This is a genomic window from Klebsiella sp. BIGb0407 (assembly GCF_024807845.1).
GTDB lineage: Bacteria > Pseudomonadota > Gammaproteobacteria > Enterobacterales > Enterobacteriaceae > JGM124.
In genome coordinates this window covers 230,685-285,385 of the sequence record NZ_JANUEQ010000007.1, presented here as the reverse complement: position 1 = coordinate 285,385, position 54,701 = coordinate 230,685, and the positions used below count along the sequence as shown (strand labels likewise).

Here is a 54,701-nt window from a genome sequence, read left to right as displayed (position 1 = left end):
ATTTTTTGTGAACCCGAAGGTTCTGCACCCGAAGGTGCTTTAGATATCAATCTTGCGAGTGCCCACACAGATTGTCTGATAAATTGTTAAAGAGCGTTGAGTTGCTTGCCTTAGCTTGCTAACTCGAGGAGGCGTATATTACGCTTTCCTCTTTAAGAGTCAATCCTTTATTTCAGAATCTTTTCTCTTATCGTTTCCGGTAACTTGTGAAGTTGTTCACATGTTCCCGTTCGATGGAGGCGCATTATAGGGAGTTCTCCCGGTACTGCAACACTTAAATATCATAAAAATGACTGACTGCTGCATTCCACAGCAAAAGCCCGGTTTATACGCAATTACGCACAGAGTTATCCACAAATGAATAATAACATGGCCAATTTAATGGTCGATGTTCTTATATAAAGGAGGCCTTTAGAGATAACAAAAGGAATTTCGTCAGGGTTTTTCGCAAAAACAAATGCTCCCTTTCCTCTTTTCCTTATGAGTATCCAGAAAATCAGCCCTCCATGAAGGTCTTATCCTTAGTCTCTTCCATTTCTCTTCTATATATAGAAGAGATGCCTGTACCCAGAATGGTTCGTCTCTCTTCACAAGCGCTCCATGGGCAACCTGAAGTATGACGCCGATAAAGCAATGCTTTCCAGCCAGCATTGGAGTAGAGGATAAATTCCCCTATGATAGGTGCATATCCCCCAGCATTATTAAGGTCTGCCCTGATGGCTATCATCCCTAAGAACTATGCCCGTTTAGAAACCGGTTATCGCGAGAAAGCACTGAAAATCTATCCGTGGGTTTGCGGTCGCTGTTCCCGTGAATTTGTTTACTCCAACCTGCGCGAGTTAACCGTGCATCATATCGATCACGACCATACCAATAACCCACCGGATGGCAGTAACTGGGAACTATTGTGCCTGTACTGCCACGACCATGAGCACTCAAAGTATACCGAAGCCGATCAGTACGGGACTTCGGTGGTTGCAGGCGAAGATGCGCAGAAAGATGTAGGGGAAGCGACCTACAATCCGTTTGCAGATCTTAAGGCCATGCTGAATAAAAAATAGAATCTGCTTTCTATATAAAAGAGATGCCAGCCAGAACATGTTGATGCTATCGACACATTCGAGTGATGTGTCGATAAAAACGGCTTTTATAAACATAACCAAGTGACATGTACACTGTATCGACATATTATGGCTATATGTCGATAAAAACGGCTTTTATAAACATATGAAGTGGAACCCAGAGATTCCTTACAACGAATTACCCATACTGCCGCCTGAACTTGAGCGCGTTGAAACGCGCAGCGTACTCAAAGCGTGCATCAATGCACGTGCAGCAATCGCCGAGTTAAAAACTGCTGGTGAATTAATTCCCGATCAAAGTCTACTGATAAACCTTCTTCCCATACTGGAAGCAAAAGATTCTTCACGTATTGAGAATATCGTGACCACCAGCGATCAGCTCTTTCAGTATGCTGACCGTGCTGATGGCGCAAACCCAGCAACAAAAGAAGCATTACGCTATCGCACTGCGCTTTATGATAGCTATTCCCACCTTGAGAACTACCCACTCTGCACAAACGCAGCGATAACTATCTGTACCCAATTACGTGCAGTGCAAACCGATATCAGGAAAACGCCGGGTACCGTATTACGTGACCAGAATAAAAACGTAATCTATACGCCGCCAGTAGGTGAAGATGTCATTCGTAACTTACTCGCGAACTGGGAACGATTTATACACAGTGATGATGATCTGGATCCACTGGTAAAAATGGCTATTGCACACTATCAGTTTGAATGCATCCACCCGTTCCCGGATGGCAACGGAAGAACAGGGCGTATCCTTAATATTTTGTACTTGATTCAGACTGGACTCCTTTCGCTGCCAATCCTCTATTTGTCTCGTTTTATCCTCGAGAGACGTGATGATTACTACAGGCTCCTGCTCAATGTGACAGAAAAGGAAGACTGGGAGTCGTGGATCCTATTTATGCTAGAGGCCGTGGAGAATTCATCGCGGTGGACAACGCATAAAATCTCGGTTGTCAGAGAATTGATGGCAGAAACGACAGAGTATGTACGTAAGCAATTACCGAAAATCTACACTTATGAACTCGTCCAAGTCCTGTTTACACAACCCTATTGCCGAATTGATAACCTCGTTGAACGCGATATCGCCAAACGACAAACAGCATCGATATACCTCAAACAGTTAGTGAATATCGGCGTACTGGAGGAAATGGAGGTCGGTCGTGAAAAGCTGTATATCAACACCCGATTACTGAGAGAATTAAGTCAGTAACCGGGGTTTTAGCTGGCAAATTTAATGGCTGACCTGATATTCCAATGCCTTAGCCAGTTTAGAATCGGGTTTCGCCAGTTTAGCTAAGCGTTTTTCATCAATATGCTTCAGCTGACCTAACGCTGCTGCGGTTTTACCCGAATTCCCTATCAACTCCGCCGCAGGAACTGTAGTCATCACGACTGCTGCTGCTTTCAGCGCTTTGATATAGTCATCCTGATTATTCAGATCGTAGCGTTTTAAATCCATTTTACTGCGTAGCAACTGCCCCCAGTAAAACTCGAGGAAAGGAACCGCTGAATAGTGCTCACCCGTTGCCGGGTTAATGTTTTTTTCTGGCTTATCGTAGGCAATGCCCCGTAAGTAATAAAGCATTGAACGCCAGGGATCGTTCTGGAAGTGACTCATTCCCAAACTTTCAGGTAACTGCGAGAAGCTAACAGGTTGCCCTTGGGCATCAACGGGAAGGAAGTGTTTCAGTTTGGCCATCTTTTGTTCAAACTGAACTTGCGTCAGCACCGTCCCCTTACTGTCATGACTTAAGTTCTGCTCGACCAGAACGCTCAAAGTCACGTCACCGCCCCCCTTGGGCACATCCCAGAAGCTATTAAATCCATGATGCCCGTCCGTCAGATACAGCTTACCCGCAGGCCCAATATCAACGGTATTCATCTCTTTCTTATCTGTACCGGCAGCGAGCTTACAGGTATATGAGGAAGGATCGACGGGCGTCGATGACGCATTTATCTCACTCAGCTTTCCGGCACCCTGAGTTTTACATAACGCCTTAAACAGCGCCGTTTTATCCTGAGCGTATTCCGCCAGAGTACCTGCAACCTGAAGCTTGCCCACCGCCATTTGCGTCGGAAGTAACTCACTGAGTTTCACCTGGAGAATATCACCAGGTTTCGCCTCTATATAAGAAAGAGAAGGTGCCGCATGCAGAGCCTGTGAGAAAAACATCACCCCGGAAAGTAGCAGCAGACCAGAATATTTTGTATATAAGCCCATTTTATTCAAATACATACTTCATCCTTCTTATCGACATTGACTCATTCTGTCATATTAATGGTTGATTCATTTGCTTTAAAAAGCTCCGGATTTGACCGCTCTTATCGCGCTGAAATTAAGAATCGATTAAACCCTGCTCAAATGCTGAGTTAAAGCGAGTCACAGCTAGATTTTCATACTCAACCAAGATATAAATAGATGACATTTAGAAGTATAGACGTCTATTTGATCAAGGAATTAGTCCATTGCAGCAAGAAAGCGAAGAACTTAAACGCACGATGAAACCACGCCATTTGATCATGCTGTCACTGGGCGGTGTGATTGGTACCGGGCTATTTTTCAATACTGGCTATATTATTTCGACTACCGGTGCACCCGGAACTTTACTCGCCTATGCCATTGGTGCTTTGGTGGTATGGCTCGTGATGCAATGTCTGGCTGAACTCTCTGTTGCCATGCCGGAAACCGGTGCATTTCACGTCTACGCCAGCCGCTATCTCGGGCCAGCCACTGGCTATACTGTCGCCTGGCTCTACTGGTTAACCTGGACAGTAGCCTTAGGTTCAAGTTTTACCGCCGCCGGGTTCTGTATGCAGTACTGGTTTCCCCAAGTCCCTGTCTGGGTTTGGTGCCTGATATTCTGCATGGTTATTTTCTCACTCAACGTCGTCTCTACGCGCTTTTTTGCTGAAGGTGAGTTCTGGTTCTCGATTATTAAAGTCATCACCATTATTGCCTTTATTATTCTTGGTTCCATGGCGATATTTGGCGTGATTCCACTACAAGATGGCTCCCCTGCCCCGGGTCTTACACATATCACCTCGACAGGCTGGTTACCGCATGGCGGCTTACCGATCCTTATGACGTTAGTCGCGGTTAACTTCGCCTTTTCAGGTACTGAACTGATTGGTATTGCCGCCGGTGAGACCAAAGAGCCAGAAAAAGCGATTCCGCTAGCGATAAGAGCGACCATTGCGCGACTGATTATCTTTTTTATCGGTACCGTATTTGTGCTCGCCGCCTTAATACCGATGGATCAGGCGGGTGTTGAGAAAAGTCCCTTTGTGCTGGTGTTTGAAAAAGTAGGGATCCCTTATGCGGCGGATATTTTTAATTTCGTTATTCTGACCGCGATTCTGTCCGCCGCCAACTCAGGCCTTTATGCATCAGGCCGGATGCTCTGGTCCCTCTCTAAAGAGAAGACGATACCGAGCTATTTCTCACGCGTGAATAAACGCGGCGTTCCTTTAGCGGCACTGTCAGTGAGTATGCTGGGTGGCCTGTTAGCACTGTGTTCAAGCATTATTGCCCCCGATACGGTGTTTGTCGCCTTGTCTGCAATTTCTGGTTTTGCCGTAGTCGTGGTGTGGCTGAGTATCTGCGCCTCGCATTTTATGTTCCGCCGCCGTCATCTACAGTCCGGCCAGTCCCTTGATTCGCTGAAGCATCGTGCCCCCTGGTACCCCTGGGTACCGATTCTTGGTTTTGTTCTCTGCCTTATCGCCTGCGTGGGCCTGGCCTTCGATTCCAGCCAGCGCATAGCGTTATACTGCGGTTTGCCGTTTGTCGCTCTCTGCTATGGCGCTTTCTATCTGACTAAAATATTGAAACAGCAGGAGCCTGAACATGTCGCTGAATAATCCCCTGATTCCTTTACTGGCCAGACACAACTTTATTACTCTCGATGGTGCTATGGCGACAGAGCTGGAAGCCAGAGGTTGCCAGCTCGCCGATAGTCTTTGGTCTGCGAAAGTGCTGATAGAAAACCCGCAACTGATCCGTGATGTGCACCTTGACTATTTTCGTGCCGGAGCAGAGGTAACTATTACCGCAAGCTACCAGGCTACTCCGGCAGGGTTCGCTGCACGAGGGTTGGATAACCAGCAATCTTGTGCGTTGATTGAGAAAAGCGTCGCTCTGGCCATCGAGGCTAGAACCCAGTATCAGCAAGAAAATGCTGCTGCCGGAGAGCTATTGATTGCGGGCTCCGTAGGCCCCTATGGCGCCTATTTAGCGGATGGGTCTGAATATCGTGGGGACTATATCCGCAGTCAGGAAGAATTTATCGCCTTCCATCGCCCTCGTATCGCGGCGCTTCTGGCTGCGCGAGCCGACCTGCTGGCCTGTGAGACGCTGCCGTCATTTGCGGAAATTCGTGCCTTAATTACTGTACTGGCAGAGTATCCGCAAGCCACTGCATGGCTGGCATTGACTCTAAAGGACAGCCAGCATCTGAGTGATGGCACGCCGTTAAGTGAGGTGATAGCCGTCATAGACCAATCACCACAAGTCGTTGCTGTGGGTATTAATTGTATCGCTCTTGAAAAAACCACTGCCGCTTTAACGTATCTCCACACGCTAACCACTCTGCCGCTGGTGGTTTATCCCAACTCAGGGGAGCAGTATGATGCCCGGTCCAAAACATGGCATCAGCATCATGATATTTGCGGCAGTCTTGCCAGTTATTTACCCGAATGGTTAGCCGCAGGTGCTAAGCTCATCGGTGGCTGCTGCCGAACCTCGCCAAAAGATATCGTCGAGCTGGTCGCGCTACGCAAATCCTGAAAATGAGGTAATCGCAGTGACAATATCCCGGACGGGCAGTGAAGCATGGTGGGCCAGTAAGCAAGGCCCTGCGTTACGTAAAGAAGGTGAAGCCTGGCGGGTCACATTCTGGTGGCGAGATCGTTATGGCACTGAACAAACCTCACCTTTACGTCATGTCTGGCTTTGTATTACTGGTATTACGGACCATCATCATCATCGCCAACCACTCAGCCTGTCACGAATACCTGACAGCGATATCTGGTCCGCAGAGATCCTGCTCCCAGCCCAATGGCGGGGAAGTTACTGCTTTATTCCTTCTCAGCAGAACGATGATTTTGCCGCCTCGGTATTTGAGGATCCTCAGTCAGTGCGTGCCGAGTGGCAGCGATTACTGCCGCAGGCCCAGTCCGATCCGCTGAATCCCCTGAGCTGGATGGGCGGACGGGGTCATTACGTTTCAGGACTGGAAATGCCGGACGCACCAGAGCAACCCGGCTGGAATAATCCTGATGCAGACTATACGCCACCAAAAGAGCTGATCTGGCAGAGTACCCGATTACAGAATCAGCGCCGTGTCTGGGTTTTCACTACCGGAGAAGCCGATATCACCGACAGACCGCTGGCTATCCTGCTCGATGGACAGTTCTGGGCCGAATCAATGCCGGTCTGGCCTGCGCTTAGCTCGCTGACCGGGAAAGGTGAGTTACCTGCCGCAGTTTATCTGTTAATTGATGTTATTGACGGCGAACATCGCAGTCGCGAATTGCCCTGTAACCCTGAGTTCTGGCAGGCAGTACAGGAAGAACTGTTACCCTTAGTCGCAGCGATAGCGCCTTTTAGTTCAGCGCCAGAACGCACTATTGTCGCAGGGCAGAGTTTTGGTGGCCTGGCTTCGCTCTATGCCGGATTATACTGGCCAGCCCGTTTTGGCGGGATACTGGCTCAGTCAGGATCCTTCTGGTGGCCGGATCGTAAAGAACAACAAATCGGCTGGCTGAGACAACAGCTTGACCAGGGATCCGTCCGGGCTGACGGCCTGCGGATTATCTTACAAGCCGGAAAATATGAACCGTTAATTTTTCGCGCCAATGACGCCATCAGACACCAACTAACGCAGGCAACGGAATTAAACTGGTGTCCGTTTGAGGGCGGGCATGATGCATTCTGCTGGCGAGGTGGATTAACCTCAGGACTCATCGCATTATGGCGCCCTCTGACGAAATAAATTAAGACGAACCAGACTGCCTGCCGAGTGGCACGACCAAAGGGGTCCCTGCCACCGGATCGTCAATAATAAGACTCTTGATACCATAGATCCGCTCGATCAACTCCGCATCAACGATCTTGCCCGGCGCACCTTCAGCAATCACCTGCCCGTCACGCATCGCGATTAAATGACTGGCGTAGCGGCAGGCCTGATTCAAGTCATGCAGTACCGCGGCAATGGTATAGCCCTGATGCTGGTTCAGATTCTGCAACAGTTCCATTAAATCTATCTGATGGCTGATATCAAGCCAGGTTGTCGGTTCATCCAGCAGCATAATTGCCGTTTGTTGAGCGAGGATCATCGCAATCCAGGCCCGCTGCCGCTGACCACCGGATAAGGTATCTACCGGCTGGCTGGCAAACTGACTGACTCCGGTCGCTTTCATTGCCTGCTGCACCGCGTCTTCATCCTGCTGCCGCCAGCGGCTGAATAACGGCTGATGGGGATAACGACCTCGGGCAATCAGTTCCTGCACGGTAATATCGCCGGGTGTCGTCGCGTTCTGGGCCAGAATACCCACCCGCCGGGCTATCTCTTTACTCCCCAACTGGGAAATGGCTTCACCGTCTAATACCACCTGCCCCTGCTGGGGTTTCATTAACCGGCTGAGCGCTCTTAACAGAGTCGATTTCCCACAGCCATTAGGGCCAATAATCGCGGTAAAATGTCCGTCAGGAATGGCCACGGTCAACTCCCTGACAATGACTTTTTGGCCATAGCCTAATGTCAGGTTGTCGCCGGATAAACGCGCGCGATCAGGATGCATTTTTACGTGATTCCTTAATAAGTAAACCAATCAGATACAGTCCACCGATACTCACAGTAAGCACGCCGACCGGAAGCTGGTAAGGTAAAAATAGATGCTGACCACAGAGATCGGCTACCAGTAAAATAAATGCCCCACACAGGGCTGCCTGAGTAAGACCCCAGCGCGAGGTACGGCTTAACCGCTGGGCAATATGGGGAGCGACCAGAGCAATAAATGAAATCGGGCCAGCAATCGCCGTTGAGGCCGCAGTTAAAATCACCGCTATCAGCATCAGCCCCAGTCGGGATCGTTCAACCGTAACCCCTAATGCACAGGCGCTGTCATCGCCCATTTCCAGCATACGCATACGTCTGACCATCAGCCCTGCTGCAATCAGCATCAGTAAAATAAGCGGTGTCGCAGGCAGGGTTTTTGCCCAGGTCATACCATTAAGGGAACCTGCGTTCCACAAGCCAGCTGAAAAAGCCGTTTCCAGAGAGGCCTGTAATAAGAGCCAGGTATTCAATGAAACCAGCATGGCCCGTACACCGATCCCAATGATAATTAACCGGAAAGTATCGATGCCGTTACGCCATGCCAGTAGCCAGACCACAAATGCGGTGAGGATCCCTCCCGCCATCGCAGCCAGCACCACGGCGGTCGCATGCTGATTAAAGAACACCATGGCAACCAGCACACCACTCCATGCTCCGGTATTGAAACCCATCACATCCGGGCTACCAAGCGGGTTGCGCATTAATGACTGAAATAGCGCCCCGCTGACACCCAGTGCAGCACCCACCACCAACGCCATGGTGATTCTCGGCAGCCGCCATTCTGTCACCACCAGACCCACAGCCCGAGGGGCATCGCCCATAAAAGCTTGTATCACCTGGCCTGGCGTCAGGACCACACTACCACTGCATAAACCCCATAAGGCCAGCAGCAAGCAGGCAATCAGCAGTAAGCTGCAACACAGACGTAAGCGCAATGAAGGCATTAACATGCAGCCCCCTTATTACGCTGACGCACCAGCCAGATTAACGCCGGAGCCCCGATAAATGCGCTGACAATAGAAACCCGCAGCTCGCCAGGTACCAGCAGACGGCCAACAATATCGGCGAATAACAACAGGACCGGCGTGACCAGTAACGCAACGGGTAAGCTAAAGCGATGATCTGCTCCAACTAACCAGCGGGCAATATGGGGAACCATCAGACCAATAAAGGCAATCGGCCCGACCATGGCTGTCGTTCCGCCACATAGCACGGTAATAACCACTAACCCCAGTAACTGAGTGCGAACCACACCGCTGCCAAGAGCACTGGCGGTATCAATTCCCAGACTCAGGCTGTTAAGAGAGCGACTTAACATCAGCGCCACCACCAGTGCCATGGCCATCGGTAAGGCAACAATTTTCAACGTACTGAGCGTGCGAATATCAAGCGAACCGGCCTGCCAGAAACGCAAAGTATCGTAGACATCCGGGTTGAGCAAAGCAATGCCGCTTGATAGCCCCTCCAGCACCGCTGCCAGCGCAACGCCAGCCAGAGTCAGTCGTACCGGGCTTAGCTGTCCTCCCCCCTGACTACCGGTAAAAGTGACTAACAAGGCAGCAATCAAAGAGCCACAAAGCGCCATCCAGAGCTGATCGCCAGGCGAAGATAATCCCAGGAACGCTGCCCCAAGAACAATGGCAAAACTGGCCCCGGCATTCACACCCAGCAGGCCAGGGTCAGCAAGCGGGTTGCGTGTCAACGTCTGCATCAATGCCCCGGCAATTCCCAGTCCGAAACCGGCCAGCAGACCCGCCAGCGTACGGGGTAATCGGGCATCAAGAATAATGGTGCAGTCGGCGCTGCTGCACTGACCTGAGAGCGCTTCAAGCATCACAGAAGCAGGCAAGGATTTAGCACCTACCAGCAAACTCAAAGCGACAGCAAGGCACAGCAGAAAGAGTAGCCCCAGCATCACCCAAAGGCGTGCTGAGGAAGAGGTGGTTGGCATAGTGCAGCCTATTATTTTATAAAAATATTAACGTAATGCGTCACACCGTTATGACGACATTTTATTATTTAACTGATTGAATTTTTTGCAACTCGGAGCAAAACCTTTCATGCACGATTCCTTGTACCATTTTCTCGCCTGCTTTAGGTTCAACATGGCACCATGACCGGTTTCATACATCTGTGCGGCAAAAAATTTCATGACACTGTCATTGGTCGACACCGCAAGATCGGCATATTTTTTCGCCAGAGCAGGATCGATCTCTACACCATCCCCCGAGCCATACATACTGGCTAAAGCGACGAATCCATCGGATAACCCCTGCTGACCCGCTTTTTCATACCATTCAACCGCTTTCTGATCATCCTTTGGACCGCCAGCACCATCATGATACATATTCGCCAGCGCATATTTGGGTAATGGCCCTCCATCAGGAGCCGCCTCGCCAAACCATTCACGAGCCTCAGCTAAATTCCGCTCCATACAGAGACCATTAGAATACATTTCTCCGAGGGTTACCTGAGCATGAATATCCCCTTGAGTAGCAGCATTCTTTAGTTCGGAGAGATCGGGACAACTGGCGACAGCTTCTCCCTTCGTAGTACATCCTTGCAGGATCAGGATAGAAAAAATGAGCGTAAATAAAGCAAATACTTGCATCAAACCCTCTGAGTTATTGTTAGTCATAACCTTAACCAAATAACGCTTGTAGTCGTTGCAAGACAAGCATGGCACTGTAGTAATCCAGACGAAAACTTTCTGTACCCAGCGCCCAGACCCGCTTATTTTCCACAGACGGCAGATGCGCCAGCAAGGGATTAGCATAAATGGCATCAACATCACTCTGATTGCCAGCAAACAGCATCAGCCCCTGGCCATTAAGACCTGACGCCAGTACTTCTCCACCTAGCTGCACAATATCGTGACGCTTTCCCTGGCTGGTTGAAACACGCAGCCCTTCAGGTATTGGTGCCAGCGTAAAACCAACCTGTTCCAGTAATTGTCCCTGGGCTGATTCCGTAGTCCATAGATTAGCGCTGTGAGAACCTGCGCTATAGACCAGGGCATTAATGGGTTGTGGCGGTAAAGTAATCTGCTTTCTAAGGGTAGTTAACTGCTTATCAAATTCGGCAATTCGCTGTTCGGCTATCGCTTCCCGTCCTGTTATCTGTCCCAGTTCTTTCAGCAGAGACTGCCAGCTTTTATCATCATAGTTAATGATTAAGGTCGGAGCGATGGCTGACAGTTGTTCATAGAGTGCCATGGCTGAATCGCCGCCTGTAGCACTGATCAAAATCAAGTCAGGAAGTTGGGCTGCCACCGCTTCAGCATTAGGCTCACCAATATAGAGCCGGGTTAAATCGCGCTCAACGGCAATTTTTCCCCACTGACGCATAAAACCATTGCCGTCAGCAATACGATTATTCGGCATGGTTGCCCCACTGGCCACCACGGGTGCATCAAGGGCGAGCAGAGAACCGGTCAGTGTCACGCTGGTAGAGACAATACGTTCAGGCGGGCTATCCAGAGTATGAACCCCTCGCGAATCGGTAATTTGTCGGGGCCAATCTGCAGCATAAACAACAGACTGTGTGATAAAAAAGGTCCCGACTAACAACAGGGCTCGGCAAAAGAAAGAGGGGCATCTCACGGATATATATCCTTCTGGCTGATGATTCTTAGAAAGGTATAAAGACGAAAGAGAGACTCTCATCAGAAGAGCCCCTCTTTCATCAGGTAACAGGGTTTTGTTACCTGTTTTAAAGTACAGAATTAGAAGCGGGTATTAACGCTCATATACCAGGTTCGTCCTGACTCATTATAGGTATTTGCGCCCGCGCCGTAGATATAACTAACGCCGTTACACTCACCGCTTCCTGGTGTAAATGAACAGGTGGTCTGGGAATTACCTTCACGCCAGTGACGCTTATCGAAAATATTACTGACTCCACCGGTCAGGCTGATATTTTTCATCGCATCCCAGGTCGCGCTAAAGCCAACCAGGCTATAAGGACTGACTTCTTTAGTTTCGCTACCTGTCGCCAGCTTGCCTTTATAGTTGTATTTCTTCGGTTCCTGCTTACCGTACCAGGTTAAGGTAGTATTTAAAGACAGATCGTCCCTGGCCTGCCAGCTCAGCGTTGAGTTCAGCGTATACTTTGGAATGATAGACAGCTTATCACCCGTCTTTTTGTTTTTGGTCTGCAACATCCAGGTCAGGTTATTATTCCAGGTCACATTGTCAGAGACAGGAACATTAAATGACCCTTCCAGACCTTCCACTAACGCACGAGAAATATTCTCCCACTGATAGATATCTGTCAGAGTTGAACCGGAAGATGTCTGGGCAATAGGTGCATAACCGGCTTCAATTTTATTGTGGTAATCGTTGCGGAACCACGTGACACCGGCCAGCCAGCCTTCATGTTTATACTCAAGACCAATTTCCTTGTTAACGCTGGTCTCTGCTTTAAGGTCATCGTTACCCATCATGTAACAACCCACACCATCGCCACTGGCGTAACAGCCCTGACCTTTACTATAAAGAATATAGTTCGGGTTGGTTTGATACAGGCTAGGAGCTTTATAGGCACGGCCAATACCCATTTTCAGGGTGAAATCATCGCCTAAGCCCTGAGACAGGTTCAGTGAAGGGCTCCAGTTGGTGCCAGTAATAGAGTGATGATCAAAACGCAGCGCTGGCGTCAGCATAGTGCTGTCCGTCAGTTCCATATTATCTTCCGCAAATAGCGAGAAGATATTGGCGTTAGAATACGGGCTACGAGAGGTACTGCTATAGCCGGGAATATTTCCCCCCATGAAAGTCTGAGTATTGGAGGCGCTATCTTTCATTTTCTGCTGATCAAACTCAGCACCGAGAGTTAAGGTCTGATTGACCAGTAAATCAATCGGCAGGTTGACCTCGCTGTGTAACAGCATATCTGAGAGATCGATGTCGACAAACTTGTCGTTAGAGAAGATCCCTTCTGTTCCGCCAGCCAGACCCTCATCAATACGTGAGTTACGAGTCCGCTCATAGCGTACCCAGTTACTGGTAGTCACGCCGCTGTCCCAGCCGCCATTCCACGTCAGAGAGTAATTCTGGCGATAGATACGGTTGGTTATTTTGCCATATTTGCTCTCAACCAACGCATTGCTGTTGGTATTCTGCGTATCACCAGCATAGAGGTTAGTTTGGTGGCCATAACCGCTTTCAAAAGTCAGTGAATGCTGAGGTGCAAAGTTCCAGCGCAGCAAGGCGTTGATATTTTTATCTGTTACCCCTTCACGACCTGATGGCAGCGTAGAGGCATAAATCCCTGTACGTACTGACTGGTGGCCTTGGTTAATATCCCAGGCATCAGCTTGCGTTCTGGCCAGGCTGCCGCTGAGACGCATAAAAACATCATCCGACAACGGGCCATTTAAACTAAAAGTGGTACGCCGAGTGGAGCCTTCATCTTTATGCTCTGGCACATTGTAATAAGCGTCCCAGGAACCGTGCCAGGTATTAGTCGGCTGTTTGGTGATGATATTCACTACCCCACCCGCAGCGCCATTACCATAACGCACTGCCGCCGGGCCACGAATGATATCAATTTTTTCAATTAATTCAGGTGCGACCCAGTTAGTATCACCGCGCGTATCTCGCTCACCGCGCCAGCCCAGACGAACGGAGTTACGGCTACTGACAGGCTTGCCATCTACCAGAATTAAGGTATTTTCCGGGCCCATGCCGCGAATATCGATCTGACGACCGTTTCCGCGCTGTCCGCTGGTTGAGTTACCGGTCAGGTTGATCCCCGGTTGAGTACGGATAACTTCCGCAAGATCTCTGGCAGGAGGCGTTTTACGTAGAGTATCGGCAGTAATCGTTGATACGCCAGGAGCCTGTAAATTTTGTTTTTCCGCAGTAACAACAATAGTGTCATCTGCATAGCCTGAAAATGCTATTCCTGACAATGCAGCAGGAATAAGCAGCGCGAGCGGGTTATATTTTTTTTTCATCATAAATTCTGTGATTTTTATAGTTGCCTGCAACACCGCACCAGAGAATTCCCGGGCCACTATCATGGATATTGGATAAAGAATTCTTGACCACTGCCTGCGGTGAATCGTTTACTCCACAGTAAAGAGCCATTAAACGCTATTACAAATGGTAATTATTATCAATATCATTCTTGTAAAGGTTACCATTAGCAATAACTAACATTGATAATGAACAATAAAACAATAAATTGTGAGGAAATAAGGCGGGATATCTGAAGACTGGCGAAAGTGCCTTCGGAAATAACAGCGTTTATTCTGATGGTATTTTTTAGTTATTTTTTGGCTTTGCCCACAGAAATAAATGGCAGTTTATTTAGAATATAAATGAAACGCTATTTCATTTTAAGAGGGTGCGATGTCAATTACTCGATTATCCAGCAAGTTATGCTTTCTGTTTATGCTATCAGGTTCAGCACTGGCTAATACTGATACCTGGCCACAGAGCTTGCAGAACAACTTACCGGCTTTTTATCCTGAGTTAAAAGCCAAAATGACCTACCCTCAATCCTGGTTATCTGGCAACTACAGTGATTTTTCGCAGTGGCAACAGCAAACCCGGGCTCAGGTCAGGGAGGCGCTTTTAGCCCCTGAAGCTACCGTAGCCTTTGCACCTGAGATCCTGGAGACTCAAGACCGTGGCAGCTATCGTGCGGAAAAAATGGCGTTAAACATTACCGATGAAAGCCGGGTTAACGCGCTGATCCTGACCCCAAAATCGCCACCCCCTTATCCCGCAATAGTCCTGCTGCACGATCACGGTTCTAAATTTGATATCGGCAAAGAGAAAATGATTAAACCCTGGGGCAATGAGGCGCAGTTAGCTTCTGCCCAAGCCTGGGCTGATAAGTTCTTTACCGGACAATTTGTCGGGGATGAGCTGGCAAAACGAGGTTATATGGTCATCGCTATTGATGCACCCGGCTTTGGCGAACGCGGCCCGGTAACCTATGAACAGCAACAGGCACTCGCGAGTAATTTTTATAATCTTGGGCGCTCTCTTGCCGGAACTATGGCTTATGAAGATATGCGTACCGTTGATTTTCTCGCCTCGCTACCTGACGTAGACGCAAAACGCATTGGCGCTCTGGGGTTTTCAATGGGGGCATATCGCGCCTGGCAACTTGCCGCCCTGTCTGAAAAAGTAGCGGCAACTGCTGCCATTTCCTGGTTTGGTAACTACGACGGACTGATGACTCCAGGTAATAATATCCTGCGCGGTCAGTCAGCGTTTTATATGCTGCACCCGGGCCTTGCGAGCAAACTGGATATCCCGGATGTCGCGAGCCTTGTCGCCCCCCGACCGCTGCTGATTTTTAACGGCGGAACAGATAAGCTGTTTCCTCCCGCAGCGGTCAGTGATGCCTATGATAAAGTGCATCAAGTGTGGCGCTCACAAAATCAAGAAGATCATCTGCTCACTCAGACCTGGCCTGAACTTGGGCACGTTTTCTATAAAGAACAGCAAGATATCGTCTTTCCGTGGCTCGATAGCTGGCTGATGAAATAGAGGCCTGAATGAAACGATACTACTTCTGCGAAGTATGCCAGAAGCGATACAGTGCAGATTGCTCTTCATCCTGAGGTTTCAGCTGTTTAAATATCAGCCCGGGCTGCTGCTGTGGTGGTACACGAAGGGCTGCTGCAATCGCTTCTGTTGATAAACCAAAAGGTTCAGCGTCCTGGTTTGAATAGGCATAATAGACTTGCGAAATACCCGCCATCCTCATGGCAGCTAAACACATAGGGCATGGCTGGCCGCTGGCATAAACAATGCAGTCTTCCAGCCGTACCCGCCCCAGCACCTTACCAGCCTGGCGTAATGCCATTAACTCCGCATGTGCCGTAGGGTCACTCAGCGCTAACATCTGATTCGTGCCTGTGGCTATGACTTCATCATTAGAGACCACAAGTGCTGCAAAGGGTCGTCCGCCTGCTTCTACGTTTTCTCGTGCCAGGGCGATAGCCTGCTGTAAAAATAGATTATCTGACATTATTTTGCTCCTGCCGACTTCAGTATTTCAATGATATTACGCTGGCCTTTCTGCTTTGCCAGTGCCAGGGGAGAATCACCTCGTCCATCGGCTAAATTAATATCAGCCCCACCCTGAATAAGCTTAGTGACAATCTGCTGATATTTCTCACTTCCATCACCCAGAACAATAGCTTCAATTAACGCGGTCCAGCCTAAGCGGTTAACATGGTCGACCTCAATACCGGCATCAATCAGGGTTTGTACAGTCTCTACATGCCCGCGCTCGGAAGCCGGGATCAGTGCGGTGCCACCATAGCGATTAAGGCTTTTCAAGTCAGCACCATGATTCAGTGTCATGACAAGGATCTCTTGTAAACCGCGCGCCCCCGCATAGAGATAGGGAGAGTCCTCAATGCTGTCCCGGGCATTCACATCGGCCCCTCTATTAATCAATAACCGTGCGACCTCAACCTGATTAGCATTTGTTGCAGCCATTAAGGGAGTACGCATGCGTTTATCACGTTGTTCAATATCTGCTCCCTGATCAAGGGCTTGCTTTACTGCCGGAACATTGCCCTGCTCTGCGGCATAAATTAATGACGGTACATTATTGTCAGCAAGTGAGGTATTAACAAAACCCAATGAGATACTCAGCATTAGAAAATATTTAACAAATGACGTTCTTCTGACGGCGCAGGTTTTCATTACAACTCCTTAACAAAATGTTAAACACAACATGATAACGTAGCCTTCATATTATCCCTGTAAGTGTAAAACAATATATTCCCAATATGATGAACTGTAAAAACATAACTTACACTTTTAAAAAAGAATATAAAACATAAGATATCCCCTTCACCGTGTAGGGCGTGTCTTATTAAAAGACAGTATTTATACTTTGGTCTAAAAATAAAAACACTAATTTATAAAATTAATTCACTTAAATTTACCCCTCTAAAAAAAGCAAATAAACCCCTTCAGAAAACATATGGTAAACCACTGTTTATAATGAATAAATAACCAAATTACCATTACATTATAATGGTTGATTTTGTTGTCTGACATCACTAAAAATAAGTAAAATTTATTAAACCACACAGAGTTTATTGAATTTAACAGTTGTGCTTAAATTTGGTTTCGTTTAAATTACACCTCGTCGAGAAGAGACTAAATAACGATAAAGAGTCAGCGAGCAAATAACCAATAAGATTATTCTTGCCACCCAGTTTATAAGTAAAAACTGAGAACATTTATTGCATAATAAGTAACAAATGACTGATAAGACTATTCCTATTGGCTGGAGCCAGACAACATATAATTAACAGGGAGTGAATGATATGTTGTTTATGATGCTTAATTATTGATTTAGTTAAATTTGAAAGGCTTTTATTTGTCGCATCTTTATATGTAATGATTCTGTTAATTTTAACAGGCCAATTTGTTATCACTAATTCCTAAGGATATAAAAATGAGTATCAATAAAAAGTTCGCCCTTCTGTCTGCTGTAGTAGCAACTATCATTTGTGGTTCAGCAAACGCGGCACCAGTGGCTGGCGGTAAAGTCACATTTAATGGCGAAGTTACTTCAGGTGCTTGCGCTGTATCTAGCTCAGATTCAGACAAAATTGTTAGCCTGGATACTGTAAAAACCTCTACTTTCACAGCAACAGACCAGCTGGCAAATGCTAAAAAACCATTTACCATCAGCCTGCTTGAGTGCAACACCGAAACTCTGGAAACTGTTCAGATTTCATTTAGCGGACAAACTGTTGAAGGTAAACCTGGCGTATTAGCGAATACCGCAGGTGCCGGTTCTGCGCAGAACGTAGGTCTGCAGTTATTCAATCCAGATGGTTCTACCTTGAATGTTGGTGCTTTGAGTACTGAAATCGCATTGACTGAAACCACCAATATTCCTTTATCTGTTGATTACCGCTCAACAGCTGCAGCAGTAACAGCAGGTAAGGTTCAGTCTGTTGCTAACTTCATGCTGGATTATAATTAATTTTTTAATTGCCACATTGTAATTTAAGAAGTGATTGGTCAGTAATGATCAATCACTTTTATGGAGTCTATATGTTCAAAAAAGTGGTTTTAATCGCTTCTTTATTTGTATGCTGCCAGGCTGTATATGCGGGCGGAGTATCATTAGGAGCGACGCGTTTAATTTACCCGACAGATAAAAATCAAGTCACATTAAAATTATACAATACTGATAAAGATGGAAACTACCTGGTTCAATCATGGGTAACGGATGAAAATAACAATAAAGTTTCTGATTTTGTTGTTACCCCACCACTCTTTGTTATTAAGTCAGGCTCAGATAGTTTATTGAATGTGGTCTATACAGGTGATAAAGGCAAGTTACCTAAAGATAAAGAAAAATTATACTATCTTAATACGAAAGTTATTCCTTCATTAACAGAGGAAGAGCAAAAGATTGATAATGCACTCTTAATCTCAACAACGACTAAAATAAAACTTTTCACCAGACCCGTTGCTCTGGGTGATGATTCATTTAATTCATATGAAAAAATTAAATGCAGCTATGAGAATAACAAGTTAAAAATTGATAACCCAACGCCATTTTATATGAACTTATCAGCTTTAAGTATAAATGGGAAAGAGATATCAAAAGCAGAAACTATTGCACCTGAAGCATCTGTTTTTTTGAACACAAATGATAAAAGTAAAAAATTAACATTCAACTTTATCAATGATTACGGCGTTCAAACAAAAGATAAACAATGTAATTTCAATTAATACCGGAAGTCTGTCAATGCGAATAATGAAAAAGATACTAATAATTGGTTTATTCTCACATATAAACAATTCATATTCGCAAGATTACTTCAACCCTTTATTTTTAGGCTCTGACGTTGATTCCATAGAGGATTTATCCTACCTTTCTGCGGGAAATAATGTAACACCAGGAAATTATTTCTTAAGCCTGAACGTAGGCGATAGCTTTATACAAAATACAAATATTATATTTAAAGAAAACAGCCAGAATAAAGTTAGTGCATGTTTTACAAAAGAAATTGTTGATCTTATACCTTTTAACAAAGAAGCTCAGGGTCGATTAAGTGCAGCACCGGATAGTCAAGAATGCATTGATATTGCTGAATACATCAATGATTTTAGCTATGACGTTGATTTATCTAAATTGACGTTAACGCTATCGATACCACAGATCTACCTGAAATCAATTCGTTCAACGCTCGCAAACGAAGCGGATTGGGATGATGGTATAACTGCATTAATGACTAACTATAATATTAATGGTTCTTATGCCAAAAATAATCATCAGGATGCCTACTCATCTACATTTGTAAACTTAAACAATCGATTGAATTTAGGTTCATGGCGTTTTAACTCGAGTTTTTACTATAATCAAAGTAAAGCAGGTGACATATCAAATCATGAATGGAACTCGAGCAGTATTTTTGTCACTAAAAATATTAATTCAATCAAATCGTCACTGACAATAGGACAAAGTGTCTTAGGTTCATCGCTATTTGATTCAAACACCTTTATCGGTGTTTCACTGGCAACAGCAAATGAAATGCTGCCTGAAAGTGATAAAGGTTATAGTCCAACGATTAAAGGAATTGCAGAATCCAGGTCAAAACTAACGATCCGGCAAAATGGTAATATTCTTTATCAAGAATATGTCAACCCTGGCCCTTATAGTATTGATAATCTAAACTCTGTTGGTACCAGCGGTGACTATGAAGTTGAATTAACCTCGGATCAAGGTGTCGTTACAGTATATACAGTACCTTATTCTTCTTTGCCGAATTTGTTGCGCCAGGGAAGCTTTAACTATTCCGTCGCTCTCGGGCAGCTGGATACTTCGCAAGCGAATAAAAGTGAATTTATGCAAGGTTCACTTGGATTTGGGTTACCGCTGGATACTACATTATATACCGGATACCAGATTGCAAATGATTATTTTGCAGCCGGATTAGGTTTAGGTAAAGATATCGGCAATATAGGTGCGTTGTCTTTTGACTCTATTCAAGCAAAAACTAAAATAAATGATAAAAATTATACAGGTAGCTCATACCGGATTTTATATGCTAAATCATTTAGCGATACAGGTACCAACGTTCAATTAACCGGCTATCGTTATTCAACATCAGATTATTATACGTTCAGTGAAGCTAATTATAAAAATAGCAATAAATATGCCACCAATGACTATCTCGTTGATTTGCGGAATGAGCGTAAAAAAAATAGTTTTCAGGTGAACGTATCACAAAACATGGGTGATTACGGGCAATTATATTTATGGGGAAACATCAACTCATACTGGGGAAGTGATACTAAATCACAAAATATACAATTTGGCTGGAACAAAACATTTACTGAATATAATAATATCATGTTATCTGCCAGCTATAATAAAAACACCTACAGACATGAAACTGATGATATATTTTATCTGTCTCTGTCAATGCCGTTATCTAATGGTATGGATAAAAATAAAATGTATTTGACAAGCAGCACTAACCTTAACAAATCTAAATATAATAACGCCACAAGTTTGTATGGAACAGCTTTAGATAATAAATTAAACTATAATATTTATCAAAATATCAATAACAATAGCCAAAATACATCAAACTTAAATTTACGTTATAAAGCGAATGCTGCTGAGATTAATGCCGGAACCGCATTCTCCAGTAACTCAAGAGAACTGGATTATGGGCTGACAGGTTCTTTGCTGGTTCATAAAGATGGCATTGTATTCGCCAGAGAGGCAAATGACACAGCAATATTAGTCGAAGCCAAGGGTGCAGCCGGAGCGCGATTAGATATGGCCGGTGAGAATATCACGATAAATCGTAATGGTTATGCTTTAGTCCCTTACGCTACGGCATATCACTATAATGATGTCGCAATATCACCAGAAACTTTTGGTTCCGGTTATGATATTGATGGGAAAGTATTGAAAATTGCGCCAACACGTGGCGCTATCAGCAAAGTCGTGTTTGATGTACGTAAAGGATATAATTTCTTAGTTTCGCTTAAATATAAAAATAAACCCATTAAATTCGGTACCTTTGTTATCAACAAGAAAGAACAAACAACATCCATTGTCGATGATGACAGTACCGTATATTTAACCGGCGTTCGACCAGGTTCCCGTTATACGGTCAATATAGATAAAGAGACAAGTTGTAACTTTATTATTGACTATAATGAAAAAACTGGAATGAAAAACATTAATCACATTAACTTAACTTGCAAATAATAAAATATACTTATGACTTATTTTCTCAGGTTTTTATTATTATATTTATCTTGCCTTTCAGCCTATGCGATAGATGTTACCGTTAATTTGAACGGCGGAATTTTAGCGCAAAGCTGTAATGTATCCAGCCAGGATTTAACTAAAAATATTAACTTCCCTGATTTTAACCCAGGGGATTTTGCTCAGGCAGGAGCAACCAGTGCCGAACAACCAGTTTCAATATCGTTAAATAAATGCACCGGTAATGTCGCTAATCTTTCGTATCAGTTTTCAGGAGAGGGCGATACCACTGATCCCACATTATTAAAAGTGACAGGTAAAGGTGGAGTATCTGAAGATGTTCTGGCTACCGGACTGGCAATAGAAATACTGGATAAAAACAAAAAAAAGGTAGCGTTAAATGCTATACAACCACTAAATGAAATTATTTCCAGCGCAACCTATAATCTGAATTTTTACTTAAGATATAAATCAACGAGTAATGACGTTGGTTCTGGAGATGCATCTTCAATCGTTTATCTGGATATTTTTTATGAATAAGTTTTTACTATTTTCGCTTAGTTTACTTCTGATATTACCAGGAGCAGGTTTTAGCGAAAGAGTCACTATTAATATCAATGCCAGCGTTCTCGAACGAAGTTGTACCATTGTTAATGAATCACTGAATTTGACGATTGATTTACAAGGTGGTGATTTAAGACAAAGCCGCCCTGGTATTCCGTTTGCCGGAACACCATTTTCAATAAAACTGACAGACTGTCCTGATAATATTTCATCAGCGAATATCACGTTCACTGGTGAGAGTGATATCGCAATGGGTAATTTACTTAAAAATCTTAATGAAACTGAAAATGCTGCTCAAGGTGTAGCATTAGGATTATATGATTCTGAAAGTAAAAACATTGACATCAGAAACAACAAAGAAATATTAAATATTGACCATGACCTGGCAACGCAAATATTTTATTTTTTCGCTTACTACGTTAAAACAAATGATACCCCTGTAGCTGGAAAGGTCATGAGTATTGTAGATTTCGAGTTAGCTTATGATTAATAAAATTATCATACTCCTTTTGGCTCTTTATACCAGCGATGGTATTTGTGGTGTTTCCGTTCTTGGCACCCGATTTTTAATTAATGATAATATGCAACATCTTAATATCAAGTTGGTCAATGATTATGAGAGTGACTATCTGATAAAAAGTAATGTGGATGATAAAGACTTTATCATCTCTCCGCCACTATTCTTACTCCCAAAGAATAGCAGCAATATCATTACTGTTATTCCAAAAAATAAAAAGCGATACTCTGAAGATAAAATAATTAATCTAACAATTACGGCCATACCAAAGTCAGCATCAAATAATGATACTAACGCAATTTCACTGGCTGTCCGAAATCATTTTAAAATGATTTACCGCCATGCTGAGTTAAAACACAGCGATTTTGATCAACTCAGTATCATTCAAGAAGATAATAAGTGCATTATTAATAATGATTCGAATTTTGTTTTTACAATCTCGTTGTCTAAAAAACCTGAAGACCCGAATATAAAATTGATAAACATAGCGCCGCATGAAAAAAAATCAGTAGAAAATGCCCATCTCAGCCCAAACTGTGAAGGCTGGGTTAATTTTCACAATGAAGATAATGACATCATCAAAACAATAAAAGTAACAAAATAAGCAGAAAGGAATTTAATATGTTTTCTATTAAAAAAAGATTGGCTCTTTTAGCCATAACATTACTTCAGGTCAATCAGGTATTCGCCTATCCTGAAAAGACCGAATATATCAATAGCGGAGGTCAGTCGAGAACCGTTTCCGGTCCCGCAGACCAGTTAGCCTTTGGTTCAATAATATTTAATACTGGCTCAGCTGTTCACAATATATGTAACGACAGAACGGTCAATTATACGCTTCGCAGTATCGTGTATGAACCGGTTGCCACATGGACTGGCCGTATTTTTCAGTCAACCTCAGCGCATACTCCTATCCCTTTATTTGAGTCTGGTGTTCCTGGATTTTCTTTAACGCCTATGGGGGGAAATACTGACCTTGGCTATCCAGCTAACTTCAGCCCATTAGCAACAGCAATCACGACAGTCTGGACGGGAACACAAGGAACTGCCACCCGCCAGGTCAGATTCACGGCAGGAGTCTATTTATATAAAGATGAAAATCGCCTTACAGGCAGCACTATTATTCCCGGGCAAACGATGTACCGCTATCTTTGTAAAGATGGCGAGGGTACGACTCAGGAAGCTTATAATTTTGTTTTTCGCCCAATAACGATTAATGGCGCGGTAACCGGCTGTGCCCCAGTCAATAACGCAGTGGTTATTGAAATGGATAAAATAGCAATGAATACTATTGAAAATACGGATAATTCCACACTGATCGGTACCCGGCAATCAACACTGACGCTACAGTGCGATCCCAATATCAATGTGTCAGTTTCTATTGTCGACTTATCCGATCAAAAAAACAGATCTGAAACGGCGACATTAACAGCAGATTCAACAGCCAGCGGAGTTGGATTTGCCGTAACAGGCCCGGCGGGAAGACGCTTAGTTTTTGGCCCGGACGGATCCGCTGTTGGTGTACCAGAACAGCAAAAATATTTTATCCAGAATTCAGGTAATGCCTCGGCTTCGCGCAATAACCCCGTCAGCACCCAGTTTGGTTTTAGCTATGTGCGTAAACCAGAGGAAGAGCTGAAAGCAGGCAGTGCCAAAGCGGTAATTGGCTTTACCTATTCATATCAGTAAAGATACTATTGAGCCACTCCAGATTATTATCTGTCGTGGCTCATACATTCAGTCAGGGAAGCTTATCAACGCTAACAGTACTGACGGATATTTTCCCTGCGTTATTGTTATAAACAGTCTGTGTCGGGAAGGCAAAATCGGCTTCATGCTGATGAATGATAGCGATCATCTTTAAATACACTTCCTGCTGAATAGCCAGCCATTCGCTCCAGACCGTGGTTTTAGTAAAACAGTAAACCATAATATTCAGAGATGAATCGGCAAACTGATTAAAATAGACCAGCAGTGTCTGATGAGTATCAATTTTTTCGTGTTGCATCAGCATGGTACGAATATCATCGACGATCACACCGATTTTGTCTGCATCGTCATAACGCAGCCCTAATTCAGTAGTGATACGCCGGTTAGTCATCTGCCCGGGGTTTTCTACACTGATTGATGAAAAAATAGAGTTAGGGACATACAAAGGTCGATGATCAAAGGTGATTATTTTGGTAATTCTCCAGCCAATTTCAACCACCGTCCCCTCTATTTTTCTATCCGGTGAACTGATCCAGTCGCCAATATTAAAGGGTCTGTCAAAATAGAGCATGACGCCGGAGAAGAAATTACTCAGAATATCGCGACCTGCCATACCAATCGCGATGCCGCCGATCCCGCCAAACGTCATTAATCCTGACAGACTCATCCCGAAATGTTCACCAAAGAGCAGTACAATAACCACAAAAATACTGGTTTTTGAGATTCTGGAGATCATTTTTGCCGATGTCGGATCGCTACCTTTTTTTATCTGATTTTTTTCCAGTCGATTTAACAACTGAAAAATTTTACTCATAAAAATAAAGGCCATTGCTGCCGTAGTGAAAACATTGACAATTTCAAATGAAATAAATTTGAGATTAAAATCAACGATCGCCATATCGGTATACTGGCTAATAATAAAAATCAAACCGCATAACAGTAAGGTAGAAAGAAGATGAATAAAAATATTACGCTGGTGACGTTGTTTTCTCTTCTGGAAAAAAATAACGACCAGATAGCCAATAAAGAGCAGGGCAATGATACCTGTGCCTATCAGATATTTAATCACTAACGGTTCATACATCCCTACTTCTCCCAAGACATACTGAATGTTTATCTGACAATCTTATACTTATCCCTCTTTCAGTGGCAGACCCAGGGACAATATTCTCTTCTGCACAAGTATACTGAGTTTCCAGAAAACGGGGGCGATGAATCACATTCAATCTTCCCCCGATTGATAGTCACACTTTACTGCCTGGCATAGGCAGCTGCGCGGGCAAATAACTCATCAGATGGACGCACTCCGGTATACAGACTGAACTGCTCCACGGCCTGAATCGCAAAGACTTCCGCCCCACTAATCACTGATTTATGCTTTTCCTGCGCATAACGAATCAACGGCGTTTCGGCTGGTAATGCCACAACATCAAAAATCACTCTGGCAGCGTCAATTTCCTGCGGTAAAAAGGCCAGGGTATCTGCTTCTTTACCGCCAGCCATGCCTAGTGGCGTCGCATTAATCAAAATATCCGCAGTGATGCCATCCAGGGTCCTTTGATGCTGAAAACCCTGGGCTTTAGCCAGCGACTGACCACTTTCATCGTCACGGGCAATAATATAACCATTGGTAAAACCATGGTTTTTCAAAGCACAAGCTACTGCGCTGGCCATACCACCACTCCCTTTCAACGCAAAAGTCATCCCCGCAGCAACCTGATGCTGATTGAGCAAGGTTTCAATAGCAATATAATCGGTGTTATAGCCTTTAAGATAGCCGTCATTATTGACAATAGTATTAACCGAATTGATAACGCTCGCCGATACATCCAGCTCGTCAAGAAAAGGAATACACGCCTGTTTAAACGGCATTGATACCCCGCATCCTCGGATCCCCAGAGCTTTAATTCCCGTAATCGCCCCAGCTAAATCCTCGGTCGTAAAAGCTTTATATAAATAATTCAGCCCCAGAGCCTGGTAGAGGTAATTGTGGAATCGGGTACCGAAGTTGGTGGGCCTTGCGGCCAGTGACATACAAATTTTGGTCTCTTTGGTAATCATATTGATCATAATGTTTCCCTACCGTAGCGGTCGTTGAATGTAGGGAAATAATGCGTTAAAAAGGGGAAATAAAAAATTGATGTATTTCTCCATCCAGAGTTCATCTTTTATGAATATTCAGCGCCTTGAACAGCATTATCAGAAGCTTATCGCCATATTCCCGGAACGTGATGTGTTTATCACCCTTCAGGGACTGGCCGATCTTTTGTATTGCAGTAAACGTCATATGCGTACTCTTATCATTCATATGCAGCAAGCGGGCTGGCTTACCTGGCAAAGTCAGCCCGGCCGTGGGCATAAGGCCCGGCTTACCCTGCACAGCTCCTCACAAATGCTGATACTGGCAAAAGCAGAGCGACTGCTCAGTCGTAATGATATGAACGGCGCTCTGGCGATACTGGGTGAAGACCGGCAGCAACTGGCGCAATTACTGCGTAACAGGATGGGACACAGTATTGAGGACGGTCGTCAGTCACTGCGCGTTCCTTACTATAGAACTTTGCATAACTTGTATCCGGGCTCTCCTCTTCGTCGCTCAGAAGTCCATCTGGTTAAACAGATATTTAGCGGTTTGACGAGCGTTGATGAAAGTACAGGCCAAATCAGTGCAGGGCTGGCACATCACTGGCGTAAACTCAGCCCTTTGCGCTGGTGTTTTTTTCTGCGCCCGGGCGTGTTGTTTCATGACGGTACCCCCTTAACCAGTAAAGATGTTGTCGCATCCCTGTATCGTAGCGCCACTGCACCGTTATTCTCACATTTCCACCAGATTGAACCTCAGGGAGACCTGAGTGTGATTATTGAGCTCACTTACCCGGATGAAAATTTACCGCAGCTACTGGCTGATACCGGTACATTAATCCTGCCCGCAGACCATCATCAGCGGAGCAACTTCGCCTCAAATCCTGTAGGAACCGGCCCCTATCGGGTTACTGAAAATAATGACTGGCATTTAATGCTGACAGCCTTTGATAACTACTTTGGCTTTAGAAGTTTACTGGATGAAATTGAGGTTATTACCTGTCTTGATGCTGCTAATGAAGAAGATCTAAACCGTCCGTTCGCATTATTGAGTTCAAGCATGAGTGATGTTGAATATGTTTCAGCGTACGGAGAACATTTTGCAGAGCCTCCCGCTAATCCGGTACTGGAAAAAGGGGGATATTTTCTGCTCTACGACAGCCGCTCCCCTCTGCTAAAAAATCTCGAACAACGGCGCTGGTTGCAACATATCCTGAATCCGGCTCTTCTTCTTAAGAATCTGCCAGAAGCTATTCGTCCTCTGTGGTCTCCTGCTACCAGTTTACGACCGGACTGGTTCCATACGATATCACCCGGCCCGGCAGATTCTCCCTGGCAGCAACAGGAAGCGGAACAGCCACAGCGTTTACGCCTGGCGTATCATCAACATCACTGGGAGCTTCCCATGCTGGTCGCGGCCTTTCGGAATCTGCTCGCGGCGCACAATATTATCCTTGATACTACGGAGCTACCCTATGATGCCTGGGCCAGAGGAGAAGCCGATGCTGATATCTGGCTCGGCACCGTTAATTTTACGTTGCCAGAACAATGGAATATTGGCGCATGGTTACTGGGGATGTCATTACTTAAGACTTCGGTATCAGGTGGCTGCCAGCAACGTTTTGCCGACTGGCAGCAACAATGGCGCAGTGAAAAGCTTTCATCACAACAGCTGACAGCCAATATCATCGGTGATGGCTGGCTTCAACCTCTGTTTCATCACTGGATGCATCTCGCGGGCTCCGGGCAAACACAAGGGATCCACTTTAATAATCTCGGTTGGTTCGACTTTACCTCAATCTGGATTGAACCTACTCAGACAGACTAATAACCAAGTAATGATATATTCTATGTTTCAGAGGTAACAGCGCAGGTCTGGCTGGGGAAAATAATATCAGCAAAAGGAGAAAGGATTATGGCAGAACGTAATGATGCAATGCCAGCTGAGTCAGGGCTTATCTTAGACGGAGGAATTAACTTCCGTGATTTTGGTGGATTACTCGCAGCAGAAGGTCGACGAGTCAAACCCGGACACTTATTCCGTGCCGGCGATTTACATCAGTTGTCGGAGCGTGATCGTACAACATTACGCGATCTTCCCCTGCGCGTGATCCTCGACTACCGAGATGAAGAAGAATGCCGAATTAAACCGGACCAACTGTGGTCAGGCGTCTCATATTATTCCGTTCCGGCGAATCCGGAAGGGCAGCTGGTCAACGGTAATCTGGAGAAGCTGACAACAGAAACCTTAGCCGAGCTCGATGCCAGGATTTGGATGTGTGATTTTTATCGCCGTTTACCCTTTGCTAACCCGGCCTATCGTGAACTAGTATCGCAGATACTGGCGAAACCCGAGGGAGGCATCGTACAGCACTGTGCTTTTGGAAAAGACCGCACCGGCGTTGGCTCAGCTCTGGTTTTGTTTGCACTAGGGGCTGATGAAGAAACCATTATGGCCGACTACTTACGCACAGGAGAAGTTCTGGCATCTTACCGGGAACAGCTTCTGGCGCAATATGCAGAAACGCTTGATAAACGCGCTTTGCAACAGTTCGGCTATTTGCTGGAAGCTAACCCTGATTTCTTACAGGCAGCAATCCAGGCTATTACCGAACGTTACGGCTCGGCGGCGTCATGGCTGGAGCACGACTATCAGCTTGATAGCGCCCGTAGTGCTGAACTACGAGAGCATTATCTCTACTAATACAGACCGCTATTATGCAGGGGCACACTCTGGCATTGCTCCTGCAAATAACAAAACCCTCATTATTATAATTTAACGAAGTATTCACCTCTCGTAAGAATTATCCCGAACAATACGAGAAATAGTGATTAAAATATAATTCGATCATATGCAAGAATATCCGAAAAACAAAAAAATAACATTTAATAAGCAATGTCCTAGTATAGATAATACAATCCAACAAATCACATTAATTTTATAATAAAAATCTTAAAGCAGTCGATAATACATTCAAATTACAGAATCTTTACAAAAGACCTTTATCTTACAATGGTTTTTCATAACCTATTGTTTTTTAGATGATTAAACCAAGAAAGCAATCTCTGTAAATAACTTAACTTTATCACCAGGATATAAATTTGTTGTATTAGCCTGTTGTACTTAAATTTCTCTTCGTTTATATTTCATCCCGTTCCGAAGAGAGAGATAAATACAGAAACAAAAAACTAAGAAAAATCCATTAATAAGAAAATCCTTAGATTAAAGATAGCGATTTATTATTCAGGCAGATTCTTAGTTAATAAGAAAAATGTAAGAAAAATCCCACTACAATATTTCTTACTTACACTTTAGTAACATAAGGTGAATGCGCTTTTATGTATTTTTCTTTCTTAGCGTTTAGTTCAAATAAATAGTTTTTTTAGTTTCACCAGTACCTGTGAAAATTACATTAATCATCACATGTACGGAAACTGCCCACATTCGCTATTATCATTAATATATGAGGATATATACATGAGCATTAACAAAAAACTTACAGTACTGTCTGCTATCGTTGCTACCCTGATTTGTGGCGCAGCCAATGCAGCTGACCCAGTTGCTCCAGCCGTTAATGGCGGTAAAATCACATTTAACGGTGAAGTTACTTCAGGGGCTTGTGCTGTATCAGGCTCAGATACCGATAAAATCGTTACTTTAGACACCGTAAAAGCAACCACTTTTAAAGCTGCAAATCAGCTGGCAAATGCCAAAAAATCTTTCACTATCAGCCTGCTTGATTGTGAAGATACTGTTGACACCGTTCAAATCTCATTTAATGGACAAACTGTTGCAGACAACGCAGGTGTATTAGCCAACACCGCTGGTGCTGGTTCTGCACAAAATGTAGGCTTGCAATTGTTCAATCCAGATGGAACTGAATTAAAAGTCGGTGCTTTAAGTTCTAAAATTAACCTGACGAAAAGTACCACAATCCCACTGTCTGTAGATTACAAATCAACTGGTGCTGCTGTAACTGCAGGTTCAGTTCAGTCTGCTGCAAACTTTATGCTGACTTATAATTAATTTTTATATTTCTAATATTAGAGGTCATTGGTCAGTCATGACCAATGACCTCTTTGGAGTACCTATGTTAAAAAAAATAACGCTAATCGCATCTTTATTATTCTGCTGCCAAGGTGTTTATGCCGGTGGTGTATCATTAGGCGCCACGCGATTAATTTATCCGATAGATAAAAACCAAGTCACATTAAAAGTATACAATAGTGATAAAGGTTCAAATTATCTTGTTCAGTCATGGATAACAGATGAAAAAAATAACAAAGTATCTGATTTTATTATTACACCACCACTTTTTGTCATTAAGTCAGACTCAGATAATTTATTAAATGTAGTATATACCGGAGACAAAAATAACCTTCCAAAAGATAGAGAAAAATTATATTTTCTCAATACCAAGGTTATACCTTCGCTGACAGAAGAAGAACAAAAAATAGACAACGCACTGCTCATCTCAACAACAACGAAGATAAAGTTATTTACCAGACCGACTAATCTACATAATGATTCATTTGCATCATATGAAAAAATTAAATGTAGTTATGAAAATAACAAACTAAAAATTGAAAACCCAACGCCCTTTTATATGAACCTGTCTTCATTAAGAGTTAATGGAAAAGAAATATCAACTGCTGAAACCATTGCACCGATGACAGCCGCTTTTTTGAACACAACAGATAAAAGTAAAAATTTAAAATTCAACTTTATCAATGACTATGGTGTTCAGGTAAAAGATAAACAATGCAGTTTTAATTAACTCCGGAAGTAAATCCATGCGGGCTATGAAGAAATTTTTATTATTAAGTTTATGTTTACATGTAAATTATTCATATTCGCAAGATTATTTTAACCCCCTTTTTTTAGGGTCTGATGTTGATTCCATCGACGATCTCGCCTACCTTTCGGCAGGAAATAATGTAACACCAGGGAATTATTTCTTAAGCTTAAACATTGGTGAAAGCTTTATCAAAAGCGTCAATATTAGATTTAAAGAAGATAAAAACAAGAAAGTTTCAGCCTGCTTTACACAAGAAATAATTGATATTATCCCTTTCAATAAAGATACTTTAAGTAAGTTAAATGCATCATCCCATAATAATGATTGCATTAATATCAATGAGTATATTAACGATTTTAGTTACGACGTCGATTTATCTAAATTGACATTGACATTACTGTTCCCACAAATTTATCTCACATCACTTCGTTCAACTCTTGCGAATGAATCAGACTGGGATGATGGTATAACGGCCTTAATGACCAACTACAATATTAATGGCTCTTATACTAAAAGTAAAAATATGGATGACTACTCATCTACATTTTTTAGTATCGCTAATAGATTGAACATTGGTTCGTGGCGTTTTAATTCAAGTACCTATTACAATCAAAATAAAATGGGTAAAAACTCATCTCATGAATGGAACTCGAATAGCATTTTTGCTACCAAAAATATTAATGCCATCAAATCTACATTAACCATAGGCCAGAGTGTTCTAGGGTCAAATCTATTTGATTCTAACTCCTATGTTGGTATGTCACTTGCCACATCCAATGAAATGCTGCCAGAAAGTGAAAAGGGTTATAGTCCGACGATTAAAGGTATTGCTGAAACTCGATCAAAAATAACCATCAGACAGAATAATAATATTCTTTATCAGGAATATATAAACCCTGGCCCTTATAATATAGAGAACTTAAACTCTGTAGGAACCAGCGGAGACTATGAGGTTGAGCTAACCTCCGATCAAGGCGTAGTGACAAAATATACTGTTCCTTACTCATCGCTGCCAAATTTATTACGCCATAAAAGATATAATTACTCGGTTGCTATAGGGCAGCTCGATATTTCACAGGCCGATAAAAGTAAATTTGTCCAGGGTTCATTTGGGCTTGGTTTACCTCTGGATACCACAATGTATACCGGTTACCAGATTGCGAGAAATTATGTTGCCTTTGGGCTAGGTTTAGCAAAAGATATCGGTAAGATTGGTGCTTTATCCTTTGATTCAATTCAATCAAAAGCTAAAATCAGAGATAAAGATTATGTCGGTAACTCATATCGTATTTTATATGCAAAATCATTCAGTGATACAGGAACGAACTTTCAGTTAACGGGTTACCGCTATTCAACATCTAACTACTATACTTTTAGCGAAGCTAATTATCAGAACAGCGTAAGATATGATGTCAATGATTATATCGCTTATTCGAGAAACGAACGTAAGAAAAATAGCTTCCAGGTAAATATATCACAAAGTCTGGCCGATTACGGACAGTTGTATCTATGGGGAAATATTAACTCCTATTGGGGAACTGATACCAAATCCCAGAACATACAGATTGGATGGAATAAATCATTCACGGGTTTAAACAATATTATGCTGTCTGCCAGTTACAATAAGAATAAATATAAAAACTTGAATGATGATATGTTTTACCTCTCATTTTCAATGCCATTATCTAATAACACTGACAAAAACAGAATGTATTTAACAAATAGCGTTAGTTATAACAATTCAAGTTATAGCAATGCAACTAGTCTGTATGGAACGACGCTAGATGATAAATTAAACTATAATATTTATCAGACTGTCAGCAATAACAGTCAGGATAGATCAAATTTCAATGCCCGCTATAAAGCGAATGCTGCGGATATTAATGCTGGAACCACAATCACCAGAAATTCTAAAGAGTTTGACTATGGCCTGACAGGTTCCATGCTTGTTCATCAGGGTGGTATTGTTTTATCCAGAGAAGCAAATGATACCGCGATCCTGGTTGAAGCTAAAGGAGCGACGGGAGCTAAGCTCGATAGGTCAGGAGAAAATATAACGATTAATCGCTATGGCTATGCCTTGATCCCTTACGCAACGGCCTACCATTATAATGACATAGCTCTGTCACCAGAATCATTTGGTACCGGTTATGATATTGATGGAAAAATTTTAAAAGTTGCCCCTACCAGGGGAGCGATTAGTAAAGTGGTATTTGATGTACGCAAAGGATACAACTTTTTAGTCTCGATTAAATATAATAATAAACCAGTAAAATTTGGCACTCTGGTCATCAATGAGTCAGATAAAATAACATCCATTGTCAATGATGACAGTACAGTATATTTAACCGGTGTTAAACCGGGATCTCAATACATGGTTAAGATCAATAAAGATAATAGTTGTAAATTTGCCATTAATTATAATGAAAAATCTGACATGAAAAACATTAATAACCTTAGTGTAAATTGCCAGTAATAAAGGATACTTTATGAGTAAGTTGTTCACATTTCTTTTATTATGTTTATCTTGTTCTACGGCATCTGCTATAGATGTTACCGTTCAGGTTAACGGTGGAATTCTTTCACAGAGTTGCAATGTCTCTAGTCAGGATTTAATTAAAAATGTGAACTTTCCTGATTTAAATCCAAGTGATTTTAGTCAGAAAGGTACCAATAGTGCCGAACAACCTGTTTCTATACGCCTGGAAAATTGTACTGGTAATGTCAACAACGTTACGTATAAATTTTCGGGTGAAGCCGATGAAACTGACACCACTCTATTAAAAATAATCGGTAAAGGTGGCGCATCGGGAGGTATTATGGCAACCGGACTGGCAATTGAGATTTTAGATACCAATAAGAAAAAAATCGCCTTAAATACAATCCAGGCATTAAATAAAATAATTACCAGTACTACCCATACCCTGGATTTTTATCTTCGATACAAATCAACAAGTAATGATGTTGGTTCTGGAGATGCATCGTCAATAGTCTATCTGGATATTTATTATGAATAAATTATCGCTATTCCTCGCAGGCTTATTCATGGGTTTACCTGGTGTAAGTTTTAGTGAGGAGGTGACTATTAACATCAATGCCAGCGTTATTGAGCGGAGCTGCACGATTTCAAACGACTCACTAAACTCAACGATTGATTTGCAAACGGGTGATTTAAGGGGAAGTGAAATAGGCGTCCCCTTTGCCAGAACCCCCTTTTCAATCAGTCTGACAGATTGCCCTGATAATATTTCATCAGCACATATAACATTCACTGGTGATAGTGATACAGTCATGAATAACTTACTTAAGAACATTAATGAGACTGACGCTGCCGCCAAAGGTGTCGCATTAGGATTATATGACACCGACAATAATAATATTGACATTAATAATAATAAAAAAACATTCACAATTGATCACGTTTTATCTACGAACACATTAAATTTTTTCGCTTACTATGTAAAAGTGAACAGTGTTTTCTCAGCAGGAAAAATAATCAGCGTTGCTGATTTTGAGTTATCTTATGATTAACAGAATTCTTATATTATTTATGGCCATTTATATTAGTGATGGGTTCTGTGGTGTTTCTGTTGTTGGCACACGCTTCATGATAAATGATGAAATTAAGCACCTTAATATCAAGATCACCAATGATAATGAAAATGATTATCTGATAAAAAGCGCCCTGGATGATAAGGACTTCATCATCTCACCCCCTTTGTTTTTATTGCAAAAAAACACGGCTAATATGATTACGATTATCCCAAAAGAAAAAAAACAGCACAACAAAGATAAAATAATCAATTTAACGCTTACTGCCATTCCAAAATCTACATCAAATGATGACGTTAACTCAATTTCATTGGCTGTCAGAAATCACTTTAAAATAATTTACCGTCATAAAGATCTGCGAGATAGCTCATTGAGTAATATGAAATTAATCAATGAAGATAATCAATGTACACTTAGCAATCATTCTGATTTTGTTTTTACCGTATCGTTGTCTAAAAACAGAAATGATCGGCAGGCTAAGATAATTAACCTCTCTCCGGATGAAAAAATACCGCTGGAGAATACAAATCCTGTATCTAATTGTGAAACTTGGGTTAATTTTCACGATGAATACAATGACATTATCAAAACTATAAAATTAACAAGTAAGCAGTAAGGATCTTATCATGACCTTTATTAAAAAAAGTTTATCTATCTTAGTTATCACATTACTCCAGATTAATCAGGTATTCGCCTTTCCAGAGTTCTGGCAGTATATGAACCATACCACTCCAGTTATTGATGTTTCTGGTCCGGCAGATCAAACAAAGTTTGGTGAGGTTATTTATAACTCGGGTTCCTCCACACCTTATATATGTAATAGTAGCGATGTAAACTACGTTCTTCGCAGCATTGTTTATGAGCCTCTCGCCACCTGGACTGGTCGCACCTTTCAGTCATCCCCAGCACATCTTCCGATTGTTTTATTTGAGTCTGGTGTCCCTGGATTTTCAATATCCCCTCTTGGAGGAAATCTTGAAGATGGCCCCACAGCTAGCTATCTATCTTTATCTGCAGAGACTAAAACCATCTGGACTGGCTATAAAGAGAATAAAGACCGAGTTGCAAACCCCCATAAAATGGTAACAGGAGCCTATCTCTATAAAGATGAAACTCGCTTTACTGGAGAAACGGTTATCCCGAAACAAACAATGTATAGGTACCTTTGTAAGGATGCCAACGGTACCACTCAAGAGGCCTATTATTTCGATTTTCGTCCACTCAATGCCACAGGAACGGTAACTGGCTGCACGCCAGCAAACAGCGCCGTCGTCCTTGATATGGATAAAATCGCGCAAAGTACCATTGAAAATGCCGACTCTTCGACGCTTATCGGTACCAAACAATCCACGTTTTCTTTGCAGTGCGACCCTAATATTAATGTTTTTGTTTCCATTGTTGATTTATCCGATCAGAAAAATTCATCAGATACCGCGACATTAACCGCGGATTCAACAGCCACCGGAGTCAGATTTGCTGTAACAGACCCCAGCGGAACACGTTTGCAGTTTGGCCCTGATGGCTCGGCCAAAGATGTGCCAGGGCAAGAAAAGTATTTAATCAAGAACTCAGGAACAGCCTCTGATTCGCGGCATAACCCAGTCAGTACCCGATTAGGTTTTAGCTATGTTCGTAAACCGGGAGAGGTAATTAAGCCGGGTACGGCAAAAGCGGTTATTGGGCTGACATACTCCTATCAGTAATCTCTTTATTAGCACTCTCTATAGATTAATAACCTATAGTGAGTGCTAGCAGGACGTAGCGGCAGATATCTATAGATATATTCATATCTAAGCGAGATCAATTCTTAAGTCATATTATTCAGATAATTCTACCCTGTTTAGTTCCTTCCTCTGATTTAATCATGTATTGAACCCACCCCACTCCCCGGATATATTAATCACGCAGGCTGCATAACAGCCCGGATAATAATATTAATTTTTGCGTGGTTTAATTTAAAACTCATGTCAGGGACAAGGCGATGGCAGGCGATCATTCTCCGATAATTGGTATCGATCTTGGCACTTCAAACAGTGCTATTTCATGGTTTAGTGAACAGGGGGCTGTATTAATTACGGGGGCTAAAGACGAGCGCCTGACCCCCTCAGTCGTAGGGCTTGATGATGAAGGTAATCTGCTGGTTGGCGAGGCCGCAAAATCCCGCCTGGTGAGTCACCCTCATCTTACTGTTGCCAGCTTTAAGCGTTATATGGGAACAGATAAAGTCTTCACCCTCGGCAATAAGTCGTTTCGTGCCGAAGAGCTCTCAGCGCTCGTTCTGCGTAAATTAAAAGCCGATGCTGAAGTCGCCCTGGGTTGTACCGTTACGCGCGCTGCTATTACGGTTCCGGCTTATTTCAATGATTCACAGCGTAAAGCGGTGAAAGCCGCCGGACAAATGGCGGGGTTGCAGGTTGAACGCCTGCTAAATGAACCCACCGCCGCGGCACTCGCCTACGGTTTGAATGATGCCAGAGAGCAAAAATTCCTGATATTCGACCTGGGTGGCGGCACCTTTGACGTCTCTATTGTCGATATGTTTGAAGGGGTGATTGAGGTGCGTGCCAGCAGCGGTGACGCCTGGCTTGGCGGCGACGATTTTACTGACGTCATACGCCAATGGATGATAAGCCGTTACCCTGAGCTGGTTTCGAGTACTCCCGAGCTATCAGCAGGTTTGACTCAACAGGCTGAAAAGCTGAAACAACAGCTGAGTAGCCAGGATCGCGCGAACGCAAAACTGACTCACGCCGGGACGGAGTATCAGTGGGAACTGGATGAACACACTTTTCATGAGTGTTGTAACGGGCTGCTGGCAAAATTAAAAAAACCGGTGATTCAGGCGCTACAAGATGCGCAGTTTGATATCAGTCAGCTCGATCACGTCATCATGGTAGGGGGAGCCACAAGGATGCCCCTGGTTCGTCAGTTGGTTACCCGCATGTTTAGCCGCTTCCCGCGTAATGAGCTCAATCCGGATGAAGTGGTCGCGCTTGGGGCCGGCGTTCAGGCGGGGCTGATCGCTGAGAATCGGGCGCTGGATGATATTGTCCTGACCGATGTGATGCCCTATTCACTCGGGATCGCCGTCGCCCGCCATAACGGCGATAAAATAGAACCTGGATTTTTTGCTCCACTTATAGAGCGCAATTCATTTGTGCCCGTCAGCGTGATGCAAACTTTTAGCACCATGACGGATAATCAGCGTCATATTGAGGTTGAGGTTTATCAGGGCGAGTCGCGTAAAGTCAGCGATAACCTGCTGCTCGACCAGATGTCTGTCAATGTTCCCGCCCGCAAGGCAGGTGAGGTCAGTGTAGATATACGTTTCACATATACCCTGGACGGTATTCTGGAAGTGGAATGTAAGGTTAACGGTCAGGATGCAACTTCGACGATGATCATCGAAAAAGCGCCGGGAACGCTGAGTGCCGAAGAGATAGCCCAACGCCTGAAAGCACTCGATGCGCTGAAGCAACACCCGCGAGACGTTCCGGAAAATCGCCAGTTAGCAGCAGAAGCCGCCAGACGCTATGAGCAAACGCTGGGTGAAAGACGTCAGATTATCGATCACTACGCCACACAGTTCGAACAGGCGGTTGAAAAGCAGGATTTGCGCTTAATCGCTCTGGCACGAGATGAACTGCGCCATGTGCTGGCTCAGTTTAACGACGGATTGTAATGATGACGACAATTTGGGATGTTCTGGGCATTCAGCCTACAGATGATGAACGAGAGATCCGCCGCGCCTATGCCCGGGAATTAAAGTTACGCCGCCCGGACCAAGACCCCCAGGGATTTCAGGAACTACGAGAAGCCTTTGATAGCGCCAAACGCTATGCCAGCTCAGAAATTCCCCCTGTGCAAGAGCAAGAGCAAGAGCAAGTAACGTTGTATGATTATCCTGAGCCGACACAACCCGCGGACGAGAATCAACAGTTTGCGTCGGAAGCGGTGACTGTACCTGATGTCAGCTGGAGTCAAAATGAGCTCTGGTCCAGGGCGCACAGTCTGAGTATTTTATTGATCAAAGATGAACTTAAAGGGCTGGGAGAACTGCATCAGTATCTTGATAACGAAATCCCTGACGCCCTCGAAGCCTTACAAGCTTTTAGCCTGATGCTGGCTCGCGAGCTCAGTGAACAACCTGGGCTTGATCGTAACCTGCTAAATGAGGTTTCAGCGGTAATGCACTGGCAGTTAGACAGCTATAACTCCTCTCCGCTTTCCCACTGGATTATTCTCGCTCTTGAAGAACAAATAAGCCTGACGGAGCAAGAAAACTACTGGCAAAAACTTTCCTGGAAATACCTCGGTAGTCGTCTGAAACAATTGAAGTGGCGTTTACTAACGGAAAAAGGAGCATCAGTCCCATGGTGGGGAAGACTGATCCCCGATCTTTTCCTGCAATTAGACGCGCAAGTCAGCGAAATACGCCAGCTGCATCCCGCTCTTCAAGAGCGCCTTAATCCTTTACTGTTGAATGAGCTTTCTCAACCTGGTAGAGCAATAACCTGGGAAACCATTATTGCCATTCTTTTTTGGGGTAATACTGCCAGGATAATGGGCCAGATAACACCTCAGATAGACTCCCTCCCTGCATTAATGCTCGTTGTTATTGCCAGTTTTCTTTGGGGCTACCCGACGCTTTTACGCTGGAGTACTACGGGAGGAGTCGCAGAAAAATGTACTCAGGTCTTTTTCTGGCTGGTGTCCGTGGCGTTACTGGTCATAGCGACTTATTATGCCTGGCAAGCAATCAACACATTTCGGGAAGAGAGTCCACGCCCTCAGATAGCCGCCGGCGTTTTGATTCTGGTGATGCTCTCCATCGGATCGGCATTCTGGCAGAACCGCTCTGAGTGGCGAAGTGTTCCCATCATAATCATCCTTACCATCCTGAAGTTCCCAATAGTATTTATCCGTAAACTTTCCCCTTTGGTTAGCCTGCTGGGTCTGGCATTGTTACCCATACTTTATGCCATCATCGTCGATTTCGTTTTCTTAGGTAACTAAAAAATCCTGCGGATCATTGAGATCTGCAGGACTCCCCCGGCAACGCGTATTTTTTATAACGATCGGCTTCTGGCAATATTCTTACTCTTAAAATCGCTACATTTACCAAAGAATAAATCGCTAATTTTACCCCGAACAAGCCACACAATTCACTGCCAACTGGAAATATCACAAAGTCACATCTACGCTTAAAACAGACCACTGAGGCCGGGAGTCACTCAGACTCCGGCTGATGTACTGTTTTCTATCTGATGTAAGGGATATTGATTATGAAACGTCTTTTAACCGCAGCACTGATTGCATCCACTCTGGCTGCCGTTCCGGTTCTGGCCGTTGCTGAGCAGGCACCTGGTGCGGCAGTAGCACATCAACAGGCTGCTGAAACCTTAAAAATTTCTCAGCAGGGTTTTACCGCAGTACAGGATGTCCGGATGGCGCGCCTGGCTATTTTCCAGGGTGAACCTGAGCATGCGGTTAAACTGGCCGATGCCGCGGCAAAACTTCTGGCTGATGACAGCGCGGAATGGAAGACATTTGCCAGAACGGACAAGAATGCAGCCCTTATCGGCGATCAGTACATTGCGATAGACGGCACCATGGGTATCAGTGAAAACTTTATTGCCACGCCTGAAAAACAGGAAGCGATTAAGAAAGCGAATGAACAACTGGCAAAAGACGATCAAAAAGGCGCGATTGAAACCCTGCGTTTGGCTGATATTGCGGTGACACAAAAACTGTATTTGCTGCCACTAAAACATGCTCAGAAAGCGGTCGCAGATGCCCAAAAACTGCTGGGTGAGAAAAAATACTATGAAGCGAATCTGGCCCTGAAAGCAGTGGAAGACAGCGTAACCATTAACAGTAACTCGATTACTGCGGACTGATATCGCGGTGTCGCTGGCAGGCGAGTTACCCTGCCTGCCAGCGACAAAATTCGGGAAAATAGCGGCTCCGCTATAATCAGAACAGAGTGAACGGCGCAATGACCATAAACTTCACATCACGCTCATCCTGGAAGATATTGCCGTAGCCTCCGCTCCAGCTTGGAATGTTAGAGTGGTTGTTGTATTCCGTATAGTGCAGTTTAAACTGGGTTCCCTTCGCGCGGCCATCCTGTATTGTATATACCGCATCCAGGCTGTATGCAGACTCCTTCAGACGCTTATTCGGGTCATACCAGGCATCCGGCGAGGCCATTCTACCCGGCTTCGCGTCCCAGCCATAAACGTAGGAAGCACCGAAAGCCCAGCCCGGCATATCCCAGTTTTTCATGTCATACATCGCGCCAAAAAAGACCGCTTTTTCGCCGTTGGCGTTAAAGTCTGAACGGTTATCCCACCAGACATCAAGACGACCATTCGAGGAAGCGTAGGTCGGGGTCATACGCTGTAAGAAGTAGCCCTGCTGCCCTTCGGCTTTTACCAGCGTGCCTTCCAGACGGAGATCCAGCACGTCGCCAATTTTATACCCCAGGGTCAGCGCTTGCAGCCAGGCGGTGCCATCGTAGATATCATTCACGCCGCCGTCGCTGACTTTGTCACGCGTGCCGTAAAACTGATAGCTGGTACGTAACGGTTTATCCGCAATCGTAATGGGATAGCTGACTTTAGCGAAATACTGGTCAATATAGCCCTGAGCCTGACCGAATGCGCCTTCCAGTATCAGGTCATTTTTAAAATCATATTTGGCGCCAATGGAGTGTAAATAGCTTACTTTGGTTGCCCTGTCATTCTGTAAGAAGTTATCCATCTCAAGATGCCACGGCGCTTTATATTTGTTAGTCCACATATAGGCGAGGTTAAGCGCCCCCGCCTGGCCGTAATCAAAATCGGCGCCTAATTCTGCACCACGATAGGTACCCGGCATAAAGCTCCAGTGCGGGGCCAGCAATGTCGGCCCGGTAGGCTGAATATACCCGCCGCGCGCCCATAAAGGACCCAGTTTAAATTTAGCCGCCGCTTTATACAGGCTAATACCGCCCTTATCACCGGAGTAATCTTCATCGTAGGTTTTATTTTTTTTCGAGAAGGCGATTTCATTCGGGTGACCGCTGTCATGACTTTCCATCATTTCAACCACGGTAAATGCCGCGACATCAAGACCAAACATATCGGCGGCATAACCCGACTGAAAGTCGAGATTGGCATTCCAGGTTGCATGGGAAAGGTTAGTCTTATATTTATCACCATCCAGCGTATCTTTGCGATCCCGTTCACGCTGCCAGTAATAAATACCGCCAGTTAATGTGGAGTCATCAATAAAACCTTCTGCCTGAGCCTGTGGAATAACCGCCCCGGCCGATAGAGTAGTGATAATAGTAATATATAATAAACTATGCTTCCCGTTAAATGCACGCATGACACACCCTCTCTTTTATTTTATAAAAATAAATTAGTTAGTTTTGTTTTTTACTTTTAAATAGAGTATCGAATCGGATTTTTTAAATACGTACAGCATGATGACTGAGACAAATAAAATCACAGTCATCATTTACTATTAATTAACTTAAAATAAAATTGCTAACTTATTCCAGCCGCTAATTACCCAGCGACTGATAATTACCCAACCGAAAACCACGATCCTTAACAGCCTGTTTTAAGGATGCCGACGTCAGAATATCCAGTTCCGTCAGCCGGGGATAACAATAGGCGCTTTCCATCACGATAGTATCGACAAATGACGGATGGCACATCACCTCCAGCGATGACACATTATCCCGGCTAGCCGCATCGAGTATCTGTAAAAACAGAGACTCTGATACCGCTTCACCGTAGAACTCACTGGAAAAAGCCTCACTGCTACGCGGTACTTCCCGGGCAAGAGTATCCTGCTTAATAAGCAGACGATCGATCCTGACAGGCAGACCTTTTTTACGAGCAAAATCGGCGACAATAGGATAAATCGGCGCCAGCATATGGACGTGATGATGGCTATCAATATGCGTCGGCTCACTCCCGAACAGATCGACAAAACGGCGATACTGGCAGTCAAGTTCATGAGCAATTTCATCCAGCGGCAGGCTGCCCTGCTCCGCCATCTGCCAAAGCCATTTCCCCAGACGGCCTTCGCGCGTTAGGCCCGGCATCCCGGAGAGTGGCTCCCCTAAGGTCAGAACAAAATGCATTCCAACCCCTAGGGTAGGTACCGTGCGGCTCAGTTCAACCGCATGGCGAATCGCCGCACCGTTAACCAGTGCCGTGGTTGAGGTGACTAGCCCGTTATTACAGGCTTCAATGATCCCGTAGTTCTGCCCTTTACTCAGACCAAAGTCATCTGCATTTACGATGAGTACGCGTTCCATTAGCCACTCCTGTAAGGATATTATTGTTTCAGCGTTTCAATGGTAGCCGCAAAGTTTGGCAACCACTTCTGGTGGGCGAGCAGCAGTTCTTTAGCCAATTGCTCGGCATCCCGGTCGGAGTGAATCAGCGGGCTTAAATTCAGTGCCAGCAGCACATCGTTCAGCTCTCCGCTAACCGCCGCCTGGCTGGTCGCCACTTCAAATCCTTTAATGGTATAAATTAACCCCAGCACTTTCTCGTCAAAGTGCGTTACCCGCCGCGTCGGCGTTGCCCCTTCACGACCCAGGGTACAGGTCATTTCGACCGTCCAGTCTGCCGGAATATTATCAATATGTCCGCAATGGGGAATATTCACATAATGCTCGGCCTGCTTGTCATTGTAGATAGCGTTAATCACTTCACAGGCCGCATCAGAATAATAAGCCCCGCCGCGCAGCTCGAGCTCTTTCGGCTTAACATCCAGATCAGGAGAGTCATAGAGTTTAAATAGCTGCTGCTCAACCTTCTGCACGACCTGGGCGCGTACGCCGCCCTTATAGTATTCCCCCATTTCAATCGCCAGCATCTCTTTCTGTTTGAAGTAATACTGCAGATAAGAACAAGGGATCAGGTTCAGCGCGCGGATAAGCCCCTCACTAAACGGCAGGTCAAAAATATTTTTCACCGAACTGCCGCCTAATCGACCCGATGCAACACCGTCTAGCAGTTCGTCAAAACGCGAGGTGCCGTTAACCAGTACATCACGGACAAACACCAGATGATTCAGGCCAAACAGATCGATGGACAGCTCATCGCTGGCGCTTAATTCCAACACATCAGTGATAAACATTTTCATGCCGATTGGAATATTACACACGCCGATAAAACGTCTGAAGTCTGTATGACGATAGACCGCCTCAGTTACCATTCCGGCTGGATTAGTAAAATTAATCACCCAGGCATTCGGGCAAATTTCCTGAACATCTTTAACGATATCAAAGATAACCGGAATAGTTCGCAGACCTTTAAATAAACCACCGGCACCGTTAGTTTCCTGGCCCAGGTAGCCGTGGCTAAGAGGAATACGCTCATCTTTTTCGCGCGCCTGTAGCTGTCCCACGCGTAGCTGAGTGGTGACAAAATCAGCCCCCTCAAGAGCCGCGCGTCTGTCGAGGGTTTTAAACACCTTCATCGGTACCCCCGCCTTTTCAACCATACGCTGGCAGAGAGCGTGGATAATATCGAGTTTCTCAGCACCGTCCTCCACGTCTACCAGCCACAGCTCGCTAACCGGTAATTCGTGATAACGTTTCAGAAAACCTTCGACCAATTCTGGGGTGTAGCTACTGCCGCCTCCGATAGTCACTATTTTTAGTTTCTGGCTCATATTCCTCTCTCTTATAATACGATGCGTTGGATGCAGCTCACCCTCCATATGAATACGGACAGTGAAGTTAATCTTTTTCTGACGCGGATGAATCCGCTACTCTTGGTTAACGCTAGTTAACTTCTTGCGATAATTATTCGGTGTAAATGAGGTCAGTTTTTTAAATGTTTTAATAAATAAACTCGGACTGCTATATCCTGACTCATAGGCAATATCGGTGACCGAATAGTTGGTAATTTCCAGCTGTTTTTTAGCAAAGTTAATACGAATATCATTAATGAGCTGCATTGGCGTTTTACTGTAATAACGCTGAGTGGCCCGGGTTAAATACTCTTGCGTTTTACCGGAGAGACAGACCATCTGTTCAAGCGCTCCCTCGCCAAATTTTAAATTATCGTGCATCTCTTCAACGGTACTTTTTAGCCACACAGGTACGCTATCCTGTTCCGGCTCCTCGCGATAATGCCGTAAACGGTTCATGGCATAAAAAGTGACGAGCTCGATGAATTCATCAAATTCAGTTTCACGAAAATTCAGTGAAGCGATAACGGACTCAATATAACGAATAAACGAGTTTTTTACTGAGTAAACCTGGGAGGCAACCAGGTCTGGCGGCAGTAACGTCGCGTAGTGTTTCTCAAAAAAACTTTTCTTGATCCCCACGTTAAAGATACGCGTCGCGCCAAAAGAGTAGAAACTTTGGTGATGCGACCCTATTGGAATAAAAACAAAATCTCCGCTCTCCAGCAGGACCCGCTTACCGTTAATCTCCTGAAAATAGCGTCCGGTCAGTACCAGAGTATATTCATAATAATCATGGCTATGCAGACCACTGACGCTTTCCGTTTTATTGTAGATAACCACATGAAAATTCTTGCCGTTGAAAAGCTGGTTTTCTCGTGCGACGGTAATTTCTTTGGTTATCATTTTTGGCTGCCTCATAGGGTCGGGAGTCTATTGTATCTTCTGGTGCAGCTCGATCAATTCACCCACCAGCTCACGAAGCAGTATCGCGGTCATCAGGTGGTCCTGAGCGTGTACCATCACCAGGCTGACTTTAATTTTCCCTTCACCTTCATCGCTTTCAATAAGCTGAGTTTGCACCCGGTGTGCCTCACTCAGTGCGATGCGAGACTTTTCCATCAGATTATTTGCCTCGGTAAAGTCACCAGACTTTGCCTGCTTTAATGCCCCAAAGGCAAAGCTGCGCGCCTGGCCGGCATTAATAATCAGCCCCATCACCACTTCTTCGAGGTCATTATTTTCCGTTTGCTGTTCTTCTATCTCATCCAGATTAAACATCATACTTCCTCATCCGTTGGTATTTCCCTGATGGTTAACAACCTGTTTAGCATCAGAATTTCAGTGCGTTAGCGATATCTTCTTCGCTCTCTTCCTGCTCAATGGTGCTTTGGGCCTTATTCGCGATAACCACAAAGGGTAAATACACCAGGGTCGCCACGCAGAGGTTAAACAGGGCCAGCAGCAGGGCCGCGATACTCCCGTTGGTATTAAAGAAGGCGCCTAATCCAGTCGGCATCGTCCAGGGAGCCATATTGGTTATTGGCGGAATAACACCTAAGCTGTAGGCCGAGACAGTGATTGCCGCTAAGATTGGCGAGATTAAGATGAAAGGAATAAACATCACCGGGTTCATAATAATCGGCAGACCAAACAGAATCGGCTCGTTAATCTGGAAAATACCTGCCGGTAAGGCTAGCTTGGCGACCTGACGGTGATCCGCACGACGTGAAGCAATAAAGATAGCGATAATCAGACCAAGTGTGGCACCGGAACCCCCGAGGAATATGTAAGAATCAAACATCGGTTTTGCCCAGGTATGGAAGGTTTTACCGGCTTCTAGTGCGGCATCGACCGAGCCGTATTGTTGGAAAAGCGCCACGTTTTCCAGTGCCCATGGCGTCATGATGCCATTGTCCAAAGCGGTCAAGGCCAGCGCACCGTGTACTCCAAAGAACCAGAGCAAAGGCACCATAATAACGAAGACCCATCCGACGACTGAGCCCAGTGATGCTAACGGGGTTGAGATGCTATCCATGATGATTTGATGGAAGTTAGTATTCCAGAGCATCAGCACATAGGAGAGACAGCCCATAATAGAGAGAATAATAAAGCCTGGAATAACCGCTGAGAACGAGCGGGATACCGACTCCGGAACGCTGGACGGCAGGGTAATAATCCAGTTGCGGCGGACAATAAAGGTGAAGAGTTCAGCCACCACAATACCGATTATCATCCCGGAAATAATATTCGCCCCGCCTAACCAGTTGGCTCCGACAGCATAGGCATCGTTGACGCTATAGGGCGTCACGGTCATAAAGGCCGCGACCGATAACAGCCCGGCCGCCAGAGAATCCACCTTTCGTTCTTCTGCCAGCGCCATACCAATAAAGAAGGGAGCCATCAGCGACATAATACCTAGCGTACCGTTATAAACATTCCCGCCAATGGTTTTAAAGTGATTGAGAGTTTCAATGGTAGCGGGCTCAAGACGGATGCCCATTGAATAAAAAAACGACCCTTCGCCAAAGCTTAAAAATACGTTATTAATTAATATAAACATTGCCCCGGCGAGGGTGAGTGGCATTAATTTAATAAAGCCATTTTTGATAGCGTTAATATGTGGCTGCCTTCCTATTTTAATTGCAAAAGGAAGGAGTATTTTTTCAAGAGACCCAATAATCTTGCTCATAGAAAAACACCTTATCAATATTATAAGTGTAGGGTTACGATATTCGTATGGAATTATTTTTATTTTCGATAAACAATTAAACCAAAAAGCAATCGCCTTAATTGACTTTCCGGTTTAAATAATCAGCATTTCTATTTTTCTTTTTTAAGCATCGCGACGGCGGCTTTCAACACGCCGAGTCCGTCTATCTTGCCATAAAGCGCGGAGTCGATAACCTCTACCGGTTTATTTGGTAGCAGGCGCTGAAATTCTGGCAGCATATAGCCAATTTGTGGCCCCAGCATAATCACATCTGCCTGTTCACCTTTTTCACTGACGAAGGTCTCTGAAAAAGCCTCTATCACTACCGGAACCTTGTACTTCTCTGCCTGAGCACGCATTTTCGACACCAAAAGCGAGGTCGACATCCCTGCGGAACAAAACAGATAAATATTTTTTTTCTCCATAACATCACCCCTTAATGTTGTTCTTTTTAGTCGATATCATCAGGCTCTGTAAGATGATGCGCTGAGTATAGGGGATCGGATGAGTGGCTAATAACTCACTTTGATTAAAATTGTCTCTCATTGACCTGGAGATCAAAAAATACCGCATATTGGTTTTTGTTTAAATTCTTAAAACAGAGTTAAATGTGAAATTAAATAAATTTAATTTATAAAAAACCAGACAAATAATGATGCAATTGTTTATTTTTATGGAATTTAATGCTATTGAAATCATTAACCCAATTTTGATTGTGCGATCACATGAAAGATTGATGAGACACACCCCGTCCCCCCAGAATCTTGCCTGATAAAGGTGGATAAAGGGTAGGTTTTGGATACAGGAGAAAATAATTTGAGAGTTTGTTCGTCCGGGAATGATTACCGTGAAGCACTGGCACTGGTTGACTACCTGATCGAGAACGACGATGAGAACCCGCTCATTGACTTCCTGGCGAGCAAAATTGCGGACTATGAGGATAATAGCGATCGTTTCGCTGATTTTAATAAAGCTATCTCAGAGATGCCGGTAGGTGTTGCGCTACTGCGCACTTTGATTGACCAGTACAATTTGTCATACGCCGACCTGAAAGAGGAGATTGGCTCTAAATCACTAGTAAGCCAGACATTATCAGGCAAGCGCTCATTAACTATTACCCACATTAAGGCACTCTCTGCTCGTGTTGGGGTAAAACCAGAGTGGTTTCTTTAACTCAGCAATGAGCCACCTTGCTTCAGGTGGCTCACTTGACGGTACAAAAAAGAACGAAAGAAAACGAGCGTATATGTCGAATACAGGGTTAAGGATGAGTGTTATTCAGTCGCTTTCTTTTTTAATTCACCAGCCTCTTCTTTTGTTGCATTCCAGCCTTTTTCAGCACCCTCTTTGGTTGCGTTCCAACCCTTTTCAGTACCTTCTTTGGTTGAATGCCAGGCCTTCTGCGATCCTTCACTGATTTTGCTGGTGGTGGAATCACTTGTTCCTTCAGCAGCATGCTTGGATTTAAGTTTAAGCTCTTCGCCTTCATTCTGCGCCTGATGGAGTTTTTCCTTCGCAGTGTTGGCGTTCTTATGTGCTTCAGCCACAGTCTCATCGGTTGCATGTGTGGTAGCGGCAAACACTGGAGCAGCTAACAGAATTGCCGATAATGCGATGATAGTTTTTTTCATAATAAATATCCTCATTTGCTGTGTACAAGACTAAGCATTGCACAGGATGCTAATGGGATGCTTTAGGAATAACCTGTAAAATCGATCGAGCTTAATTTCGCTGCTTGAGCTGATGTATGAACCCAAAATTTCAGGCGTAAAAAAAGCCGCTCGTAAACGACTTAATTTTCGTACTATTTTTGGTAAAGGGAATTGAAATTATATTGAAAATATTAATTTTCTAGTAACGTAAAAAGATCAATAAACATGATTGGGTGATCTGCTGTTTTATTTTCATCAGTATCGAGCAGCTCCATTCCTTGTTTATGATAAAAATCTATCGCACCCTGTTTTGCATCAGTTATTAAGAATCTGCAGCCAACCATAGGCCTTATATCATCCAACGCCATTAACAGGGCATGCCCAAACAATATTGAGCCGATACCGCTGGCTCTACTTTTTGAATCAACAGCCAAACGTGCAATTTTTATAGCCGGTAGAAACTCGTATCTTTCTGCTCGCGCACAGTCACCTAAGTCGTACTCTTTCAAGTTAACCTGGCTACAGGTGAGTGTAATATATCCTAGAATCTTGTAAGGGAAGCTACACTGAGGAATACCTTTGTCTTCTCTTACATTGTCATCTACAACAACATAAGTCTGCGCTATACACCCGTCCTGGAATAATAATGCATCTTGCTGAAGAAACGTTTTAAGCGGCTGAAACTCTTCGGCGCCGCTACTAAATCGTTTATGGGTATGGAATTGGTTTAAAGGCAGGATCTGTAGATCAGGTTGCATCACTTCGTCCATTTTACCTGGCAACCTGTCCTAAATTTTGGTTAGCCGCGTTTAGCCATTTTTTGACGTAAGGCTCGTGCATCCTGTAACGAACGTTGAGCATTTTCGTTAGGCTTAGATTGACTCATTTGTTTGAGCATTTGCTCGGCATCTTTACCGGTCAGGATAGTACGGCCAAACATACTACTTGTAATTGCCACATGTACCTCCTCAGTTTCGATTACATGATGTTAAAGTTGCTGTAATTTTAATCGAAAAATGACGAGCACGTCAATCCTGTCGTTGGTTGTTTACAGGTAACTCATGGAGAGGTTTTACTACAGATAAAGCCCGTCAGAACGAAAATATCACCCTGGCCAACCCCGCTTAGCGGTGAAGAAACCGCCAGGGTATCAGGTTATTGATACCTGTGCAGATCCAACCGCAAAGAAATGTGGCTGCTCCCCCTCCTCATACTGCATATGCACAATAATATTCTTCCCTCTTGCGCTAATGCTAGATGTTTGCCCAGTGACCACCCCAGGCTGAATGTTTAAACTTAATTGAACAATAGCCGTGCCAGTAATGAATATCTTCTTACTTCGTTATCAGAACAACGCATTTATATCCCCAGGATAACGACGGTAATAATGATAACAGCGGTAAATAATAATCTGCCCGTTTGCGGGGTGTGCCGCACGTTTACTGTCAGTGACATAAGGCGTATGACATGACGGAAATAGATAAAGGTAACCTGGATGAGTAACGATATTTTCCCCAATAAATTCAAAGCGGCGCTGGCCGCACATCAGGTCCAGATCGGCTGCTGGTCGGCTCTTGCCAGCCCGATTAGCACCGAAGTGTTAGGCCTGGCGGGTTTTGACTGGTTAGTGCTGGATGGTGAGCACGCGCCAAATGATATCTCGACCTTTATTCCCCAGTTGATGGCGCTAAAAGGTAGCGTTAGCGCGCCGGTAGTCAGAGTACCGACCAACGATGCGGTGATTATGAAACGCCTGTTAGATATCGGTTTCTACAATTTTCTCATCCCCTTTGTTGAAACCGATGAAGAGGCCCGTCTGGCGGTAGCCGCAACGCGCTATCCGCCGCTGGGGGTCCGCGGCGTATCCGTTTCCCACCGCGCCAATATGTTTGGCACCGTGCCGGACTACTTTGCCCAGTCGGATAAAAACATCTCCATTCTGGTTCAGATAGAGAGCCAGGCCGGTCTCGATAATATTGATAGTATTGCCGCCACCGAGGGTGTGGACGGCATTTTTGTCGGGCCAAGTGATTTGGCAGCCGCCCTGGGCCATCTGGGTAATGCCGGGCATCCTGAGGTTCAACAGGCCATCAGGCATATTTTTGCGCGCGCTAAAGCCCAGGGTAAACCGAGCGGCATCTTAGCTCCCGTTGAGGCAGATGCCCGTCGCTACCTGGAGTGGGGTGCTACCTTTGTGGCCGTCGGCAGTGACTTAGGGCTATTTCGCGCAGCAAGCCAAAAACTTTCAGACACCTTCAAGAAATAATTATTGCCATTGAGAGAGCAGATTATGACAACAAAAGTGGGTTTTATTGGCCTGGGCATTATGGGCAAACCGATGAGCAAAAATCTTCTGAAAGCGGGCTACGACATTGTCGTTTCCAGCCATAATGCAGAAGCGGCGGACGAGCTGGCTGCACTGGGCGCCCAAAAAGCCTCTTCTCCCAAAGAGATTGCTGAGCTGTGCGATGTGGTTATCACCATGCTGCCTAATTCGCCAGAAGTGAAAGCGGTGGTACTGGGTAAAAATGGGGTTATTGAAGGTGCCAGACCGGGTAGCGTATTGATTGATATGAGTTCTATTTCTCCTCTGGCAAGTCGTGAGATCCACGATGCGCTTAAAGAGAAAGGTATCGATATGCTGGATGCCCCGGTGAGCGGCGGAGAGCCAAAAGCTATCGAAGGGACGCTGTCAGTCATGGTCGGTGGAGATAAGGCTATATTTGATAAACACCAGGCGCTTCTCAAAGCGATGGCGGGTTCAGTGGTTCATACAGGTGATATTGGCGCGGGCAACGTTACCAAGTTAGCCAATCAGATTATTGTCGCGGTTAATATTGCCGCCATGTCTGAAGCCCTGACCCTTGCCACCAAGGCCGGAGTAAACCCTGATTTAGTCTTCCAGGCGATTCGCGGCGGTCTGGCGGGGAGCACAGTATTAGAAGCCAAAGCCCCGATGGTGATGGATCGTAATTTTAAGCCGGGTTTCCGAGTCGATCTGCATATCAAAGATTTAGCTAATGCCCTCGACACCTCTCATGGTATCGGAGCCCAGCTGCCGCTAACGGCTTCCGTGATGGAGATGATGCATGCCCTGCGCGTTGATGGACTGGGTCAAGCCGATCATAGTGCATTAGCCTGTTATTACGAGAAATTAGCTCAGGTTGAAATCTCTCGTTAATTGACTATTAGCTCGCTCAGAGATACCGACCGGGCTAACTCATAAACAAGAGCCTCAGCCGTATGATTCGTTAGGTTAATAACTATGAAAATCGTAATCGCCCCAGACTCTTATAAAGAGAGCCTTTCGGCTCCAGATGTCGCGAAAGTTATTGAAAAAGGTTTTCGGGAAATATTCCCGGACGCACGTTATGTGAGGGTTCCTCTCGCTGATGGTGGTGAAGGTACGGTCGAGGCGATGATTGCGGCGACTCAAGGTAAAGAGTATCACGCGCGTGTCACCGGCCCGCTTAACACAAAAGTTGATGCAGTATGGGGGCTATCCGGAGATGGCCACACTGCATTTATAGAAATGGCGGCCGCCAGCGGTCTGGCTCTGGTGCCCCATGACAAGCGGGATCCTTTACTGACGACCTCCTATGGTACCGGAGAACTGATTGCTCAGGCCTTAAATCATGGGGCAAAAAGTATCATCATCGGTATTGGCGGCAGCGCGACTAATGACGCCGGTGTCGGGATGATGCAGGCGCTCGGGGTACGCTTTCTTGACTCTGATGGCCAGGAACTCAGCCCCGGTGGCGGTAGCCTGAATCTGCTTAAACGGATTGATATCAGCAGTCTTGACCCTCGCCTTGCTGCCTGTACCGTTCGGGTCGCCTGTGATGTCACTAATCCACTGATTGGTCCTCACGGAGCTTCGCGGATATTTGGTCCGCAGAAAGGGGCAACGGAAGAGATGATTACCACTCTGGATAAGAATCTGGAGCATTATGCGGATGTCATTGCCCGCAGTTTTGATATTGATGTTAAGCACGCCCCTGGCACAGGCGCTGCCGGTGGCATGGGTGCGACGCTGAAAGTCTTTCTTAACGCGGATTTACGTCGCGGTATTGAGGTAGTCACCCAGGCGCTACATCTTGAAGAGCAGATCCAGGATTGTACTCTGGTTATCACCGGGGAAGGTCGTTTAGACAGTCAAAGCATTAATGGCAAAGTGCCTATTGGCGTGGCCGATATTGCTAAAAAGTACGATAAGCCGGTTATCGTCATTGCCGGCAGCTTACATCCCGATGTTGACGTGGTCTATCAGCATGGTATCGATGCGATTTTCAGCGTACTTTCGGCTATATCGACCCGGGAAGAAGCGTTCAGCGGCGCACCAGATAACATCTACCGCACGGCACGCAACGTGGCAGCCATGATAAAAATAGGCATGTTGCTGGATATCGCACCGCCGGCGCATCCCACCCCGTTATCAGCAAAATCGTTGGAATCACTGCCAGAGAATTAGCGAATAAGGATGAGCGTTAATTGCTCCTGACCCCTCACCCAGCCAGCCTTGCTGCCTGGGTGATTTTCTTGGGGCACAGTCTCAATTTGACAGATAACTGTGGCCTGTACGCAATTAGCGCATGCAAAGGGATAAAATCTTTTTTATCTTAGTTATATAACCCGGAGGGTCTATGGCTGCTTTACACCTCGATTCCAGAATGGCGCAGGATATCGTTGCGCGTACCATGCGTATTATTGACTCTAATATTAATGTGATGGATGCCCGCGGCAAAATCATCGGTAGCGGCGATCCGGATCGCATCGGTGAGTTGCATGAAGGGGCACTGCTGGCCCTTTCTCAGGGGCGGGTGGTCGATATTGATGGCGCCGCCGTCCGCAACCTCCATGGTGTAAAACCCGGTATTAACCTGCCCCTGAGACTCGAGGGAGAGATAGTCGGGGTTATTGGCTTAACCGGTGAGCCTGTAGCGCTGCGTAAGTACGGTGAGCTGGTCTGTATGACCGCGGAAATGATGCTTGAGCAGGCGCGGCTGATGCATCTGCTGGCGCAGGATGCGCGCCTGAGAGAAGAACTGGTGATGAGTTTGATTCATGCCGAGGAGCATACCCCCGCCCTTACGGAATGGGCTAAGCGCTTAGGTATCGATCTCTCCCAGCCACGCGTCGTGGCCGTTATTGAGATAGACAGCGGTCAGCTCGGCATTGACAGCGCCATGGAAGAACTACAGCAGCTGCAAACCAACCTGATGAAACCTGCGCGTAATAATCTGGTGGCAATTATCTCACTCACCGAGATTGTGGTGCTAAAACCCGCTCTGAATTCCCATGGCCGTTGGGACGAAGAAGAACACCGCCGCCGCGTTGAGCAACTGATAACCAATATGCAAGAGGCGGGACATCTACGCTTTCGTATCGCGCTGGGCAACTACTTTATCGGTCAGGGCAGTATCGCCCGTTCCTATCGCACCGCCTGTACTACCCTCGGGGTGGGCAAACAGCGCATGCCGGAGAAACGCTGCTACTTCTATCAGGATTTGGTGTTACCTGTGTTACTCGACGGGCTGCGTGAAGGCTGGCAGGCTGATGAACTTTCAAGACCCTTGCTCAAGCTGAAGGCTATGGACAGTAACGGCTTACTGCTCCGTACCCTGGTGGCCTGGTTTAACCATAATCTTCAGCCACTAGCCACTTCCAAGGCACTGTTTATTCACCGTAATACCCTTGAGTACCGGCTCTCGCGCATCGCGGAATTAACCGACCTTGATCTGAAAAATCTCGATGACAAGCTGCTGCTTTATGTCGCGCTTCAGCTCGATAAAGAAAGATAACGCCGGTGGATGGATGCCTGAAGAACAGGCATCCCAATAGCTCAGTAATTAATTTTCCAGCTGGTAGTTGAGCGTGATTTTAGCATTCAGCAGTTTTGATACCGGGCAGCCCGCCTTGGCCTGCTGAATAATTTTATCAAATTCCTCGGCGTCGACTCCCGCAAGCTTGATTTTGCTTTTAAGTTCAACCTGGCTGATAGCAAAGCCACCATCGACTTTATCCAGTGAAACGATCGCCACGGTATCAATGCTTTCTGCCGTATGTCCTGCCTCACCAAGCATCAGAGACAGCGCCATGGAAAAGCATCCCGCGTGTGCAGCACCGATCAGCTCTTCCGGGTTCGTTCCGGCTTTACCTTCAAATCGCGTATTAAACCCATAAGGCTGTTTATCAAGGGCTCCGCTTTCGGTGGAGATAGTCCCTTTGCCCTGTTTAATAT

General features: G+C 44.9%; 51 protein-coding genes and 1 pseudogene (1 of these 52 only partly in view). 30 read left to right on the top strand and 22 right to left on the bottom strand.

Annotation, left to right across the window (positions count from 1 at the left end):
* Positions 1 to 716: 716 nt before the first annotated feature.
* Both yajD and fic read left to right on the top strand, forming a co-directional pair.
* Positions 717 to 1,061, top strand: coding sequence for an HNH nuclease YajD (yajD, locus tag M2387_RS19965; RefSeq protein ID WP_259051987.1), 345 nt, complete (start codon positions 717 to 719; stop codon positions 1,059 to 1,061).
* Between the two features lie 166 nt (positions 1,062 to 1,227).
* On the top strand, positions 1,228 to 2,304 hold the full coding sequence (gene fic, locus M2387_RS19960; protein ID WP_259051986.1) for a protein adenylyltransferase Fic: 1,077 nt from the start codon (positions 1,228 to 1,230) through the stop codon (positions 2,302 to 2,304).
* A gap of 21 nt (positions 2,305 to 2,325) precedes the next feature.
* On the opposite strand, the gene M2387_RS19955 is transcribed toward fic, so the two are convergent.
* Positions 2,326 to 3,330 (bottom strand): ParB/Srx family N-terminal domain-containing protein, encoded by a 1,005-nt coding sequence (locus M2387_RS19955; RefSeq protein WP_259051984.1) that lies wholly within the window; start codon positions 3,328 to 3,330, stop codon positions 2,326 to 2,328.
* Between the two features lie 263 nt (positions 3,331 to 3,593).
* On the opposite strand from M2387_RS19955, the gene mmuP reads away from it, so the two are divergent.
* Genes mmuP through fes form a run of 3 tightly spaced genes read left to right on the top strand, consistent with a single transcriptional unit; the run spans position 3,594 to position 7,087 of the window.
* Positions 3,594 to 4,955: an S-methylmethionine permease gene (gene mmuP / locus M2387_RS19950; protein WP_259052003.1), complete on the top strand. Its 1,362-nt coding sequence runs from the start codon at positions 3,594 to 3,596 to the stop codon at positions 4,953 to 4,955.
* Entirely contained in the window at positions 4,942 to 5,880 is a 939-nt protein-coding gene (gene mmuM, locus M2387_RS19945) for a homocysteine S-methyltransferase (protein ID WP_259051983.1), read from the top strand. The genes mmuP and mmuM overlap by 14 nt, the downstream gene beginning before the upstream one ends.
* Positions 5,881 to 5,896: 16 nt before the next feature.
* Positions 5,897 to 7,087 carry an enterochelin esterase gene (gene fes, locus M2387_RS19940; protein WP_259051982.1) on the top strand — a complete coding sequence of 397 codons (1,191 nt, stop codon included), beginning with the start codon at positions 5,897 to 5,899 and terminating at the stop codon, positions 7,085 to 7,087.
* A 1-nt stretch (position 7,088) separates the two neighbouring features.
* On the opposite strand, the gene M2387_RS19935 is transcribed toward fes, so the two are convergent.
* The 6 genes from M2387_RS19935 to M2387_RS19910 all read right to left on the bottom strand — a co-directional run bounded on the left by M2387_RS19935 (position 7,089) and on the right by M2387_RS19910 (position 13,892).
* Complete coding sequence (locus M2387_RS19935; RefSeq protein WP_259051981.1) at positions 7,089 to 7,895, bottom strand: ATP-binding cassette domain-containing protein; 807 nt, start codon at positions 7,893 to 7,895, stop codon at positions 7,089 to 7,091.
* Positions 7,885 to 8,883, bottom strand: a complete 999-nt coding sequence (gene fepG / locus M2387_RS19930) for an iron-enterobactin ABC transporter permease (protein WP_259051979.1) — start codon at positions 8,881 to 8,883, stop codon at positions 7,885 to 7,887. The genes M2387_RS19935 and fepG overlap by 11 nt, the downstream gene beginning before the upstream one ends.
* Positions 8,877 to 9,884 (bottom strand): Fe(3+)-siderophore ABC transporter permease, encoded by a 1,008-nt coding sequence (gene fepD / locus M2387_RS19925; protein WP_259051978.1) that lies wholly within the window; start codon positions 9,882 to 9,884, stop codon positions 8,877 to 8,879. Before fepD ends, fepG begins: the two co-directional genes overlap by 7 nt.
* Before the next feature lie 48 nt (positions 9,885 to 9,932).
* Positions 9,933 to 10,544 carry a tetratricopeptide repeat protein gene (locus M2387_RS19920; RefSeq protein WP_259051975.1) on the bottom strand — a complete coding sequence of 204 codons (612 nt, stop codon included), beginning with the start codon at positions 10,542 to 10,544 and terminating at the stop codon, positions 9,933 to 9,935.
* Positions 10,545 to 10,575: 31 nt separating this feature from the next.
* A complete protein-coding gene (gene fepB, locus M2387_RS19915) occupies positions 10,576 to 11,535 on the bottom strand; it encodes a Fe2+-enterobactin ABC transporter substrate-binding protein (RefSeq protein ID WP_409040086.1) in 960 nt (319 codons plus the stop codon).
* Positions 11,536 to 11,657: 122 nt separating this feature from the next.
* Complete coding sequence (locus tag M2387_RS19910) at positions 11,658 to 13,892, bottom strand: TonB-dependent siderophore receptor (protein ID WP_259052000.1); 2,235 nt, start codon at positions 13,890 to 13,892, stop codon at positions 11,658 to 11,660.
* A gap of 439 nt (positions 13,893 to 14,331) precedes the next feature.
* Here M2387_RS19910 and M2387_RS19905 point away from each other — a divergent pair, with 439 nt between their 5' ends.
* The gene (locus M2387_RS19905; protein WP_259051999.1) at positions 14,332 to 15,441 is read left to right on the top strand and encodes a dienelactone hydrolase family protein; all 1,110 of its coding nucleotides are present in this window, start codon (positions 14,332 to 14,334) and stop codon (positions 15,439 to 15,441) included.
* Between the two features lie 19 nt (positions 15,442 to 15,460).
* Here the strand turns inward: M2387_RS19905 and M2387_RS19900 are convergent, their stop codons facing one another.
* Both M2387_RS19900 and M2387_RS19895 read right to left on the bottom strand, forming a co-directional pair.
* Positions 15,461 to 15,925, bottom strand: coding sequence for a nucleoside deaminase (locus tag M2387_RS19900; protein WP_259051972.1), 465 nt, complete (start codon positions 15,923 to 15,925; stop codon positions 15,461 to 15,463).
* The gene (locus M2387_RS19895; protein ID WP_259051971.1) at positions 15,925 to 16,611 is read right to left on the bottom strand and encodes an ankyrin repeat domain-containing protein; all 687 of its coding nucleotides are present in this window, start codon (positions 16,609 to 16,611) and stop codon (positions 15,925 to 15,927) included. Before M2387_RS19895 ends, M2387_RS19900 begins: the two co-directional genes overlap by 1 nt.
* Before the next feature lie 763 nt (positions 16,612 to 17,374).
* On the opposite strand from M2387_RS19895, the gene M2387_RS19890 reads away from it, so the two are divergent.
* The 7 genes from M2387_RS19890 (at position 17,375) to M2387_RS19860 (ending at position 23,936) form a co-directional block, all read left to right on the top strand.
* Positions 17,375 to 17,911: a fimbrial protein gene (locus tag M2387_RS19890; protein ID WP_259051970.1), complete on the top strand. Its 537-nt coding sequence runs from the start codon at positions 17,375 to 17,377 to the stop codon at positions 17,909 to 17,911.
* 71 nt (positions 17,912 to 17,982) lie between these two features.
* The gene (locus M2387_RS19885) at positions 17,983 to 18,669 is read left to right on the top strand and encodes a fimbrial biogenesis chaperone (RefSeq protein ID WP_259051969.1); all 687 of its coding nucleotides are present in this window, start codon (positions 17,983 to 17,985) and stop codon (positions 18,667 to 18,669) included.
* Positions 18,670 to 18,694: 25 nt separating this feature from the next.
* Positions 18,695 to 21,166 carry a fimbria/pilus outer membrane usher protein gene (locus M2387_RS19880; protein ID WP_259051966.1) on the top strand — a complete coding sequence of 824 codons (2,472 nt, stop codon included), beginning with the start codon at positions 18,695 to 18,697 and terminating at the stop codon, positions 21,164 to 21,166.
* Positions 21,167 to 21,178: 12 nt separating this feature from the next.
* Complete coding sequence (locus M2387_RS19875) at positions 21,179 to 21,706, top strand: fimbrial protein (RefSeq protein WP_259051965.1); 528 nt, start codon at positions 21,179 to 21,181, stop codon at positions 21,704 to 21,706.
* Positions 21,699 to 22,220 carry a fimbrial protein gene (locus tag M2387_RS19870; protein ID WP_259051964.1) on the top strand — a complete coding sequence of 174 codons (522 nt, stop codon included), beginning with the start codon at positions 21,699 to 21,701 and terminating at the stop codon, positions 22,218 to 22,220. Before M2387_RS19875 ends, M2387_RS19870 begins: the two co-directional genes overlap by 8 nt.
* A complete protein-coding gene (locus M2387_RS19865; protein ID WP_259051963.1) occupies positions 22,213 to 22,851 on the top strand; it encodes a fimbrial biogenesis chaperone in 639 nt (212 codons plus the stop codon). Before M2387_RS19870 ends, M2387_RS19865 begins: the two co-directional genes overlap by 8 nt.
* A gap of 17 nt (positions 22,852 to 22,868) precedes the next feature.
* The gene (locus M2387_RS19860) at positions 22,869 to 23,936 is read left to right on the top strand and encodes a fimbrial protein (protein WP_259051962.1); all 1,068 of its coding nucleotides are present in this window, start codon (positions 22,869 to 22,871) and stop codon (positions 23,934 to 23,936) included.
* 52 nt (positions 23,937 to 23,988) lie between these two features.
* Here the strand turns inward: M2387_RS19860 and M2387_RS19855 are convergent, their stop codons facing one another.
* Together M2387_RS19855 and M2387_RS19850 are read right to left on the bottom strand one after the other, a co-directional pair.
* Positions 23,989 to 25,041 (bottom strand): mechanosensitive ion channel family protein, encoded by a 1,053-nt coding sequence (locus tag M2387_RS19855; protein WP_259051961.1) that lies wholly within the window; start codon positions 25,039 to 25,041, stop codon positions 23,989 to 23,991.
* 167 nt (positions 25,042 to 25,208) lie between these two features.
* Complete coding sequence (locus M2387_RS19850) at positions 25,209 to 26,027, bottom strand: shikimate 5-dehydrogenase (RefSeq protein WP_259051960.1); 819 nt, start codon at positions 26,025 to 26,027, stop codon at positions 25,209 to 25,211.
* Between the two features lie 100 nt (positions 26,028 to 26,127).
* Between M2387_RS19850 and sgrR the strand changes: the two genes are divergently transcribed.
* From sgrR to M2387_RS19790, 12 genes are all read left to right on the top strand, one after another.
* Positions 26,128 to 27,867: an HTH-type transcriptional regulator SgrR gene (sgrR, locus tag M2387_RS19845; protein ID WP_259051958.1), complete on the top strand. Its 1,740-nt coding sequence runs from the start codon at positions 26,128 to 26,130 to the stop codon at positions 27,865 to 27,867.
* Between the two features lie 87 nt (positions 27,868 to 27,954).
* Positions 27,955 to 28,743 carry a tyrosine-protein phosphatase gene (locus M2387_RS19840; RefSeq protein WP_259051956.1) on the top strand — a complete coding sequence of 263 codons (789 nt, stop codon included), beginning with the start codon at positions 27,955 to 27,957 and terminating at the stop codon, positions 28,741 to 28,743.
* Between the two features lie 774 nt (positions 28,744 to 29,517).
* Positions 29,518 to 30,066, top strand: coding sequence for a fimbrial protein (locus M2387_RS19835; RefSeq protein WP_259051954.1), 549 nt, complete (start codon positions 29,518 to 29,520; stop codon positions 30,064 to 30,066).
* Between the two features lie 64 nt (positions 30,067 to 30,130).
* Entirely contained in the window at positions 30,131 to 30,817 is a 687-nt protein-coding gene (locus M2387_RS19830; RefSeq protein WP_259051953.1) for a fimbrial biogenesis chaperone, read from the top strand.
* 16 nt (positions 30,818 to 30,833) lie between these two features.
* Positions 30,834 to 33,314 (top strand): fimbria/pilus outer membrane usher protein, encoded by a 2,481-nt coding sequence (locus tag M2387_RS19825; protein WP_259051952.1) that lies wholly within the window; start codon positions 30,834 to 30,836, stop codon positions 33,312 to 33,314.
* Positions 33,315 to 33,327: 13 nt separating this feature from the next.
* The gene (locus M2387_RS19820) at positions 33,328 to 33,855 is read left to right on the top strand and encodes a fimbrial protein (RefSeq protein WP_259051951.1); all 528 of its coding nucleotides are present in this window, start codon (positions 33,328 to 33,330) and stop codon (positions 33,853 to 33,855) included.
* Entirely contained in the window at positions 33,848 to 34,369 is a 522-nt protein-coding gene (locus tag M2387_RS19815; protein WP_259051950.1) for a fimbrial protein, read from the top strand. Before M2387_RS19820 ends, M2387_RS19815 begins: the two co-directional genes overlap by 8 nt.
* A 19-nt stretch (positions 34,370 to 34,388) precedes the next feature.
* Positions 34,389 to 35,006, top strand: a complete 618-nt coding sequence (locus tag M2387_RS19810) for a fimbrial biogenesis chaperone (protein WP_259051949.1) — start codon at positions 34,389 to 34,391, stop codon at positions 35,004 to 35,006.
* A 10-nt stretch (positions 35,007 to 35,016) separates the two neighbouring features.
* Positions 35,017 to 36,093 carry a fimbrial protein gene (locus tag M2387_RS19805; RefSeq protein WP_259051948.1) on the top strand — a complete coding sequence of 359 codons (1,077 nt, stop codon included), beginning with the start codon at positions 35,017 to 35,019 and terminating at the stop codon, positions 36,091 to 36,093.
* A 278-nt stretch (positions 36,094 to 36,371) separates the two neighbouring features.
* On the top strand, positions 36,372 to 38,072 hold the full coding sequence (locus M2387_RS19800) for a molecular chaperone HscC (RefSeq protein WP_259051947.1): 1,701 nt from the start codon (positions 36,372 to 36,374) through the stop codon (positions 38,070 to 38,072).
* Positions 38,072 to 39,406 carry a J domain-containing protein gene (locus tag M2387_RS19795; protein WP_259051946.1) on the top strand — a complete coding sequence of 445 codons (1,335 nt, stop codon included), beginning with the start codon at positions 38,072 to 38,074 and terminating at the stop codon, positions 39,404 to 39,406. The genes M2387_RS19800 and M2387_RS19795 overlap by 1 nt, the downstream gene beginning before the upstream one ends.
* A gap of 269 nt (positions 39,407 to 39,675) precedes the next feature.
* The gene (locus M2387_RS19790) at positions 39,676 to 40,290 is read left to right on the top strand and encodes a YfdX family protein (RefSeq protein WP_259051945.1); all 615 of its coding nucleotides are present in this window, start codon (positions 39,676 to 39,678) and stop codon (positions 40,288 to 40,290) included.
* Between the two features lie 76 nt (positions 40,291 to 40,366).
* On the opposite strand, the gene chiP is transcribed toward M2387_RS19790, so the two are convergent.
* From chiP to M2387_RS19755, 7 genes are all read right to left on the bottom strand, one after another.
* Positions 40,367 to 41,764: a chitoporin ChiP gene (gene chiP / locus M2387_RS19785; protein WP_259051944.1), complete on the bottom strand. Its 1,398-nt coding sequence runs from the start codon at positions 41,762 to 41,764 to the stop codon at positions 40,367 to 40,369.
* Between the two features lie 178 nt (positions 41,765 to 41,942).
* Entirely contained in the window at positions 41,943 to 42,707 is a 765-nt protein-coding gene (chbG, locus tag M2387_RS19780; protein ID WP_259051943.1) for a chitin disaccharide deacetylase, read from the bottom strand.
* Between the two features lie 20 nt (positions 42,708 to 42,727).
* Entirely contained in the window at positions 42,728 to 44,074 is a 1,347-nt protein-coding gene (locus tag M2387_RS19775; protein ID WP_259051942.1) for a 6-phospho-beta-glucosidase, read from the bottom strand.
* A 96-nt stretch (positions 44,075 to 44,170) separates the two neighbouring features.
* A complete protein-coding gene (chbR, locus tag M2387_RS19770; RefSeq protein WP_259051941.1) occupies positions 44,171 to 45,001 on the bottom strand; it encodes a transcriptional regulator ChbR in 831 nt (276 codons plus the stop codon).
* A gap of 27 nt (positions 45,002 to 45,028) precedes the next feature.
* On the bottom strand, positions 45,029 to 45,376 hold the full coding sequence (gene chbA / locus M2387_RS19765; RefSeq protein WP_259051998.1) for a PTS N,N'-diacetylchitobiose transporter subunit IIA: 348 nt from the start codon (positions 45,374 to 45,376) through the stop codon (positions 45,029 to 45,031).
* 52 nt (positions 45,377 to 45,428) lie between these two features.
* Positions 45,429 to 46,787, bottom strand: coding sequence for a PTS N,N'-diacetylchitobiose transporter subunit IIC (chbC, locus tag M2387_RS19760; RefSeq protein ID WP_259051940.1), 1,359 nt, complete (start codon positions 46,785 to 46,787; stop codon positions 45,429 to 45,431).
* Between the two features lie 131 nt (positions 46,788 to 46,918).
* The gene (locus M2387_RS19755) at positions 46,919 to 47,233 is read right to left on the bottom strand and encodes a PTS sugar transporter subunit IIB (protein WP_259051939.1); all 315 of its coding nucleotides are present in this window, start codon (positions 47,231 to 47,233) and stop codon (positions 46,919 to 46,921) included.
* A gap of 391 nt (positions 47,234 to 47,624) precedes the next feature.
* On the opposite strand from M2387_RS19755, the gene M2387_RS19750 reads away from it, so the two are divergent.
* Complete coding sequence (locus M2387_RS19750) at positions 47,625 to 47,981, top strand: helix-turn-helix domain-containing protein (protein ID WP_310572791.1); 357 nt, start codon at positions 47,625 to 47,627, stop codon at positions 47,979 to 47,981.
* A 101-nt stretch (positions 47,982 to 48,082) separates the two neighbouring features.
* Here M2387_RS19750 and M2387_RS19745 read toward each other — a convergent pair whose 3' ends face one another.
* The 3 genes from M2387_RS19745 to M2387_RS19735 form a co-directional block, all read right to left on the bottom strand.
* Positions 48,083 to 48,439: a hypothetical protein gene (locus M2387_RS19745; protein ID WP_259051938.1), complete on the bottom strand. Its 357-nt coding sequence runs from the start codon at positions 48,437 to 48,439 to the stop codon at positions 48,083 to 48,085.
* A gap of 212 nt (positions 48,440 to 48,651) precedes the next feature.
* Positions 48,652 to 49,230, bottom strand: a complete 579-nt coding sequence (locus M2387_RS19740) for a GNAT family N-acetyltransferase (RefSeq protein WP_259051937.1) — start codon at positions 49,228 to 49,230, stop codon at positions 48,652 to 48,654.
* Between the two features lie 29 nt (positions 49,231 to 49,259).
* Positions 49,260 to 49,418, bottom strand: coding sequence for a hypothetical protein (locus M2387_RS19735; protein ID WP_259051935.1), 159 nt, complete (start codon positions 49,416 to 49,418; stop codon positions 49,260 to 49,262).
* Positions 49,419 to 49,955: 537 nt separating this feature from the next.
* Here M2387_RS19735 and garL point away from each other — a divergent pair.
* From garL to M2387_RS19715, 4 genes and pseudogenes are all read left to right on the top strand, one after another.
* On the top strand, positions 49,956 to 50,726 hold the full coding sequence (gene garL, locus M2387_RS19730) for a 2-dehydro-3-deoxyglucarate aldolase (protein WP_259051933.1): 771 nt from the start codon (positions 49,956 to 49,958) through the stop codon (positions 50,724 to 50,726).
* Between the two features lie 24 nt (positions 50,727 to 50,750).
* Positions 50,751 to 51,641, top strand: a complete 891-nt coding sequence (garR, locus tag M2387_RS19725; protein ID WP_259051932.1) for a 2-hydroxy-3-oxopropionate reductase — start codon at positions 50,751 to 50,753, stop codon at positions 51,639 to 51,641.
* 84 nt (positions 51,642 to 51,725) lie between these two features.
* Positions 51,726 to 52,856: pseudogene (locus M2387_RS19720) on the top strand (glycerate kinase); the annotation flags it as partial.
* A gap of 247 nt (positions 52,857 to 53,103) precedes the next feature.
* Positions 53,104 to 54,261 (top strand): CdaR family transcriptional regulator, encoded by a 1,158-nt coding sequence (locus tag M2387_RS19715; protein ID WP_259051929.1) that lies wholly within the window; start codon positions 53,104 to 53,106, stop codon positions 54,259 to 54,261.
* Between the two features lie 48 nt (positions 54,262 to 54,309).
* Here the strand turns inward: M2387_RS19715 and M2387_RS19710 are convergent, their stop codons facing one another.
* On the bottom strand, positions 54,310 to 54,701 hold the 3' portion of the coding sequence (locus tag M2387_RS19710; RefSeq protein WP_259051927.1) for an OsmC family protein. 40 nt of this gene lie beyond the right edge of the window; the window shows 392 of its 432 coding nt (coding positions 41-432); the start codon falls outside the window, past its right edge; the stop codon is at positions 54,310 to 54,312.

What these genes read in the sequence shown, in the direction of transcription:
- chbG (WP_259051943.1), bottom strand. Translation starts at nt 42,707, where the DNA reads ATGGAACGCGTACTCATCGTAAATGCAGATGACTTTGGTCTGAGTAAA.
- M2387_RS19955 (WP_259051984.1), bottom strand. Translation starts at nt 3,330, where the DNA reads ATGTATTTGAATAAAATGGGCTTATATACAAAATATTCTGGTCTGCTG.
- M2387_RS19900 (WP_259051972.1), bottom strand. Translation starts at nt 15,925, where the DNA reads ATGTCAGATAATCTATTTTTACAGCAGGCTATCGCCCTGGCACGAGAA.
- M2387_RS19840 (WP_259051956.1), top strand. Translation starts at nt 27,955, where the DNA reads ATGGCAGAACGTAATGATGCAATGCCAGCTGAGTCAGGGCTTATCTTA.
- M2387_RS19895 (WP_259051971.1), bottom strand. Translation starts at nt 16,611, where the DNA reads ATGAAAACCTGCGCCGTCAGAAGAACGTCATTTGTTAAATATTTTCTA.
- sgrR (WP_259051958.1), top strand. Translation starts at nt 26,128, where the DNA reads ATGAATATTCAGCGCCTTGAACAGCATTATCAGAAGCTTATCGCCATA.
- M2387_RS19865 (WP_259051963.1), top strand. Translation starts at nt 22,213, where the DNA reads ATGATTAATAAAATTATCATACTCCTTTTGGCTCTTTATACCAGCGAT.
- fepD (WP_259051978.1), bottom strand. Translation starts at nt 9,884, where the DNA reads ATGCCAACCACCTCTTCCTCAGCACGCCTTTGGGTGATGCTGGGGCTA.
- M2387_RS19835 (WP_259051954.1), top strand. Translation starts at nt 29,518, where the DNA reads ATGAGCATTAACAAAAAACTTACAGTACTGTCTGCTATCGTTGCTACC.
- mmuM (WP_259051983.1), top strand. Translation starts at nt 4,942, where the DNA reads ATGTCGCTGAATAATCCCCTGATTCCTTTACTGGCCAGACACAACTTT.
- M2387_RS19790 (WP_259051945.1), top strand. Translation starts at nt 39,676, where the DNA reads ATGAAACGTCTTTTAACCGCAGCACTGATTGCATCCACTCTGGCTGCC.
- M2387_RS19875 (WP_259051965.1), top strand. Translation starts at nt 21,179, where the DNA reads ATGACTTATTTTCTCAGGTTTTTATTATTATATTTATCTTGCCTTTCA.
- chbA (WP_259051998.1), bottom strand. Translation starts at nt 45,376, where the DNA reads ATGTTTAATCTGGATGAGATAGAAGAACAGCAAACGGAAAATAATGAC.
- M2387_RS19825 (WP_259051952.1), top strand. Translation starts at nt 30,834, where the DNA reads ATGCGGGCTATGAAGAAATTTTTATTATTAAGTTTATGTTTACATGTA.
- M2387_RS19775 (WP_259051942.1), bottom strand. Translation starts at nt 44,074, where the DNA reads ATGAGCCAGAAACTAAAAATAGTGACTATCGGAGGCGGCAGTAGCTAC.
- M2387_RS19740 (WP_259051937.1), bottom strand. Translation starts at nt 49,230, where the DNA reads ATGGACGAAGTGATGCAACCTGATCTACAGATCCTGCCTTTAAACCAA.
- M2387_RS19910 (WP_259052000.1), bottom strand. Translation starts at nt 13,892, where the DNA reads ATGAAAAAAAAATATAACCCGCTCGCGCTGCTTATTCCTGCTGCATTG.
- chbR (WP_259051941.1), bottom strand. Translation starts at nt 45,001, where the DNA reads ATGATAACCAAAGAAATTACCGTCGCACGAGAAAACCAGCTTTTCAAC.
- M2387_RS19855 (WP_259051961.1), bottom strand. Translation starts at nt 25,041, where the DNA reads ATGTATGAACCGTTAGTGATTAAATATCTGATAGGCACAGGTATCATT.
- M2387_RS19870 (WP_259051964.1), top strand. Translation starts at nt 21,699, where the DNA reads ATGAATAAGTTTTTACTATTTTCGCTTAGTTTACTTCTGATATTACCA.
- fepG (WP_259051979.1), bottom strand. Translation starts at nt 8,883, where the DNA reads ATGTTAATGCCTTCATTGCGCTTACGTCTGTGTTGCAGCTTACTGCTG.
- M2387_RS19905 (WP_259051999.1), top strand. Translation starts at nt 14,332, where the DNA reads ATGCTATCAGGTTCAGCACTGGCTAATACTGATACCTGGCCACAGAGC.
- M2387_RS19820 (WP_259051951.1), top strand. Translation starts at nt 33,328, where the DNA reads ATGAGTAAGTTGTTCACATTTCTTTTATTATGTTTATCTTGTTCTACG.
- chbC (WP_259051940.1), bottom strand. Translation starts at nt 46,787, where the DNA reads ATGAGCAAGATTATTGGGTCTCTTGAAAAAATACTCCTTCCTTTTGCA.
- M2387_RS19805 (WP_259051948.1), top strand. Translation starts at nt 35,017, where the DNA reads ATGACCTTTATTAAAAAAAGTTTATCTATCTTAGTTATCACATTACTC.
- M2387_RS19810 (WP_259051949.1), top strand. Translation starts at nt 34,389, where the DNA reads ATGGCCATTTATATTAGTGATGGGTTCTGTGGTGTTTCTGTTGTTGGC.
- M2387_RS19880 (WP_259051966.1), top strand. Translation starts at nt 18,695, where the DNA reads ATGAAAAAGATACTAATAATTGGTTTATTCTCACATATAAACAATTCA.
- garR (WP_259051932.1), top strand. Translation starts at nt 50,751, where the DNA reads ATGACAACAAAAGTGGGTTTTATTGGCCTGGGCATTATGGGCAAACCG.
- M2387_RS19850 (WP_259051960.1), bottom strand. Translation starts at nt 26,027, where the DNA reads ATGATCAATATGATTACCAAAGAGACCAAAATTTGTATGTCACTGGCC.
- M2387_RS19860 (WP_259051962.1), top strand. Translation starts at nt 22,869, where the DNA reads ATGTTTTCTATTAAAAAAAGATTGGCTCTTTTAGCCATAACATTACTT.
- fic (WP_259051986.1), top strand. Translation starts at nt 1,228, where the DNA reads ATGAAGTGGAACCCAGAGATTCCTTACAACGAATTACCCATACTGCCG.
- M2387_RS19920 (WP_259051975.1), bottom strand. Translation starts at nt 10,544, where the DNA reads ATGCAAGTATTTGCTTTATTTACGCTCATTTTTTCTATCCTGATCCTG.
- M2387_RS19935 (WP_259051981.1), bottom strand. Translation starts at nt 7,895, where the DNA reads ATGCATCCTGATCGCGCGCGTTTATCCGGCGACAACCTGACATTAGGC.
- M2387_RS19800 (WP_259051947.1), top strand. Translation starts at nt 36,372, where the DNA reads ATGGCAGGCGATCATTCTCCGATAATTGGTATCGATCTTGGCACTTCA.
- M2387_RS19830 (WP_259051953.1), top strand. Translation starts at nt 30,131, where the DNA reads ATGTTAAAAAAAATAACGCTAATCGCATCTTTATTATTCTGCTGCCAA.
- M2387_RS19890 (WP_259051970.1), top strand. Translation starts at nt 17,375, where the DNA reads ATGAGTATCAATAAAAAGTTCGCCCTTCTGTCTGCTGTAGTAGCAACT.
- M2387_RS19745 (WP_259051938.1), bottom strand. Translation starts at nt 48,439, where the DNA reads ATGAAAAAAACTATCATCGCATTATCGGCAATTCTGTTAGCTGCTCCA.
- M2387_RS19715 (WP_259051929.1), top strand. Translation starts at nt 53,104, where the DNA reads ATGGCTGCTTTACACCTCGATTCCAGAATGGCGCAGGATATCGTTGCG.
- yajD (WP_259051987.1), top strand. Translation starts at nt 717, where the DNA reads ATGGCTATCATCCCTAAGAACTATGCCCGTTTAGAAACCGGTTATCGC.
- M2387_RS19885 (WP_259051969.1), top strand. Translation starts at nt 17,983, where the DNA reads ATGTTCAAAAAAGTGGTTTTAATCGCTTCTTTATTTGTATGCTGCCAG.
- M2387_RS19795 (WP_259051946.1), top strand. Translation starts at nt 38,072, where the DNA reads ATGATGACGACAATTTGGGATGTTCTGGGCATTCAGCCTACAGATGAT.
- chiP (WP_259051944.1), bottom strand. Translation starts at nt 41,764, where the DNA reads ATGCGTGCATTTAACGGGAAGCATAGTTTATTATATATTACTATTATC.
- garL (WP_259051933.1), top strand. Translation starts at nt 49,956, where the DNA reads ATGAGTAACGATATTTTCCCCAATAAATTCAAAGCGGCGCTGGCCGCA.
- M2387_RS19815 (WP_259051950.1), top strand. Translation starts at nt 33,848, where the DNA reads ATGAATAAATTATCGCTATTCCTCGCAGGCTTATTCATGGGTTTACCT.
- mmuP (WP_259052003.1), top strand. Translation starts at nt 3,594, where the DNA reads ATGAAACCACGCCATTTGATCATGCTGTCACTGGGCGGTGTGATTGGT.
- M2387_RS19755 (WP_259051939.1), bottom strand. Translation starts at nt 47,233, where the DNA reads ATGGAGAAAAAAAATATTTATCTGTTTTGTTCCGCAGGGATGTCGACC.